Source organism: Butyrivibrio sp. FC2001, assembly GCF_000424125.1.
Lineage (GTDB): Bacteria > Bacillota > Clostridia > Lachnospirales > Lachnospiraceae > Butyrivibrio.
On the sequence record NZ_AUJH01000025.1, the window covers coordinates 1 to 51745 of the forward strand.

Annotated in this window: 41 protein-coding genes and 1 pseudogene; 11 read left to right on the plus strand and 31 right to left on the minus strand. The window is 44.5% G+C overall.

Features of this window, described 5'->3' with window-relative positions; genetic code table 11:
* Nucleotides 1-381 (plus strand): tyrosine-type recombinase/integrase (locus G601_RS0111890; protein WP_026665499.1); only part of this gene is annotated, 381 nt, incomplete at its 5' end.
* Nucleotides 382-608: 227 nt separating this feature from the next.
* Here G601_RS0111890 and G601_RS0111895 read toward each other — a convergent pair.
* On the minus strand, nucleotides 609-1274 hold the full coding sequence (locus G601_RS0111895; RefSeq protein WP_026665500.1) for a hypothetical protein: 666 nt from the start codon (nucleotides 1272-1274) through the stop codon (nucleotides 609-611).
* A 14-nt stretch (nucleotides 1275-1288) separates the two neighbouring features.
* Nucleotides 1289-1729 (minus strand): hypothetical protein, encoded by a 441-nt coding sequence (locus tag G601_RS0111900; protein WP_022778257.1) that lies wholly within the window; start codon nucleotides 1727-1729, stop codon nucleotides 1289-1291.
* 51 nt (nucleotides 1730-1780) lie between these two features.
* Between G601_RS0111900 and G601_RS26880 the strand changes: the two genes are divergently transcribed.
* Nucleotides 1781-2200: a helix-turn-helix domain-containing protein gene (locus tag G601_RS26880; protein WP_051205797.1), complete on the plus strand. Its 420-nt coding sequence runs from the start codon at nucleotides 1781-1783 to the stop codon at nucleotides 2198-2200.
* Nucleotides 2201-2330: 130 nt separating this feature from the next.
* On the opposite strand, the gene lysS is transcribed toward G601_RS26880, so the two are convergent.
* The 13 genes from lysS to G601_RS0111970 form a co-directional block, all read right to left on the minus strand.
* Complete coding sequence (gene lysS / locus G601_RS0111910; protein WP_026665501.1) at nucleotides 2331-3899, minus strand: lysine--tRNA ligase; 1569 nt, start codon at nucleotides 3897-3899, stop codon at nucleotides 2331-2333.
* A gap of 77 nt (nucleotides 3900-3976) precedes the next feature.
* A complete protein-coding gene (gene greA / locus G601_RS0111915; protein WP_026491492.1) occupies nucleotides 3977-4456 on the minus strand; it encodes a transcription elongation factor GreA in 480 nt (159 codons plus the stop codon).
* A gap of 196 nt (nucleotides 4457-4652) precedes the next feature.
* Nucleotides 4653-5681 (minus strand): tRNA dihydrouridine synthase DusB, encoded by a 1029-nt coding sequence (dusB, locus tag G601_RS0111920; protein ID WP_081673513.1) that lies wholly within the window; start codon nucleotides 5679-5681, stop codon nucleotides 4653-4655.
* 41 nt (nucleotides 5682-5722) lie between these two features.
* Nucleotides 5723-6298: a DUF6145 family protein gene (locus G601_RS26885; protein ID WP_242830040.1), complete on the minus strand. Its 576-nt coding sequence runs from the start codon at nucleotides 6296-6298 to the stop codon at nucleotides 5723-5725.
* A 19-nt stretch (nucleotides 6299-6317) separates the two neighbouring features.
* Complete coding sequence (locus tag G601_RS0111930) at nucleotides 6318-7124, minus strand: type III pantothenate kinase (protein WP_026491495.1); 807 nt, start codon at nucleotides 7122-7124, stop codon at nucleotides 6318-6320.
* 33 nt (nucleotides 7125-7157) lie between these two features.
* Entirely contained in the window at nucleotides 7158-7982 is an 825-nt protein-coding gene (locus G601_RS23060; RefSeq protein WP_196812522.1) for a biotin--[acetyl-CoA-carboxylase] ligase, read from the minus strand.
* A complete protein-coding gene (gene argF / locus G601_RS0111940) occupies nucleotides 7982-8971 on the minus strand; it encodes an ornithine carbamoyltransferase (RefSeq protein WP_035790721.1) in 990 nt (329 codons plus the stop codon). Before argF ends, G601_RS23060 begins: the two co-directional genes overlap by 1 nt.
* A gap of 94 nt (nucleotides 8972-9065) precedes the next feature.
* Nucleotides 9066-10214: a cell wall hydrolase gene (locus G601_RS0111945; protein ID WP_026665504.1), complete on the minus strand. Its 1149-nt coding sequence runs from the start codon at nucleotides 10212-10214 to the stop codon at nucleotides 9066-9068.
* A gap of 217 nt (nucleotides 10215-10431) precedes the next feature.
* On the minus strand, nucleotides 10432-11226 hold the full coding sequence (proC, locus tag G601_RS0111950; protein WP_026665505.1) for a pyrroline-5-carboxylate reductase: 795 nt from the start codon (nucleotides 11224-11226) through the stop codon (nucleotides 10432-10434).
* Between the two features lie 22 nt (nucleotides 11227-11248).
* Entirely contained in the window at nucleotides 11249-12082 is an 834-nt protein-coding gene (locus tag G601_RS0111955; RefSeq protein ID WP_026491499.1) for a TrmH family RNA methyltransferase, read from the minus strand.
* 78 nt (nucleotides 12083-12160) lie between these two features.
* Nucleotides 12161-13129 (minus strand): 6-phosphofructokinase, encoded by a 969-nt coding sequence (gene pfkA / locus G601_RS0111960; protein ID WP_026491500.1) that lies wholly within the window; start codon nucleotides 13127-13129, stop codon nucleotides 12161-12163.
* A 241-nt stretch (nucleotides 13130-13370) separates the two neighbouring features.
* Nucleotides 13371-16922 carry a DNA polymerase III subunit alpha gene (locus G601_RS0111965; protein WP_026665506.1) on the minus strand — a complete coding sequence of 1184 codons (3552 nt, stop codon included), beginning with the start codon at nucleotides 16920-16922 and terminating at the stop codon, nucleotides 13371-13373.
* A gap of 84 nt (nucleotides 16923-17006) precedes the next feature.
* Nucleotides 17007-18743 (minus strand): ABC transporter ATP-binding protein, encoded by a 1737-nt coding sequence (locus G601_RS0111970; RefSeq protein WP_026665507.1) that lies wholly within the window; start codon nucleotides 18741-18743, stop codon nucleotides 17007-17009.
* A 475-nt stretch (nucleotides 18744-19218) separates the two neighbouring features.
* On the opposite strand from G601_RS0111970, the gene G601_RS0111975 reads away from it, so the two are divergent.
* Nucleotides 19219-19521 carry a hypothetical protein gene (locus tag G601_RS0111975; RefSeq protein WP_026665508.1) on the plus strand — a complete coding sequence of 101 codons (303 nt, stop codon included), beginning with the start codon at nucleotides 19219-19221 and terminating at the stop codon, nucleotides 19519-19521.
* A gap of 158 nt (nucleotides 19522-19679) precedes the next feature.
* On the opposite strand, the gene G601_RS23065 is transcribed toward G601_RS0111975, so the two are convergent.
* From G601_RS23065 to G601_RS0112005, 6 genes are all read right to left on the minus strand, one after another.
* Nucleotides 19680-20636, minus strand: a complete 957-nt coding sequence (locus tag G601_RS23065; RefSeq protein ID WP_051205800.1) for a prephenate dehydratase — start codon at nucleotides 20634-20636, stop codon at nucleotides 19680-19682.
* Between the two features lie 15 nt (nucleotides 20637-20651).
* Entirely contained in the window at nucleotides 20652-24221 is a 3570-nt protein-coding gene (gene mfd, locus G601_RS0111985) for a transcription-repair coupling factor (RefSeq protein ID WP_026665509.1), read from the minus strand.
* 68 nt (nucleotides 24222-24289) lie between these two features.
* The gene (gene pth / locus G601_RS0111990) at nucleotides 24290-24874 is read right to left on the minus strand and encodes an aminoacyl-tRNA hydrolase (protein ID WP_026665510.1); all 585 of its coding nucleotides are present in this window, start codon (nucleotides 24872-24874) and stop codon (nucleotides 24290-24292) included.
* 140 nt (nucleotides 24875-25014) lie between these two features.
* Nucleotides 25015-25335: a septation regulator SpoVG gene (gene spoVG, locus G601_RS0111995; protein WP_026491506.1), complete on the minus strand. Its 321-nt coding sequence runs from the start codon at nucleotides 25333-25335 to the stop codon at nucleotides 25015-25017.
* 37 nt (nucleotides 25336-25372) lie between these two features.
* Nucleotides 25373-26491 (minus strand): glucose-1-phosphate adenylyltransferase subunit GlgD, encoded by a 1119-nt coding sequence (gene glgD, locus G601_RS0112000; RefSeq protein ID WP_026491507.1) that lies wholly within the window; start codon nucleotides 26489-26491, stop codon nucleotides 25373-25375.
* Nucleotides 26491-27762 (minus strand): glucose-1-phosphate adenylyltransferase, encoded by a 1272-nt coding sequence (locus tag G601_RS0112005; protein WP_026491508.1) that lies wholly within the window; start codon nucleotides 27760-27762, stop codon nucleotides 26491-26493. Before G601_RS0112005 ends, glgD begins: the two co-directional genes overlap by 1 nt.
* A 262-nt stretch (nucleotides 27763-28024) precedes the next feature.
* On the opposite strand from G601_RS0112005, the gene murC reads away from it, so the two are divergent.
* The 4 genes from murC to G601_RS0112030 all read left to right on the plus strand — a co-directional run bounded on the left by murC (nucleotide 28025) and on the right by G601_RS0112030 (nucleotide 32980).
* A complete protein-coding gene (murC, locus tag G601_RS0112010) occupies nucleotides 28025-29410 on the plus strand; it encodes a UDP-N-acetylmuramate--L-alanine ligase (RefSeq protein WP_026665511.1) in 1386 nt (461 codons plus the stop codon).
* A 301-nt stretch (nucleotides 29411-29711) separates the two neighbouring features.
* On the plus strand, nucleotides 29712-30737 hold the full coding sequence (locus G601_RS0112020) for a DnaD domain protein (RefSeq protein ID WP_026491510.1): 1026 nt from the start codon (nucleotides 29712-29714) through the stop codon (nucleotides 30735-30737).
* A gap of 62 nt (nucleotides 30738-30799) precedes the next feature.
* Nucleotides 30800-31768 (plus strand): ATP-binding protein, encoded by a 969-nt coding sequence (locus tag G601_RS0112025; RefSeq protein WP_026665512.1) that lies wholly within the window; start codon nucleotides 30800-30802, stop codon nucleotides 31766-31768.
* A gap of 12 nt (nucleotides 31769-31780) precedes the next feature.
* Complete coding sequence (locus G601_RS0112030; protein ID WP_026491512.1) at nucleotides 31781-32980, plus strand: ribose-phosphate pyrophosphokinase; 1200 nt, start codon at nucleotides 31781-31783, stop codon at nucleotides 32978-32980.
* A gap of 79 nt (nucleotides 32981-33059) precedes the next feature.
* On the opposite strand, the gene G601_RS0112035 is transcribed toward G601_RS0112030, so the two are convergent.
* Nucleotides 33060-35618, minus strand: coding sequence for a hypothetical protein (locus G601_RS0112035; protein ID WP_026665513.1), 2559 nt, complete (start codon nucleotides 35616-35618; stop codon nucleotides 33060-33062).
* A gap of 109 nt (nucleotides 35619-35727) precedes the next feature.
* Between G601_RS0112035 and G601_RS0112040 the strand changes: the two genes are divergently transcribed.
* Nucleotides 35728-36225, plus strand: a complete 498-nt coding sequence (locus G601_RS0112040; RefSeq protein ID WP_026665514.1) for a DUF402 domain-containing protein — start codon at nucleotides 35728-35730, stop codon at nucleotides 36223-36225.
* On the opposite strand, the gene G601_RS0112045 is transcribed toward G601_RS0112040, so the two are convergent.
* The 5 genes from G601_RS0112045 to G601_RS0112065 all read right to left on the minus strand — a co-directional run bounded on the left by G601_RS0112045 (nucleotide 36219) and on the right by G601_RS0112065 (nucleotide 41343).
* Nucleotides 36219-37436 carry a cell wall hydrolase gene (locus G601_RS0112045; protein ID WP_155834528.1) on the minus strand — a complete coding sequence of 406 codons (1218 nt, stop codon included), beginning with the start codon at nucleotides 37434-37436 and terminating at the stop codon, nucleotides 36219-36221. The two genes, G601_RS0112040 and G601_RS0112045, sit on opposite strands and share 7 nt — an antisense overlap.
* Nucleotides 37437-37460: 24 nt before the next feature.
* The gene (locus G601_RS0112050) at nucleotides 37461-37943 is read right to left on the minus strand and encodes a deoxycytidylate deaminase (RefSeq protein WP_026491516.1); all 483 of its coding nucleotides are present in this window, start codon (nucleotides 37941-37943) and stop codon (nucleotides 37461-37463) included.
* 84 nt (nucleotides 37944-38027) lie between these two features.
* Nucleotides 38028-38462, minus strand: coding sequence for a ribose 5-phosphate isomerase B (rpiB, locus tag G601_RS0112055; RefSeq protein WP_026665516.1), 435 nt, complete (start codon nucleotides 38460-38462; stop codon nucleotides 38028-38030).
* A gap of 78 nt (nucleotides 38463-38540) precedes the next feature.
* Nucleotides 38541-39599 carry an L-threonylcarbamoyladenylate synthase gene (locus G601_RS0112060; RefSeq protein ID WP_026665517.1) on the minus strand — a complete coding sequence of 353 codons (1059 nt, stop codon included), beginning with the start codon at nucleotides 39597-39599 and terminating at the stop codon, nucleotides 38541-38543.
* 25 nt (nucleotides 39600-39624) lie between these two features.
* Nucleotides 39625-41343: a glycosyl hydrolase family 18 protein gene (locus tag G601_RS0112065; protein WP_026665518.1), complete on the minus strand. Its 1719-nt coding sequence runs from the start codon at nucleotides 41341-41343 to the stop codon at nucleotides 39625-39627.
* 777 nt (nucleotides 41344-42120) lie between these two features.
* Here G601_RS0112065 and G601_RS0112070 point away from each other — a divergent pair.
* Nucleotides 42121-42885, plus strand: coding sequence for an adaptor protein MecA (locus G601_RS0112070; RefSeq protein ID WP_026665519.1), 765 nt, complete (start codon nucleotides 42121-42123; stop codon nucleotides 42883-42885).
* Nucleotides 42886-43079: 194 nt separating this feature from the next.
* Here G601_RS0112070 and nifJ read toward each other — a convergent pair whose 3' ends face one another.
* A complete protein-coding gene (nifJ, locus tag G601_RS0112075) occupies nucleotides 43080-46607 on the minus strand; it encodes a pyruvate:ferredoxin (flavodoxin) oxidoreductase (RefSeq protein ID WP_026665520.1) in 3528 nt (1175 codons plus the stop codon).
* 432 nt (nucleotides 46608-47039) lie between these two features.
* Between nifJ and G601_RS0112080 the strand changes: the two genes are divergently transcribed.
* On the plus strand, nucleotides 47040-47210 hold the full coding sequence (locus G601_RS0112080; RefSeq protein ID WP_022760404.1) for a DUF362 domain-containing protein: 171 nt from the start codon (nucleotides 47040-47042) through the stop codon (nucleotides 47208-47210).
* A gap of 166 nt (nucleotides 47211-47376) precedes the next feature.
* On the opposite strand, the gene dnaB is transcribed toward G601_RS0112080, so the two are convergent.
* The 3 genes from dnaB to G601_RS0112095 are packed head-to-tail and all read right to left on the minus strand — an operon-like array spanning nucleotide 47377 to nucleotide 51276.
* On the minus strand, nucleotides 47377-48735 hold the full coding sequence (gene dnaB / locus G601_RS0112085; RefSeq protein WP_026491522.1) for a replicative DNA helicase: 1359 nt from the start codon (nucleotides 48733-48735) through the stop codon (nucleotides 47377-47379).
* A gap of 1 nt (nucleotide 48736) precedes the next feature.
* Complete coding sequence (gene rplI / locus G601_RS0112090; protein WP_026491523.1) at nucleotides 48737-49183, minus strand: 50S ribosomal protein L9; 447 nt, start codon at nucleotides 49181-49183, stop codon at nucleotides 48737-48739.
* A 41-nt stretch (nucleotides 49184-49224) separates the two neighbouring features.
* Nucleotides 49225-51276 carry a DHH family phosphoesterase gene (locus G601_RS0112095; protein WP_026491524.1) on the minus strand — a complete coding sequence of 684 codons (2052 nt, stop codon included), beginning with the start codon at nucleotides 51274-51276 and terminating at the stop codon, nucleotides 49225-49227.
* 257 nt (nucleotides 51277-51533) lie between these two features.
* Here G601_RS0112095 and G601_RS0112100 point away from each other — a divergent pair.
* Nucleotides 51534-51745, plus strand: a pseudogene (locus G601_RS0112100) (IS1634 family transposase); the annotation flags it as partial.

Genomic DNA, 51745 nt, shown 5'->3' on the forward strand with positions numbered 1-51745 from the left:
GATGAATTGCTAGATTTAATAACACAATACGCAGATAAATGCTTCTATGCCCTTGAAGATGATGAATATATTTTTACAAATGTAAATGGTGACCGGCTCTGCGGAGATGTCATATATGAACTTCACAGAAAGTTTTTGGATAAGGCACAAATACCATATTTTGGCGATGGTAACGGGCCAAGGATACATGACTGGCGACACACTTTTGCAGTACGTTCGTTTAAGCAGATGGTAGACAACGGCGTTGATCTTTATGTTGCATTACCGGTACTGTCAACATACCTTGGACATAAAACAATATATGCAACTGAACAATTATTTGTCTTAATACTTCCATTGTGTATTTCCAACTCTTTTTTACACTACCAGAAAGTCTTCTAGAAACACGTCTGTTATATTCCTCTTCTAAATACCCTGGAAGATTTCTCGATTTAGCTGATTCCATAAAATTTGCGATAAAATTCTCATACAGTATCATATTTTTCCCCAATCCCCAATTATCAAATTACTTATTTTCTAATATATCTTTTTTTTCTCTATATTAAAAGCTACTTGACGGAAACTCCGTCAAGTAGCTTTCATATGTATCGTATGAAATCACAAGTTTATCAAGCTATTGATTCCTCGCTATTGGCATTAAAACTCTGCTTTCTATCTCTAATAAAACTAATTATGGCTGTTGCTATCATTGCTCCAGCTATAACTATCAGACCACCATTATCAAATGTTTTATAGAAGCCCTCTGAATAATATGCTTTAATGTATTTAGCCCAAATATATCCCAGAATAACGAGCAAGTTTACTGCAACAGTCGCTGCATAAAGGAAAGCAACTAATACACTAGCTACGATGTTCCTTCTCGTTGCTCGTATCTCTCCTGTACTTGCGAAATTAGAGGCTATTACAAAGCCTGCAGAAATCAAGTATATAACAGTAACCAACACAGCTTTTTGCCAAGAGGGATACTCTATACTGCTGTTAACCACAATCATTGCCAATCCAATAAAGAACATTGACGAGAATGCGACCATCGGTCCGCTAGTCTGTTCATTCTTTACCAACACAAAAATAATAGCCTCAACAATAAGTATAACTGCAATAATGCTCGCCCTACTCTCTCCCGGGATAATATTCTTAAGACTTGGAAAAGCAAACACAAGGAACAATACTCCAAGTAAGCCAGAGACATATGGGAGTTTAGTCATAACTGCGTTAAATGATTTCCTTGCAATCCACATTCCAATGGCTATTGCTAAAACTACTGCTGCTAACATTACTGATCCCCCTTTTATTTTCCGTCCTTTTTCATCTGATTAAGCTTGTTGACATACACTGCGGCTCTTGAATAGAACTTAAGCTGCTCCTCTCCATCTTTTACTGTAGTTGCTCTCTCAACTCCCTTGGCTGTCCCCTGGCGTACTGCCTCGTTGAACATTTTGCCAAGGCGAGCTCGTACCTGAGCAGGTGATTCTTTTATCTTGTACTCTACAAGGACCTCTCCCACATCAGAGAAGGTGGGGAGATCTGCCAGGGTGAACTCTTTGTCCATCTTCTTGGCTTCCTTGATCATATTGCCGACAGCAACTGAATAGTCGTAGGTAGTTCTTTTGCCGAACTTCTCCTCGATCATCTCGCAGACATAATAGTTAACAGTTACGTTCTGCTTCTTGGCTTCCTTCTCAATGCGATCATACAGATCCTGGCTAAGCGAAAGATTAACTCTTGGCATATCTTCATCCTCCTTGTGAGTATTGTTTGACATTCCTGATGATTCTATTTTATGAGTGTTGTTCCGCTATGTCAAACATTTTTATACGACGCCACATGCAAGATCATGGCTTACCTCCGACTGATAGTAACTGCTCATTGTTGTTGGGGCATTGAACAGAGCCGGCAGAAGGTAGCTCTTTATTATAGAAAAAGTGCCGGACTCTCCCAAGAAGTCCTTGCAGAACGTATAGGTGTTACGAGAGAATTCCTGGCAAGACTAGAGGTCGGTTCTTCATTTCCAAGCATCAATACACTGATTGATGTTGCAAATGCCTTAAATATTTCAACTGATCTCTTTTTACAGGATTATTTAAATGACTCATTGCGCGGTAATAATGCAGCTTCAATATACACTGTCGATGAAGATAAAATTATTTCGCAAACGGTAAGCGCTTTAAGATGCGCTCTTGCTGATTCAAGAAGTAAATAATTAATAATTATTCCATATAAGCAAAATCACCGCAGAATGTTTTCTAATAACTTTCTGCGGTGACACATATTTTATTCTATTCTATTGTACCAATTTGTTCTATCAAACCCACATAAATACTGGATTTGCATCACTTATCAAGCGATTTCAAGGTCGGGAAGAGCAAAACTTCTCTTATGTTAGCACTGTTCGTAAGCAGCATACACAATCTGTCAATACCATAACCAATACCACCGGTCGGAGGCATGCCAATCTCAAGTGCGTTGAGGAAGTCCTCATCTGTGTGCTCAGCTTCGTCATCGCCTGCTGCCGCATTGGCATCCTGCGCTGCGAAGCGCTCTCTCTGGTCGATAGGATCGTTAAGCTCTGAGTATGCGTTGCACATCTCCCATGTGTTGATGAAGAGCTCGAAACGCTCAACCTTCTCAGGATCTGAGGGCTTCTTCTTTGTAAGAGGTGATATTGCGATAGGATGATCCATGATAAATGTAGGCTGGATCAGCTTCTCCTCGCAGAACTCCTCGAAGAAGAGGTTGATGATGTCGCCCTTGGTGTGACGATCCTCAAACTCAACGTGGTGTTCCTTAGCGATAGCCTTAGCTTCCTCGTCTGTCTTAACAGCATCGAAGTCAACGCCTGCGTACTTCTTGATAGCGTCGTTCATTGTAAGACGCTCGAAGGGCTTACCAAGGTCGATGATGTTGTCGCCGTAAGGAATCTGAGTTGTGCCGCAAACCTTCTCTGCAAGGTAACGGAACATGCTCTCTGTGAGCTCCATCATTCCTTCATAATCTGTATATGCCTGATACAACTCCATAAGTGTGAACTCAGGGTTATGTCTTGTATCTGTACCTTCGTTTCTGAAAACTCGTCCAATCTCGAATACTCTCTCAAGACCGCCAACGATAAGTCTCTTAAGGTAAAGCTCAAGTGAGATACGAAGCTTTCTCTCCTCATCAAGTGCGTTGTAATGTGTGAGGAAAGGTCTTGCAGCAGCACCGCCTGCGTTCTCAACAAGCATAGGTGTCTCAACCTCCATGAAGTCACGAGCTGCAAGGAAGTTACGGATCTCCTGGATAATCTGTGATCTCTTGATGAAAGTTTCCTTAACCTCTTCATTCATGATGAGGTCAACATAACGCTGTCTGAAACGTATCTCTGTATCTGTAAGTCCGTGGAATTTCTCCGGAAGGGGCTGAAGTGACTTGGATAAAAGAGTCAGCTCCTTAACATGAACAGAAATCTCACCTGTCTTAGTTCTGAACGCAAAGCCCTTAACGCCGATGATATCGCCGATATCCATCTTCTTAAATGCAGCGTAGGAATCGTCGCCAAGATCGTTTCTTGAAACGTAGAGCTGCATACGGCCTGACTTATCCTGAAGGTTTGCAAAAGATGCCTTACCCATTACTCGCTTGCTCATCATACGACCTGCAAGAGATACTTGTTTTTCTGCGGGAATCTCTGAAAGCTCAGGTGTGATCTGCTTACCCTCTGCGTCTGTCTCGGGAACAACCTCTAATGTCTCGAAGTTATCTCTGATCTCCTGTGCGTGATGTGTCTGATCATACTTTACGATCTGGAAAGGATCCTTTCCTGCTGCCTGAAGGTCTGCAAGCTTTTCACGGCGAACCTTCTTAAGCTGATTGATATCCTCTGTCTTCTGCTGATTCTGATTCTTCTGCTGATTTTCTGCCACTTTTCACTCCTCTTTCCATATGAAAATAGAAAAGGGGTAAGTTTTCATTACCCCTGCTCTTAAGTATCTGTAATTAATTACTTACGAACGATCTCAAGAACCTTGTACTTGAAATCACCCATCTGTGTCTCTACGGTTACTTCCTCACCGACCTTAGCGCCGATAAGTGCCTTACCAACAGGTGATTCGTTACTGATCTTACCCTTAAGGCTGTTAGCCTCTGATGAACCAACGATGCTGTACTGAATCTCTTCGTTAGCTGCTATGTCAAGAAGCTTAACCTTAGCACCTACGCTTACCTTATCAAGGTCAACGTCCTCGTCAACAACGACTTCTGCATTCTTAAGGATTTTCTCGAGTTCCTCGATACGAGCCTCGATATCTCTCTGCTCATCCTTAGCTGCATCGTACTCAGCGTTCTCGGAAAGGTCACCCTGCTCACGAGCTTCCTTGATTCTCTCGGCAACTTCTGCTCTCTTCACAACCTTGAGGTCATGAAGCTCATCCTCGTAAGCCTTGAGTCCTTCGTAGGTTAAAATGTTTTTCTTTTCTTCCATTTTGAAATACCCTTTCTATAAAGATAGAATTTTGCCCACTGTTCACAGCGATGCAAATAAATAGTGTCAATGATATAAGTGTTTACAATCCATAGCATTATATATGAATAATTATATAAAGTCAAAATAAGTTTTATACACTCAACTATTTATTATATTTTGATAGCTTTCCGCCCCTCACAAACAGCTAAAAATCTCAGTCCTTTACTCCAAACACAACCGCACATGCAGCCTTAAGTGAATCCATATCATCCATTGTGTTTATCATGGCTCTGAACTTTGCTGATCCCGGAAGACCTGTCGTGTACCAGGACACATGCTTTCTCATTTCCCTTATTCCGATATACTCGCCCTTATACTTAAGCTGCAGGTCCGCATGTCTTATCACCATGTCGTATATCTCCTGCATCGAAGGTCTCTCAGGCACATCTCCGTCAGACAGATAACCTATCACCTCTCTGAAAATCCAGGGATTTCCCTCAGAGGCTCTTGCAATCATAACGCCGTCACACCCGGTCTCATCGATAAGTGCTTTCGCGCTTGGGCCATCTGTCACATCGCCGTTTCCGATTACAGGAACTCTGACAGCTTCCTTCACCTTTCTTATTATCGACCAGTCTGCCTCTCCACTGTAGTACTGCTCTCTGGTTCTTCCATGAACAGCGATTGCGGCAGCTCCGCCTTCCTCAGCTGCCAGGGCGCACTCAACCGCGTTGACGCTTGATTCTGTAAAGCCTTTTCTTATCTTAACAGTCACAGGTCTGTCAGTCTCAGACACCATGACCCTTACAATCTCCTCGATAAGCTTCGGATTTTTCATAAGGGCTGAGCCCTCACCGTTACCTACAACCTTCGGCACCGGGCATCCCATATTCACATCAAGAATGTCATAGGGCCTTCCCGCTATCATTCTGGTGGCTTCCGCCATGACCTCAGGCTCACTTCCGAAAAGCTGCAGCGACACAGGTCTCTCCGCAGGGTGAATCTCCAGCATGTCATTGGTATTCCTGTTGTGATAGGTTATCGCCTTGGCGCTCACCATCTCCATGCAGACCAGCCCCGCACCCATCTCACTGCAAAGCAGACGAAATGGCAGGTCAGATACGCCTGCCATCGGTCCTAGTATAATATTATTTTTTAGCTCCACATCCCCTATTGTCAGCGGATGCAGATAATCGTTATATCTTACGCCTTTATTGTTAAACGCATTTGTTACTCTGCGCATTCCATATCCTTCCGAATCATAGCTTTATATAAAAAGCAGTCTTACTCATCATCCTCACTCAGAATGTCGCTCATATCCTCATGAAGGATCATGGCTCTGTAATACATCTGAAGCGCCTCGAAGAGATCCTGTCTCTGTCTTCTGACCTCTCCGATAAGAAGACCGGCGCTGACCTCGTCGTAGGTGATATCCTCGTCATCCCTGGTAGTCTCCATTGTAATGGAACCATCATCCTCGAACTCAATTGTGAAAATTCCGCCGGCTTCCTGTGTAAACAGAACGCTTATAATATGAAGCTCCTTCTGGATGCTCTCGGGAATCTTTTTGAAAAGAGGATTGAAGTAGTACTTCATCTCATAGGCATTTGCACCGCAGAGGATTATCCTTCCACCTGCTGACACGCTTCCAAGAGATCCGTCCTCAGTTACCACCTGAATATCTGAAACCTCTTCGCCTGTCTCAGCGTTTGTAATCTTACCAGTCTCTTTATTTATGATAAGGCGTCTACCCTTTGCCTTGTCGGCATTCAATGTGTCGGAGTGAACTCTCTCCTCATCGCCGGGGCGTGACTCCTCACTGTAGACCTTTCTTATTTCCTTCTCGTCGTCTTTACTCATTCTATATTGACCTCATTCCTTACTCGGTTTCTGAAAACTCTCCCGCCTTAGGCTTAACCTTCTTGTTCTTTTCATAGATGATGCGAAGTCCCTGCAGCAAAAGATTGGGGTCATACACATCTACCTCTTCGACCTCTTCTGCGATGAGCCTTCCAAGTCCGCCGGTAACCACTACCTTGACATCCTTAAGGCCTGACTCCTTCTTCATCTCGTTTATGATGTACTTGGTCTGACCGATCTGGCCGTAAACAAGTCCTGCCTGCATTGAGCTGATGGTCTCCTGAGCAAGGATGCTGTCAGGCTTTTTGATCTCGATCTCAGGAAGCTTTGCTGTATCTTCCCAAAGTGCCTTTGCTGAAATTCTGATTCCGGGACTTACAACACCTGCAGTAAAATCGCCGTTTTCAGTAACAAGCACGTATGTGGTCGCTGTTCCAAAATCAACAACTATTGCAGGTCCGCCGTACATCTCATAGGCTGCAACTGCACCCACCACAAGGTCAGGACCTATCTCAGCGGGGTTCTTAGTCATGATCTTTATTCCGGTCTTGATGCCGGGGCCCACGATGTAGGGCTGCTTTCCAAGATACTTGACCATGGAATTAACCAGCGCATGCATAATGTTAGGCACAACGCTTGCCACGATTATTCCATCGATCTCATCCTTATTAATTCCGTTGTTTCTAAGGAGCGCTATGATGTTGTTACCATACTCATCAGATGTATGCGCTGTCTGAGACATCATACGAAAAGATGCCACAATATTCTTTCCCTTTAAAACACCAAAGGTAATGTTTGTATTACCTACATCAACTGCTAATAGCATATCCACCTCCGCAGCCACAGCTGCATGATTTATTTATACATATCCGTAAAGTCCGCGAACGCTTACTTCCCCGGCGTTGATGACTTCTTCACTGCCGTCATCTTTTCTAACGACCAGGGCGCCCTCCTTGGTAATTCCAAGGGCTGTCGCCTCGTACTCCGTATCCGGATCAATTATCTTAACTACCTTATTTATATTTATCAGCCGCTTTTCATAATCGGCCTTCAGCATGGACAGATCCTTGGATTCTACATACTTCTCATAGTTATTCTCGAAGTGATGCATAACCCTTCCTATAAGCCTTGGTCTGTCAGTTATGACGCCTGTCTCTGAAAAAACTGAGCCCGCAGTCTCCCTTATTTCTAAGGGATAATCCTCAGCCTTCTGGTTTACGTTAATGCCAATGCCAATAACTACATAATAGTCGCCATCAGCTGCAGGCTTTAGCTCTGTTAAAATACCGCAGATTTTCCTTTTATTCAAGACTATATCGTTTGGCCACTTAATTCCAAGGTCTCCACTCTTAAGCTCATATCCGCTGTCATTAAGCATATCCTCTATGCCCTCTGCCACGGAAAGCGCCATCACAAGTGTAAGCCCCGGGGCATTTTCCATGCTGATGTCAGGCCTTAGCATGATGCTCATGAAAATGTTGCTCTCAGAGGGTGAAACCCAGCTTCTTCCTCTGCTTCCTCTTCCGGCTTCCTGTTTATCCGCTACTGCCAAAAAGCCGCTGGCCTTTCCACTTTTTCCGGCATCATCAGCTATGTCGTTGGTGGAATCAACCACGTCGCGGTAGTCCAGCTCCCTGGCTGCCCACCTGGTGGTAAGAGCCACGGCTATTTTATCCTTATTCATCATATTGTTGCGTACATAACCGCCTTAATAGTATGCATGCGATTTTCTGCTTCCTGGAAAACAATGGACTGTGAAGATTCAAAAACTTCATCAGTTACTTCCATCTCATTAAGTCCGAATTTTTCCTTTATTTTCTGGCCGATGCCTGTTCCAAGATCGTGGAAAGCAGGCAGGCAGTGCATAAATACAGCCTGATCGCCTGCATTTTTCATAATGTCTGATGTTACCCTGTAGGGCTTCAAGTCAGTAATTCTCTCTTCCCACACTTCATCGGGCTCGCCCATGGATACCCACACGTCAGTTGAAATAACATCAGCACCCTTGGTTGCTTCCATAGGATCCTCGCAGAAATCTATCACTGCGCCTGTCTTCTTTGCGATTTCTTTGCATGTATTAACAAGCTCATCGTTCTGCCAGTACTTCTTTGGAGCACAGGTTGTAAAGTGAAGTCCCATCTTTGCTGATGCAACCATCAGAGAATTACCTGTGTTGTATCTCGCATCGCCCATGTAAACCATGTGAATACCGTTAAGCTTGCCGAAGTGCTCACGTATTGTGAGAAGATCAGCCAGCATCTGTGTAGGATGGAACTCATTTGTAAGACCGTTCCATACGGGCACCTTGGAATACTTGGCAAGATCATCAACTATGGTCTGCTCAAAGCCTCTGTACTCGATTCCGTCATACATGCTTGCAAGAACCCTTGCTGTATCTGCGATACTCTCCTTCTTACCTATCTGAGAACCGCTGGGATCAAGATAGGTTGTTCCCATTCCAAGATCATGTGCAGCAACTTCAAATGAGCATCTGGTACGTGTGCTTGTCTTCTCAAAAATGAGAGCTACATTTTTTCCTCTATACTCATCGTGCAAAGTTCCGTTCTTTTTCTTCTCTTTGAACTCTGCAGCAAGGTCAAGAAGATACTCTATCTCTTCAGGTTCAAAATCCAGTAACTTAAGAAAATCTCTTCCGTGCAAATTAACTGCCATGATAACTCCTCCTAATAATAAATAATGAAGCCTGACTATGGAAAAATCCATAATCAGGCTTTATTTTACCACAAATCCTATTTATATAATACCTTTACCAGAATACGTGTGCTCCGATAACCTGTCCGTCATGTCCGCCTGCGCGTCTGAAGTGAGTTGCGCCGCCGCATGTGGTCTCACCAGCAAGTGCTGCGTTAGCTGCCTGGATGCAGCTGTCAGGAATGTTACCTGCGTATACTCTGTCAACAGTACCGTTAAGTGCGGGTGTGAACTGTCCGGATGCATAGATAACTCCGGGGATTGTTCCTGCATAAGCACCGCTCTTAACACGGTTCATAACTACGGCACCGACTGCAACCTTACCTTCATAGGACTGGTTACCTGCTTCGCAGTAGATAAGTGCTGCAAGAAGTCTTGCCTCATCTGCACCTGCTGCCACAGCGCCTCTGTTCTCTGTAAGCTTAGCCTTAGCTGCCTTCTCAGCTTCCTCAGCCTTGCGCTTAGCCTCTTCAGCCTCTCTGGCCTCGATAGCTGCTATTGTCTCGCCTTCATCGATTCTGAAATCAGTATCAACATAATCGGCCTGAACATAACCGGTCTCATCGTTGTAATCAACCTGGATCCATCCGTTACCAAGATCCTCGACCATATCTACAAAACCATCGTTTGTAATAACACCTAAAACGTCTGCATCTTCGTCTGCCTCAGCACGGATACGAAGTGCCTCGCAATTACTTGTTACAAGCTGTACGCCTACTTCCTGAGCAAGCTCCTCAGCCTCTTCATCGAAAAGGAGGTAATCATCCTTAGCCCAGCCTACTACATCACCTGACTGAAGCTTTGTCCAACCATCCTGCTGTTCAATAATCTTACCACCGCAGTCCTTATAAAGAACTCCAACTTTTTCTGCATTATCATCAGGTGCGATACGAATGTTCATAACCTGTGATACATTAGCCATTACCAGCTTAGAGGAATCCTCTTCTTCGTCTTCCTCCTCATCATCTGCAACATCATCAGCCTCGTCATTTATATCCTGGGCAAAAGTGTGAGCCTTGGCAACCTCCTCATCGGAGATCTCAGCAACTTCTGTAGGGTTAAGAAGGTTACCCACTCCTACGTCATTACTGTTCAAGACATTTGATGTTCTTGCCTGTACGGTTGTGCCATTGGAAGTTCCAAGTAAAATAATCGCCATTGCGAATGCGAGAACTCCCTGCATTAACGTGCCTGCTTTCTTCATGCTTTTTTGCTTCCTTTTTAAGATTGTTACAAAATGTTAAAACAAAATACTTGGCTATTGTAACAAATGTATGTTATTTTGTCAAATTATCACCAAAATTATCGTAAAAAAGACTCCCCAAAAATCGGGGAGCCCTTGCCATTACTGGATGATTAATTTATTTCGTTTTTTCGTTTGTTAATTATTACCCAAATTACGTTCCTTTATATGTTAGATTTTACAGTTCCTTGCTGCGCTCAGTAGCCGCCTGCACTGCGTCCATTACGATGCCTCTAAAGCCCATTTCTTCCATTACTTTCACAGCCTCGATGGTCGTACCTGCAGGTGAACACACCATATCCTTGAGCTCACCGGGGTGCTTTCCAGTCTCCAGCACCATCTTGGCACTGCCAAGTACCGCCTGTGCAGCAAATTCATAGGCTTGCTTTCTGGGCATGCCTCCAAGTACTGCAGCATCCGCCATTGCCTCGATGAAGAGGAACACATACGCAGGTGATGAGCCGCTTACGCCAGTCACAACGTCCATAAGGTTCTCCGTTACTACGTTTGCGGTTCCGCAGCTTCCCAAAATTTCCAGTGCAATGTTAAGATCTTCATCGCTGCAGAGGTTATTGGGACAAACTGCTGAGCAGCCTTCTCCAACAAGAGCAGGAGTATTAGGCATAACTCTTATGATCTTTACAGGCTTCTCAAATTCCTTTGAGATCCACTCGAGGGTCTTACCTGCTGCGATACTGATAACAAGCTTTTTATCATTAATATCATCCATGATGTCTGCTATAGCAACCTTGAGAAACTGGGGCTTAACAGCCAGAAGGATGATGTCTGCTTCCTTAGCTACGTCTGAGTTGTTGTCTCTTGTCTGTATTCCGAATTTCTTTGAAGCACTTTCTCTTGCTGCCTCCATGGGATCAGAACCGATGATGTCCTGGGGATCGAAGATTCCCTTGGAGATGATTCCGCCCATAAGAGCCTTTGCCATATTACCTAGTCCGATAAATCCTATTGTCATACCTTGCCTCCTTTTTATTGTGTTACTTTGCATTCCTGCGCTGACGCGCTGCCTCAAATGTGAGAATTGCTGCTGATGTTGCGGCATTCATTGACTCAACCTTTCCAAGCATGGGGATGAGAACGTAGTCAGTAGCTGCATTTGCAGCCTCGTCCGTAAGACCATTCCCCTCATTACCTATAAGAAAAGCTGCTCCTTTGCCGTAATCTATTTCATCGTAATTCTTCTTACCCTTTAAATGGGCTGCGTAGCTTGTAATTCCGCACTTTTCATGGAGCTCTCTGACCGTGTCCGGAATTGAATCTACATATATAAATGGCACTCTGAAAATTGCCCCCATAGTTGATCTGACAACCTTGGGATTATAGACATCTGCCATATCGCTGCTCATAATGATTCCGGTCACGCCTGCGCCTTCACCTGTTCTGAACATGTTGCCGAGATTCCCGGGATCCTGGATGTTTTCAAGGATGAGGATAAGCGGTGCTGTCTCCTTTGAGCCATCTTCCGAAGCTCCCTTTATCACGTCCTCCATGGTCCACTTTGCCTGCTTTACAACAGCGATAACGCCCTGCGGTGTCTGGGTGTCAGCCATCTTGCGCATCACATCATCCGACACCTCTTCGAAGCTCACTCCGTCGCTCATCCGTATGGCCTCAATAGCTGTGCGGTCCACGTTTGAGAGATTCTGCATAAAATGTGATGTGGCATAGACCTCTCTTATAAGGTCCAGCGGAACCTCTCTTAACATGCGTATTCCTTCAACTATGAATACGCCGTCCTCTCTTCTTGCCTTGGCTTTTTTACAATATTCCGCTATTTTCTTAACTCTGGAATTGTTTGTGCTTGTAAGCATAAGCCCCTTCCCTTACAGAAAAACCTTCCCACAACGGGAAGGTTTTACTATTTTCACTTATGTTTATTCGAGTAAGAATTACAGGATCTTACTGATCTCGTACTGATACTCGTTGATGGACTTCTTCATTGCAAGAGCCTCATCGATATCATAATCAACGAACTGACCGTTTCTGTATGCAACTACGCGGTTTGTCTTACCAGCTGTAAGGATATCTGCTGCATAGCATCCCATAAGAGAAGCATATACACGGTCTTTACAGGTCGGGCTACCACCACGCTGCATGTATCCAAGGATAGATGCTCTGGTCTCAAGACCTGTAGCAGCTTCGATACGACGAGCCATAGAAGCTGAGTGTCCGATACCCTCTGCGTTGATGATGATGTGGTGTGTCTTACCCTTCTTACGGTTATCAATGATGTTATCAATGATTCTCTGCTCGTTATAGTCATACTTCTCAGGAAGAAGGATGTCGTCAGCACCGTTAGCGATTGCGCACCAGAGTGCGATATATCCTGCATGACGTCCCATAACCTCAACGATACTTACTCGCTCATGTGATGAGGATGTATCTCTGATCTTATCGATAGCGTCCATTGCAGTATTGATAGCTGTATCAAAACCAATTGTGTAATCAGTACATGCTATATCAAGGTCGATTGTTCCGGGAAGTCCGATTGTGTTGATTCCCTGTGCTGAAAGCTTCTGAGCACCTCTGTAAGATCCGTCACCACCGATAACAACCATTCCGTCGATACCGTGCTTTCTGCAGATCTCAGCGCCTCTCTTCTGTCCTTCCTCAGTTGTGAACTCCATACATCTTGCAGTTCCGAGGATTGTACCGCCTCGCTGAATGATATCAGCAACACTGCGGCGCTCCATGTCAACAATCTCCTCATTAAGAAGGCCCATGTAGCCCTTTTTAACACCTTTAACCTTAAGTCCGTTTGCAAGAGCCTTACGAACAACCGCACGGATAGCAGCGTTCATTCCGGGTGCATCGCCACCACTTGTAAGGACTCCGATAGTTTTGATTTCTTTTGCCATATCAGGTAATACCTCGTTATTGATAAATCTTTGTCACTTTTACGATTTATATATTAGCGCAATTTTTGGCAATCTGCAATTATATAGGCACATAAATTTAGCATTTTTTTAGATATGGTATGCCTCCGGAACATAATTCATTAATGGATGTTTTCGTCTGCGTCGTGATTTACTAAAACTGCTAAATTATTCGAATATTTATGCAGATAGCAAAAACATTCAAGGAATAATGGGGAATAGCTTATACTACCCTAATGTTGTCGGATCCGAATTTGTTGGCGAGGAGGGCGAGGGTGTCGTCGTTTGCTTTTACTTTCAAGGAGGGTGAGAGCTTTTTCATCTGCTTTGTATCCTTAAGGAATACACTCACCTGATCACGAGCTCCAGGACCTGTTACTGTAGAAAGCAGGGTTTCCTCGAGGAGTTTAGCATTTTGCTCATATGCTTCCTTATTATCAAACTGCACCCAGAGGGTTCTCGGTACTTCGTCGAAGAGCTGGATTTTGGAAGCAATGAGTTTGGCGTCCTTGTCCTCTTCGGCGTTTACGCGGCCCTGGATGAATACCTTGGCGTCGTCGTTTAGTCTTCCCACGTTGGACTCGTAGGTCTTGGGGAATACGATGACCTCTATGCTTCCAACAAGGTCCTCAAGGGTGATGAAGGCCATAAGCTGGTCGGTCTTGGTGTACTTGGTCTTTTTGTCGGAGATGATTCCACCGACAGTGACTGTGGAATTATCCTCAACCGTTGCTTCGCCTGTCTCCTCATCGAGATAGAAATCCGTGGTTTTTGCGGTTATGTGCTTTTTCCAGAGTCCCTCGTACTCCTCGAGAGGATGCCCTGATACATATACATCCAGAACCTCTTTTTCAAATTCGAGAAGCATGTCCTTGGGGTACTCGCCCACATCGGGAAGCTTTATCTCGAACTGTTCCTTCACCTCCTGAGGTGCAAAGTCGAACAATGACATCTGTCCTGCGACGCTGTTCTTATTCTTGTCATGGAGCTGATCCATCACTTTTCCGTAGACGCACATCATCTGCTTTCTTGTGCCGCCAAGGCTGTCGAGAGCTCCTGCCTTGATAAAGTTCTCCACGGCTCTCTTGTTGATGTCGCCGTAGGGCTCCATTCTTGTAAGGAAGTCGTTGAGATTCCTGAATTTTCCTCCCAGCTCTCTTTCCTCTACAACGGATTCGATGACAGGGCGTCCTACTCCTTTAATAGAAGTCAGGGCATAGCGTATAGCTTTTCCTGCGGTTCTGTCATCTGCTACCGGTTTTGAGCCGTCAGCACTAGCTATTTCTGTAGGCTTTGCAATTCTTGCTACTGAGAAGCCTGAAAAGCCCTCATTGATATCAGGGGGCATGATCTCAATTCCCATATTTCGACAGGTCATTATATAGGAAGAAACCTTTCCCTGATTGTCTATGACTGAGGTCATAAGCGCAGCCATAAACTCAACGGGATAGTAATATTTAAGCCATGCCGTCTGCATTGAGACAACCGCATAGCAGGCAGCGTGTGATTTGTTAAAGGCGTACTTTGCAAAGTCCATCATGGAATCGTAGATTCTGTTAGCCACATCAGGGGCTACTCCGATGGCCTTACATCCGGGAACGCCTTCCGCCTCGTTACCATTAACGAAGTTCTCTCGCTCGACCTCCATGACATGCTGCTTCTTCTTACTCATGGCACGTCTTACTTCGTCAGCTCGTCCAAGTGTGTAGCCACCCATCTGCTGAACTATCTGCATAACCTGCTCCTGATAGACGATACAGCCGTAGGTAGGCGCAAGTATTGATTCAAGCTGCGGTGCCTCGTAGGTTATGTTCTGCGCGTCCTTTTTTCCTGAAATATACTTAGGAATAAAGTCCATGGGCCCCGGACGATACAGGGAAATTCCTGCGATGATATCCTCCAGGGACTGGGGCTTAAGCTCCTTCATGAAGGACTGCATGCCCGCACTTTCCAGCTGGAACACACCCTCCGCATGACCGCTTCCAATCGCAGCAAGCACCTGAGGATCATCGTAGTTGATCTTATCCATGTCTATGTAATTGGGGTCTCCGGGCTTTGCTCCGATGGATTCATTTGCAAATCTCGCAGCATCCTTAATTACAGTAAGGGTACGAAGGCCAAGGAAATCCATTTTCAAAAGTCCCAGCTCTTCAATAGTGGTCATGGTGAACTGGGTTGTGAGGTTACCTTCCGCCGACCTTGAAAGAGGAACCAGATCCTCCGCGGGCTTCTGGCAGATAACCACGCCGGCAGCGTGGATTGATGTGTGCCTCGGAAGTCCCTCAAGCTTTTTACACATATCTATCAGATGCTTAACCTGAGGATCCGAATCATACATTCCGCGAAGCTCAGGGTTCATATCCAGCGCCTTGGACAGCGTTATATTAAGCTCATTAGGTATCATCTTGGCGAGGTTGTCGCCGTAGCTGTAGGGAAGATCCAATACTCTCGCCACATCCCTGATAACTCCCTTAGCCTGCAATGTTCCGAAGGTTATGATCTGAACAACCTTATCGGCACCGTATTTCCTGGTAACGTAGTCGATGACTTCCTGTCTTCTCTCGTACTCGAAGTCCACGTCTATATCGGGCATGGATACACGTTCCGGATTAAGGAATCGCTCAAAGAGAAGATCATACTTAACAGGATCTATGTTTGTAATATGAGTGCAGTATGAAACTACGGAGCCTGCTGCCGAGCCACGTCCAGGGCCCACCGCAATTCCGTTTTCCCTACAGAAATTTATATAATCCCAAACTATGAGGAAATAATCCACATAGCCCATTCTTTTAATAACAGAGAGCTCGTAATCAAGCTGCTTCTTGATGGTTCCGTCATCCTCGGGATAGCGTTCCTTCAGACCATCGTCACAGAGCTTGTTAAGATATGTCCATGAGTCATACCCCTCCGGCACATCGAAGTGAGGGAGCTTGGTAACGCCGAACTCAATCTCGACATTACATCTGTCAGCAATCTTCTGTGTATTCTCAATAGCCTCCTGAGCATACGGGAAAAGAAGTCGCATCTCATCTTCGCTCTTAACGTAGTACTGACCGCCCTCATAGCGCATTCTGTCTTCATCTGAGACCTTCTTACCGGTCTGGATACAAAGAAGAAGATCGTGGGGCTCAGCATCCTCCGCATAGGTGTAGTGACAGTCATTTGTCGCAACCAGCGGAATATCAAGCTCCTTGGATAGTGTAAGGAGGGCAGAGTTCACCCTTGCCTGCTCCGGAATTCCGTGGTCCTGCATCTCAAGGAAAAAGTTGCCGTGCCCGAAAATGTCGTCATATCTTTTGGCTGCTGCCCTTGCTTCATCAAGGTCTCCCTTGGTTATCGCCTTCGGAACTTCACCTGCAAGACAGGCAGAAAGGCAGATTATTCCCTCATGAAATTCCTGTAAAAGCTCAAGGTCAACACGGGGCTTGTAGTAATAGCCTTCCGTAAATCCGCGGCTGACGATGTGGGACAGATTCTCATATCCCTTATTATTTTCCGCAAGAAGAACCAGGTGATAATATCTATTCTCATTAACCCCGGCTTCCTTCTCAAAGCGTGATCCCGGCGCAACATAAACCTCGCAGCCAAGGATGGGCTTTATGCCTTCCTTCTTAGCCAGCTTATAAAAATCAATAACTCCGTACATGACGCCGTGGTCAGTAATAGCGCCGGCTGTCTGTCCGAGTTCCTTTATTCTCTTTACATAGTCAGCAACCTTGTTGGACCCGTCCAGCAGGGAATATCCCGTATGGACATGTAAATGTGCAAATGACATGTATGTTACCTCGTTAGTAGTAAAGTCCCGCTCAACGGAACCAAGTATTACACTAAGCCTGAAAAGACCCGGCTAAACAATTACTTAAACCGTACCTACCTGCATACGATAGTACTTAGCGTAGATTCCGTTCTTTTCAAGTAGCTGCTTATGATTACCGGTCTCCTTAATTCCATCGGAATCAAGAACGATAATCTCATCAGCATTCCTGATAGTAGATAGTCTGTGAGCAATTGTTATCGTCGTTCTGCCAACTGCAAGTCTGTCCAGACTCTCCTGAATATATCTCTCTGATTCATTATCCAGGGCACTGGTGGCCTCATCAAGAATCAGTACCGGCGGATTTTTAAGGAATACTCTTGCTATAGCAATGCGCTGCTTCTGGCCTCCGGAAAGCCTTGCTCCACGCTCACCTACCAGAGTATCGTAACCATTTGGAAGTGAAGAAATAAAGTCATCCATGTCTGCCTTCTTCGCCGCTTCCCTGATTTCTTCAAAGCTTGCTCCCTGTCTGCCATAGGCGATGTTCTCCCTAATGGTTCCATTAAAAAGATACACCTCTTGCTGTACGATACCAATGACACCTCTTAAAGATTTCTGGGTAAGGCTTCTTACGTCCTTACCATCGATTTTCACAGAGCCCCTGGTGACATCGTAGAATCTTGGAAGCAAGCTGCAAAGTGTGGATTTTCCTCCGCCTGAAGGACCGACTATAGCAACCTTTTTTCCTGCATCAACATGAAGGCTGATGTGATCAAGAACCCTCTCCTCTTCGTCATCATAGGCAAAGGATACGTTCTCATAATCAACATCTCCCTTGCATTCCTTAAGCTCTTCAGCATCCGGGGCATCCTCTATCTCAGGCACAACATCCATGACCTCCCGGAATCTCTGGAATCCCGCAGCACCCTTCTGAAGCTGCTCCGTAAATTCAATAAGCACGTTAACAGGTGCAATAAATACATTAATATAAAGTGCATAGACTGCAAGATCCTCAACCGATAGGGTTCCCTTAGCAATAAAGAAACCGCCCGACACGATCACTGCAATGTACATAAGTCCTTCAAAGAAATTGTTGCCTGACTGGAACAGCGCCATTGTCAGGTAATTCGCCTTCTTGGATTCAAGAAAAGCATCGTTACTCTTATCAAACTTAGCCTTCTCAATGTCCTCTCCGGTAAAGGATTTCACAACTCTGATTCCACCAAGCGTATCCTGAAGTGATGAATTGATTCCCGCAATCTTTTTCCTGTTATCGAAAAAGGTTCTGCGCATGACTCCGTTCTGCCTGAATGAAAAGATGGCCATACATGCCACAACTGCTGCCAGTATCAGCGTCATCTGAACATTCATAGTCATGAGGATCAAAAATGATCCAACAAGCTTCACAACAGAAATAAATATATTTTCCGGTCCGTGATGCGCAAGCTCTGATATATCAAACAAGTCTGAAACAAGCTTGCTCATCATCTCGCCTGTATTGTTTTTATCATAATATGAAAAAGAGAATCTCTCAAACTGCTCAAAGAGATCACTTCTCATTCCCGACTCCATGCGGGCTCCCATCATATGTCCCTGATAGGTCACATAGTGCTTGCACAGCGCTCTGACTGTATACATTATAAAAAGTACAATCGCAAGCTTACCTATACCTGCAATTATTTTCTCCGGGCTCTCCAGGAAAAGTGTCTCCCTGAGAACTCTAAGTAGCTGCGGAAATACAAGATCTATAATTGACAATATCGATGCCGCCAAAAGGTCGAGCAAAAACACCCCAATGTAGGGTTTGTAATAAAGTATAAATTTTTTCAATAAGTCCATATCAAGCCTCCAAGTTGTATCATACCCTATACTATATTTTTAGTCACTTACTTTCATCGGATTATAACAATTCAAAAGGAAATATATGAATCTTTTAATGAATTTGGTACCCTTTTACCGCTTATTTTTTAGGCATCTGAAAACTAAAAGGAAATATATAATGATTTCTAGCGATTTGGTACCCATAATATCCCAAAGCATGGGTACCAAACCGATAAAAACGCGCTAACATTTCCAAGCAGTCATAAAAAAGCTTAAAATAACGCCATAAAGGGGTACCAAATCTCAAAAGATGCCCTCTCATTTCCATACACACGACTGATTCCATAGTGGGCAGATGTAAACTCCCCATACAGCAGTACGACTACAATGTTATGACATAGTGGTTTTTTGTTTATCAATAGTCTAAAATATAAAGAGAATACTTAAGATATTTAGAATTATATTTCTGTAGTTTTCTTTGAGGGAGGTCGCCATGTATATTGCAATGCACTGTATCAATGCTACCAATGATTTACAGGATGAGATATGCAAGTTCTACGGAGTTCATTACGACAACAGATATAAATCCTGCGTCATTTCAACGGATCACCAGCACCACGACTTTGTAATGTCGATGACTGAGGAGGATTACAAGGCCTTTTATCAGCAGATGCTCTCTGCTCTTGCAAGTGATGGCGGGCACATTATTTCCATTGAAAATGCAAATGTTTTCAGATGCCGCAAGAACGAGATCCGTCACGGCGAAAATCAGAAATGCACCGTTAAAAGGCTTTAAAAGTATGACAGGCTTCACTCAGCCTGAAAGTACCAGGATATAAACTCTACTAAAAATGCTGCCGCTTTTCTTCAAGCGACAGCATTCTTTATGTCTATTCTTTATATCTATTCTTATTTTCTGTTCTTAATTTCTGATTCCAGAATTTTCTTAAATAATCACTCCAGATTCTCAACGAAGTTACCAAATATCCTGATATCGCTGACCGTACACATCAGCGCCTCGATCACGCGGTTCATGCCTTCAACAGTAAGGTCTCCCGTGAACTCTGCAAAAAACATGTACTGCCACTTCTCCTCAGGAATAGGACGTGATTCCAGCCTTACAAGGTTAAGCCCGTAAATTCTGAAAACCGTAAGGGCTTCGTGAAGTGCTCCGGCCTTATGCTCAGTTCTGAAGCTGATGCAGATCTTGTCTCTTCCGGGTCTGAGCTCCATCATTGGCGATACCACCACGAATCTTGTGGTGTTACTTCTATTAGTATTAATGCCCTCTTTTATTATCTTAAGCCCGTAGATCTCAGCGGCTCTTGATGAGCAGATGGCAGCCTTACTCTTATCACCAAGCTCGGAAACCATGCGTGCACTTCCCGCGGTGTCTGCCTGAGGGACCCTCACCCAATCGCGATGCTCATTTAAAAACTGCTCGCACTGGAATATTCCCTGCTCATGTGAGAAAACTGTCTTGATATCAGACATATCCGCATCCGGAAGAACCATCAGGTTGTGCTTTACTCTTACGGTTGTCTCGCCCACCATATAGCACTCATATTGAGCAAGAAGATCATACACCTGGCGGATTGCACCTGTGGATGAGTTCTCAATAGGAAGAACCGCATAGTCTGCCGCTCCGCTTTTAATGGCTTCGAAGGTGTCCTCAAAATGAACAAGGCCTTCACTGTTAACGCCTTTTCCAAAAAAAGAAATAGCCGCCATCTCGCTGTAGGCTCCGGGCTCTCCCTGATAAACAACCTTAGGATTCTCTATGGGTTCTCTTACATTTCTAAGAGCACTATCCAAGGGCTCGCAGGCACCCTGACTCTCACCAAGCTTTCGCTCAACGCGCTCGCGAAGCTGGGTTATGTATTTTTCATTTATGATCTGTATCTCGTCCATGTTGTCTCCACTTAATTAGTTATCTGCAAGAACTTCCATCTTATCAACAATCTCTTCCACATCCTTAAGGAGCTGTCTTTCCGCCTGAAGCGTATTGTTATCCTTAACATATTTATACAAAAACAGCGGATATGAAGCCGGTCTGAAGTTGATCTTTCCTTCGCAGGCATCTATGAAAACCGGAATATTCTCCGCCTTCAGTCTGGCGTTGTTGTTCATCTTGATTGCAACCTCGCCGTTTCCGCCCTTTATCTCAAGGATATAAAGCTTGTGCGCTTTTTCTCTTAAGAGTGATATTCTTATAAGATTGTCCACCGACTCAGGGATATCTCCGAAGCGGTCTCTAAGCTCATCTCTCATATCATCGCGGTCGCCCTCATTCTCGATTCCGGCAATTCGCTTATAGATCTCAAGCTTCTGCTCCTCGTTAACAATATAATCGCTTGGAATGAATGCGTCTACATCAATATCCACGCTTGTTGAAAAATCTTCCAGAAGAGCATCCTGCTCCTCACCCTTCTTCCTTCGAACTGCTTCACCAAGCATCTTGCAGTAGAGGTCATATCCTACTGAAGCCATGTGTCCTGACTGGCTCTTTCCAAGGAGGTTACCTGCACCTCTGATCTCAAGGTCTCTCATGGCAATCTTAAAGCCGGAGCCTAAGTCCGTGAACTCACGAATCGCGGAGAGTCTTTTTTCAGCAACTTCCCTCAGCATCTTATTTCTCTTGTACATAAGAAAAGCGTAGGCTGTTCTGTTGGATCTTCCGACACGTCCTCTTAACTGATAAAGCTGTGAAAGTCCCATCTTATCAGAATCGTGGATGATCATCGTGTTGGCATTTGATATATCAAGTCCGGTCTCAATGATGGTGGTAGATACCAGTACATTGATCTCGCCGTCTATGAAGTCGTACATTATTCGCTCAAGCTCAGATTCCTTCATCTGGCCGTGGGCAAAGGATACGTTCACCTCAGGCACCAGCTTCTGGATTCTTGCAGCCACATCGGCGATGTCATTAACCCTGTTATAAACATAGTAAACCTGACCGCCTCTTGCCACCTCTCTGGAAATCGCCTTGCGGACCATCTCATCATTGTACTCGCAGACGAAGGTCTGGATGGGCTGTCTGTCCATGGGCGCTTCCTCAAGAACGCTCATGTCCCTTATTCCAACCAGTGACATGTGAAGGGTTCTGGGAATAGGCGTTGCGGACAGTGTCAAAACATCCACATTTTCCTTAAGCTTCTTTATCTTCTCCTTGTGGGTTACGCCAAATCTCTGCTCCTCATCCACCACAAGAAGTCCCAAGTCCTTATACACAACATCCTTGGACAAAAGTCTGTGGGTTCCGATGACCACATCAACAAGACCCTTTTTCAGATCCTCGACTGTCTTCTTCTGCTCGGAAGCTGTGCGGAATCTGGACATCATATCAACCCTCACGGGGAAGTCCTTCATTCTCTCAGTGAAGGTGTTATAATGCTGCTGCGCAAGGATGGTTGTGGGAACCAGAATAGCAACCTGTTTTCCATCCTGAACCGCCTTGAAGGCAGCACGTATAGCCACCTCGGTTTTACCAAATCCAACGTCACCGCAGATAAGTCTGTCCATGATCCTGGAGGATTCCATGTCACCTTTAGTGTCCGATATAGCGACCAGCTGATCCTCTGTCTCATCAAAAGGAAATGCGTCCTCAAACTCCTGCTGCCACACAGTATCACGGCTAAACTGATAGCCGTTGCTGTTCTGCCTTTTGGCATAGAGCTCCACAAGGTCGTCCGCGATCTCCTCAACCGCTGTCCTTACCTTGTTCTTAGTTCTCTTCCAGTCGCCGGTTCCAAGCTTATTAAGCTTCGGCTTTCTGGCCTTGCCGTCAGCCCCTGCATCTCCGCTTGCATACTTCTGAATGACGTTAAGTCCCGTCGCAAGAACGTAGAGATTACCGCCATCTGCGTAGCTGATCTTTATATAATCCCTGACAACATGGTCAGTTTCAATCTTCTCGATTCCCTTGTAGATTCCAAGTCCGTGGTCCTCGTGGACAACATAGTCACCCACAGTGAGGTCCGAAAATCCTGAAATCTTTTCTCCGCTGTACTTTGACTTGGAGCTCTTTCTCTTTTTCTTTTTATGCTCAGTGAAAATATCACTCTCTGAGATAACCGCGAATTTTAAATCAGTGTACTCAAAGCCCTTAAGGATTCTTCCGTAATAGGTCATTATCTCCCCGGGCTGCAGCTCTCTCATGGGATTCTCACTATAAAAAGCTGTTACGTTCTGGTCTCGCAAATCCTCTACAATTCGCTTGGCTCTCGTTCTGGATCCCGACAATATCAGAACCTTGTAACCATTTTTCACAAAGCCCTTGAGGTCATGGACCAGAGATTCAAAGCTGTTGTTGTAGGGCGAGATACTTCTCGCATGAACCTCCACATGAAGCTCCGGCTCAAACTTGTTAAGTCCCGCAGGTGCCTGAAGTGCAGATACCATGACTCGCCTTGTGCTCTGCATTCTGGCGATACACTCTTCAGCTGAGTACAGAAGATCCATCTGGGAAGGCAGGGCATATCCATTCTCTGATCTGTGGATCATGCTCTCCCTAAACTCTGTCTCAACCGCAGATGCGTGCTCTAATACATGAAGCGGTTCATCTATGAAAATGCAGGATTTTCCTGCAGGGAAAAGCTCTAAGAAGGTCACCGTCTTATCATAGAAATATCTGATATAGCTCTCTAAGTTGACCTCCAGCTCAAGCTCTGTGAGCTCTTCCTTAAGTTCCTCGAAGGAAGTCTTTATCCTGTGGGCAGCCTCTGTCTTAAACTCGTCGCGGAGCTTTTGATAGACAAGCTTCGTCTCGCTCTCCATCTTCTTTAAGCCCTGCTTTTTCTCATCATCCGTAAGGATAATCTCGGCTGCGGGATAGATCTCGATGGACTCCAGCTTATCGATCGAGCGCTGGGTCATAATGTCGAAGCTTCTGATGTTCTCAACCTCGTCGCCCCAAAGCTCTATTCTGTAGGGGTTCTCCTCAGTCAAATCGAAGACATCGATGATGTCACCTCTTACGGAAAACTCTCCCGGAGCACCGACCTGATACACTCTGGAATAACCGATCTTTGTGAGAGTCTTTGCTATCTCCCTCTCATTGACGGGCTTTCTCTTGTCAATTTTCAGGATGTTATCCCTGATGACATCTATCGGAATCTGAGGTGTCATAAGACTTGAGAAGGTGGTGACAACTGTAACGGGACGTCCCTCAATAAGGCGTCTCAAGCATCGGATTCTCTCCCTTACGATTTCATTGGAGTGGATATCCGCCTGGTAAAAGATCAAATCCTTTGCAGGGTAAACCGTCACATTGCGGTCGTAGAATCTGTAATCCTCCACAATCTCCTTAACCCTGATATCGCTGTAGGTTACGATGATGCGGTACTTAAAGTCCTGCGCCAGCCCTCCTATAAAATGAAGTTTCTGAGAATCCATGCATCCTGAAACCTCCGCACAGGCAAAAGGCTTTTCAAGATATTTATTCAGTTTTTGGAAAGCCTCCAGTTCCTGAAGAGGCGCTTCTATTGCTCTCATATTACCCTCATCCGTCTTCTGTGTAGACACCTTCTCCCAACGGAGAAGGCATTTAGTTTCATCCTATCTCATTTGTTTTCTTCGGGCTTATATCCATTCCACTTGTTCATGGCGGCATTCACGTCGTTTTCCATGATTATATTTATCGCATCTGCAGCATGCTCCATGGCATCCATGACAAGTGCAGTATCCTCTTTATCAAAATGTCCAAGAACCCAGTCTGCAAGATCAATTCTCGGCGGCTTTTTGCCAACACCAACTCTTACTCTCGCAAACTGATCGTGACCAAGCTCTGCGATGATGCTCTTAAGGCCGTTGTGTCCGCCGGCACTTCCGCCGGGACGAACCCTGATTCTTCCTGGATCAAGCTCTATATCATCGGAGATAACAATAAGCTCCGTCTTAGTATCGATCTTAAAATAATCAGCCACAGGTCTGATGGATTCACCGCTAAGGTTCATGTAGGTGAGGGGCTTTAATAGGATCACCTTTTCATTACCGATCCTTCCCTTTCCATACATTCCCTTGAACTTCATCTCAGTCAGATCTATGTCATACTTTTCAGATAATAAATCTATTACACCAAAGCCAACGTTATGTCTTGTGGCATTATATTTCTTCTCGGGATTGCCGAGTCCTGCTATTAAATACATATTACCCTCATCCGTCTGCTTCGCAGACACCTTCTCCCTAAAGGGCGAAGGCTTTCTTTCTTAATAAAATAATAGGGAATGACGCCCAAAACGCCACTCCCCATATAATCTCATAAAATCATTCTGAATACAATTTTATATCAAAACAAACTTCCAACTCCTGTCGGTGCAGGCTCTTCAGCTACAGGTCTTGAATCGATAACTTCATCTGAAGCCTCGTCATAGGCCTTAAGAATTGTGTCCTGAAGTAACCTTCTGGTGTCGGAGTTGATAGGATGTGCAATATCGCGATACTCTCCATCAACTGATTTCTTGCTGGGCATTGCAATGAAAAGCCCCTTGTCGCCCTCAATAACCTTGATGTCATGAACTACGAATTCATTATCAAGTGTGATTGAAACGATTGCACGCATTTTGCCCTGCTTTGCTACTTTTCTGACACGAACATCTGTAATATTCATCCTGTTTGTCCCCCTTTTAGAAATGTCTTATGAATACTTAGATTACATACCTCTCATTATTTTCTACTACTATTTTGATGTCATTCTCTCCCTTGTAATAGGAGTTTGCCTGAATGGTACCATGACTCTCCACGATGCAATTCTCAATGTGAGTGTTGTCTCCAATGTAAACGTCATTCAGGATGATTGAATTCTTGATGTAGCAGTTATTACCAATGAATGCTCCCTTGAAAATAACTGAATCCTCAACCATACCATTTATGATGCATCCGCTTGAGATAAGGCTGTTTGAAACCTTAACTCCCACATTGTATTTTGCCGGCGGAAGGTCAACTACCTTGGTATAAACACCGGGATACTCGTTGAAGAAGTAGTTCCTTACTTCCGGTTTAAGGAAGTCCATGTTGGTGCGGAAGTAATCCTCAACTGAAGCGATGTTATTCCAATATGTCTTCAGCTTATAACCATAGATTCTCTTCATATCCTTGTATCTCACGAGGATATCCCTAACGAAGTCGAATCTCTCTTCTGTCTGTGCTTTCTCGATCAGCTCTATGAGCTGGCGGCGTCTGATAACGTAGATACCGCAGGAAACCGTGTTGGATCTTGCCACAACGGGCTTCTCCTCAAACTCCTCGATACGGCTCTCCTCATTCATGCGGAGTGTTCCGAATCTCTCAGCATCGATATCTGCTGCAACGTCCTTGCAAACCACTGTGATATCTGCCTGCTTTTCGATGTGATACTCGAGAAGCTTGTTATAATCCATCTTGTATACGCAGTCACCTGATGTGATAACCACATAGGGCTCATGACAGCTCTTCAAAAAGCTGAGGTTCTGCGCAATAGCATCGGCTGTTCCTCTGTACCAGAGATTTCCGTTAGCCTTTGCTGCAGGAGTGAATACATAAAGACCACCCTGCTTACGTCCGAAGTCCCACCACTTGGATGATGAAAGGTGGGTATTAAGGCTTCCTGCATTATACTGCGTGAAAACCGCCACCGTCTGAATGTGGGAGTTCGTCATGTTACTAAGTGCAAAATCAATACTTCTGTAAAAACCGGCAATGGGCATAGCGCAAACGGCTCTGTTTTTAGAAAGCTCGTGCATGCGGTTACTGCCGCCTCCGGCAAGAATAATTCCAATCGCTCTCACTACCTATCACCTGCCTTATCTAATGTTCTTCCGCTACCCAGTACTCTGTCAGGATAGTCTGCTTCGGTAGTTACACCGGAGATCATTGTGTTCTTTCCAACGGATACGCCGTCAGGCACAACTGATTTTTCTCCGATAGTTACGATTCCGTCTCTATAAATTCCGGGCTTGGTCTCGTTCTGAACTTCGTCACCCTCGCCAAGCTTTACATTATTGCCGACCTTTACATTCTCGGCTATAACTGCCTTTTCAATATTACAGTTCTCACCGATCTCGGTTCCGTTCATGATGATTGAGTGGCTTACTACTGTGCCCTTACCAATCTTAACTCCGCATCCGATAACGGAATTATGAACCTCTCCGTAAATCTCAGAACCTTCACCGATAATACTTCTGGAAGTAGAACTCTCAGGTCCTAAGTACTGCGGAGGCTGAACCTCGTTCCTTGTGTAGATCTTCCAATACTCCTCGTAAAGGTTGAACTCAGGAACAATATCAATGAGCTCCATGTTAGCTTCCCAATAAGATGTAAGTGTTCCTACATCCTTCCAGTAGCCGTCAAACTCGTATGCATAAAGGGACTGTCCCTTCTCCTTGCAGTAAGGAATGATATGCTTACCAAAATCGAGACCTGGCTGATCCTGATTAGTGATGAGCGCTTCCTTAAGAGCTTCCCATGAGAAGATATAGATACCCATGGATGCAAGGTTGGAACGCGGCTTCTCGGGTTTCTCCTCGAAGTCCACAATTTTCCTGTCCTCATCGGTAATCATGATTCCGAATCTGCTCGCCTCCTCGATCGGCACGGGCATAACTGCGATAGTTACATCAGCTCCGTTCGCCTTGTGGAAATCAAGCATTGTCTCGTAATCCATCTTGTAAATATGGTCACCGGAAAGAATGAGCACATAGTCAGGATGATAATTCTCCATATACTCTAAGTTCTGGAAAATAGCATTCGCTGTTCCGGTATACCACTCACTGTTTGCACTCTTTTCATAAGGAGGCAAAATGGATACACCACCGATATTACGGTCAAGATCCCACGGAATACCGATTCCGATATGCGAATTAAGACGCAGCGGTCTGTACTGAGTAAGTACACCCACTGTATCTACTCCTGAATTGATACAGTTACTCAATGGAAAGTCAATGATGCGGTATTTACCGCCAAATGAAACTGCCGGTTTTGCCATCTTTGCGGTCAGAACGCCCAGTCTGCTACCTTGCCCACCGGCCAGCAACATGGCAATCATCTCTTTTTTTATCATGTTAAGACCTCGTTGTCATCTAAATTTAGTATCCGGTGTATTTTATTAATGGTAGATTTTAATTCCCCCCAAATAAATCACCACTTAGAGTATATCACATTAAAAAATTAAAGGAAACTTATTAACAAAAAAAATCCGCTATTTTTCTATCTTTTTGATACCTTTTTTTAATTTTGACATGATTAATACGAAGTAGTAGAATTTCGGAAAAGAGCAAAATTAGTTTTTTCGCACATTTAATAAGAAAATCAGGAGGGACATCGTGTATCAGATTAGCTTTGATAATCCCATAAGTGTATATTTTATCGGCATCGGCGGCATCTCCATGAGCGGTCTTGCGCTGGTGCTTGCAGACAGAGGCTTTAAGGTAACAGGCTCCGACCGTTCAGAATCAGACGCTACCGCTGAACTTGTAAAGGCAGGCATCAGGGTTCACTTCGGTCAGAAGGCTGAAAATATCGATCCCGCTAATAAGCCCGATCTTGTAGTTTACACCGCCGCAGTTCATCCGGATAACCCGGAATTTGCTGCAGCAAAGGAGCTTGGAATTCCAATGCTCACAAGAGCTGAGCTCTTAGGTCAGATAATGCAGCACTACTATCTTCCTGTTAACGTTGCGGGAACTCACGGTAAGACCACAACCACTGCAATGGTTTCCAAGATAATGATCGAGGGTAAGCTTGATCCCACCGTTTCAATCGGCGGCTTTTTAAAGGACATCGACGGCAACATCAGGATTGGTGATTCCAAATATTTCGTTACAGAGGCCTGCGAGTATACAAACAGCTTCCTTAGCTTTTTCCCGGGAGTCGGCATCATTCTTAATATCGACGCCGATCACCTTGACTTCTTCAAGGACCTCGACGACATCAGAAGATCCTTTAGAAAATTTGCCGAGCTCATTCCTGAAAACGGAACACTTGTAATAAACGGCGAAATCCCGAATCTCTCCGAGATCACAGATGGTCTTTCCTGCAACATAAAGACCTACGGTTTTTCAGATGAATTCGACTATTATCCTACTGATATCAGCTATGACGCTTTTGGTAACGCTTCGTTCCATATTAATAGAAGGAACGGAAATGGTTTTGATATTTCCTTAAAGGTTCCGGGCAAGCACAACATCGGCAATGCCATAGCTGCCGCTGCAACAGCAGATGTGTTTGAGGTTCCGGACGCTGAGATTGCTGCCGGATTATCCTCCTTTACAGGAACAGGCAGACGCTTTGAGTACAGAGGAACCGTTGACGGACTTACCATTATTGATGACTATGCTCATCATCCCACAGAGATCGCTGCAACACTGAGCGCTGCCAAGAACTATCCTCATAAAACTCTCTGGGTAGTTTTCCAGCCTCACACCTTCACAAGGACCAAGGCACTTATGGATGAGTTTGCAAACGCTCTTCTTCCTGCAGATAAACTGATAATTGCTGATATTTATGCAGCAAGAGAGACCGATAACTTAGGCATCAGCTCCAGGACTCTTAAGGAAAAAATCGAGTCCCTGGGACATGAATGTTATTACTTCCCATCCTTTGACGAAATAGAAAAATTTCTTTTGCAAAATTGCACTAAGGATGACATGTTGATAACCATGGGGGCAGGCGATATTGTAAATATCGCAAATGACCTTTTAGGAAGGTAATTGTCCACCCTATCCACTTACATCTTGCACAATTTAATCAAAATTTCATGTGGATAACTTCCGCTGACCGCACCCTCGAAACTAAATGTGCTGTCAGCGGTTTTCTTTACATTTTCCGTAAAAATAGTCCACGTTATCCACATTGTCCACAAAGGACCGGGATGGTCCAAGCCCAGTGTGGCTCTGCATTTTTATCGTCATTTTTCCCATTTGCACAAAGCTTTCTTTTGTGTATAATTCAAGTCGTGTTAAAGAGAATTAAAGAGAAAAATATGAAAAAAGTGGGTGAAGAAATCACATGATGGGGCGAGTTACAATTAATCACAATTCAATGATGTCAACGACATCACTTTCCAATATCTTTATTGATGAATATCTTGAAGATGCTAATGATGCTCAGATAAAGGTTTACCTTTATCTGCTTCGCATGATGTGCGCAGGCACGGCTACCAGCGTCGCTGACCTTGCAGATAAGTTCAATTATACGGAGAAGGACGTTCAGCGCGCCCTCTCCTACTGGGAGGAGCAAGGACTCATCGGGCTTGAGCTCGATGCTGCAGGTCAGCTGATTGGTATCCACATGCAGGATATACTTCCTAAGAGAGCCGCTAAGGTTACATCTCTTCGTTCTGTACGTATGACGCAGGAGGAGCCTCAGCCTAAGTATTCAGTTGTTAAGAAGCCTAAGAAGAAAGTGGATCACAAGGAGAATCCGCAGATGCTTTTCGTAGCTGAGCAGTACTTCGGTCGCACTCTTAATCCCGGCGAGATCAAGACTATCTACTATATTCAGGATGAGCTTGAGTTCTCAGAGGATCTTCTGGACTACCTTCTCCAGCACTGTGCAAGCAATGGCAAGAAGGACTTCGATTACGTCCGCAAGGTTGCAATGAACTGGCACGAGAAAGGAATTACAACTACAGCAGAGGCAAGCCGCGAGAATGCAGCAGGCAAAGCAGCTTATCAGATCATGAAGGAGCTTGGAATGCAGAACGCTCCTACTCCTGCTGAGCTTCAGTTCTTTGATCGTTGGCAGAATGATTACGGTTTTTCACTTGTTATCATCACAGAGGCATGCCGCAGAACAGTACTTCAGACTCAGGTTAAGCGCCTTCAGTACTGCGACGGTATCCTCAGAAGCTGGTACAAGGGCGGAGTTAAGACTGTTGCTGATATCAATAAACTTGATTCAGATTTCGGCAAGGAGACAGCCAAAAAAGAAACAGCCAAGAAGGCAGATAATATAAGAACTAACAATCGTTTTCATCAGTTTAGACAAAACGACTACGATCTTTCTAGTCTGGAACAGCAGTTACTGGACAATTAAGATATGTGTTCCCCCCGCGGCGATCAAATCCGTGAGGGGAGCACAGGGAGGGGAACATCGCTATGGCATTAACAAACACTCAGTATGATGAAATCATGCACGATTACGAGAGACTTCGTACTCTCAAGAGAAGTGAGCTTACCAAGCGAATCAGGTATGTTGAGCAACATGTTCCTGGCTACCTTGATCTCGAACAGGAGACAGGAAAAAGAAGCGCAGCCTTCGGGCGTCGCCTCTTAAACGGGGAGAAGTTGGACAAATCCGAGCTTCACAGACAGCTGGCAGAGGTTTCAGAACGAAAGCTCAGCCTTCTTCGTGAAGCCGGGCTTGCCGACGATTATCTTGAAATGCAGTACGAGTGTCCTTTTTGTAAGGATACCGGCTATGTTGGCAACGAAAAATGCGCATGCTTTAAACAGAGAATAATTGAGCGCCTCTATGCCCAGTCCAATATCAACAAGCTGGCAGAAGAGGCTAATTTTAGTATTTTATCCGAAGATTACTACGAGGGAGAGGATCTGGACCGTTTTCGCGGTGCAGTCAGAACTTCGAAAGAATTTATTAAGAATTTTGAAAGTTTATACCCAAACCTCCTCTTTTATGGTACAGTTGGTACTGGTAAATCATTCCTTTCCATTTGTATTGCTAAGGAAATCCTTGAAAAAGGGCATTCCGTGCTGTATTTCAGCGCTGCTTCCCTCTTTTCACTGATCCAGACCAATACTTATGATTTCAAAAAATCAGAGGAGCTGAGGTCACTTTATGACGACCTTTACAATACAGAACTTCTCATAATTGATGACCTGGGGACTGAGCATGTTTCTAATACATCGATTCCTCAGCTTTTTACATGCATTAATGAGAGACTGAACAGGAATAAATCTACCATTATCACAACCAATTTTTCTTTGGACGACATCAAGTCCATGTATTCAGAGCGCGTATCCTCCCGAATCGCCAGCTCATATCATCTTTGCAAGCTGACGGGCAAGGATATCCGCATTATGAAAAAGGTCCAGAATAGAAAGTGAGGAATTTTGGCAATGCCAAGAAGAGAAGAAAAACGTAACCTTGAAACTATCCCTGTTGGATCATTGGGAATCATTCCCCTTAAGGGATGCGAGTCACTTGGTGAAAAGGTAGACTACTACCTCGTAAAGTGGCGTCAGGAACGCGAGAACGAACACAAGGGCAGCCTTGCATTTACAGGCTATGAACGTCCCTCCTACCTTTTGAAGGCTGAGGTTCCGAGATTCGGAAGCGGTGAAGCCAAGGGTGTGATCAAGCAGTCTGTAAGAGGTGACGATCTCTACCTCATGGTTGACGTTTGTAACCACTCTCTTACTTATTCACTTTTCGGAAAAGAAAATCACATGTCTCCTGATGATCACTATCAGGATCTTAAGAGAATAATCGCGGCTGTAGGTGGTAAGGCCAGAAGAATCACAGTTATCATGCCTTTCCTTTATGAGAGCCGTCAGCATAAGCGTACTTCCAGAGAATCTCTTGACTGCGCAATCGCACTTCAGGAGCTCGTAGGAATGGGCGTTGACAACATCATCACATTTGATGCTCACGATCCCAGAGTACAGAATGCTATTCCTTTAAGCGGATTTGAAACCGTTCGTACTACTTACCAGTTCATAAAAGCACTTCTTAAAAATATAAATGACCTTCAGATCGATTCAGACCACATGATGGTTATTTCCCCTGATGAAGGCGGAATGGGCCGTGCAATCTATCTTGCAAGCGTTATGGGTCTCGACGTTGGAATGTTCTACAAGCGCCGTGACTACACTCAGGTTGTCGATGGAAGAAATCCTATCGTATCTCATGAGTTCCTCGGAACTTCAGTTGAGGGCAAGGACGTTATCATCGTAGACGATATGATCTCCTCAGGTGAGAGTATCTTCGACGTTGCAAGAGCTCTTAAGCAGAGAAAGGCAGCAAGAATCTTTGCATTCTCTACATTCGGACTCTTCACAAACGGTCTTGATAAATTTGATAAGGCTCATGAGGAAGGCCTCATCGACAGAGTACTCACAACTAACCTTATTTATCAGACACCCGAGCTTCTCTCCCGTGACTGGTACATCAGCTGTGATATGAGTAAGTACATCGCTTACCTCATCGATACTCTTAACCACGACGCTTCTATCAGCGATCTTCTTAATCCTGTTGAGCGTATTAACAGCATCATCGCAAGATATAAAAACGGCGAGCTTGAGAAAGATCCTCAGTAATAATATTAGATAATAAAAAACAACAAAAATATAACCACCAGGATTTCCAAAGTCCTGGTGGTTTTCATTTGTTCCATAATCAGTTTTCAAGTCCCGGCAGATAGGTTATGAAGTGGTTACCATTGTTCTCAAGAAGAGATGTGGTGTCGCCCCTTCCCAGCTTATAAACCTGACCAGTTGAGGGTTCGAGAAGAACCGTATTTAGATCATTGAAGCCTATGATAAGAAGGCTGTTACCGTCGTTTAATGTAGCCATAACAGGAATGTCCTGATTTACATAGTAGAGCATTGCCTCCATGGGACATCCGTCAAGCTCAAGTATTCTCGTATTAACAAGGCTGTTTGAGAGGATATCCACTACAGAATCTCCCTGCTCCAGCATGGACTTTGCATTAACGCTTATACCCTTGTGCTGCAGTATAAGGTCGAGACATACGCTTGTCGAATCCTCGGAAGACATATTCTCCCAGTCCTCAGCGAGGTTCGTTATATACATGATCTGATTTGAAGCAAGAAGGTTACCTCTTACCCATACATACTGATTCACATCATTTGTCACAACTCCGGTAGCATTGTAAGCGCTTGTTACCGCTTCTGCCGGATTGTCACATACCTTTTCAAGGCCGTAAAGCCCATATACGAAGTAGTAGGGTTCTGTCTCAGCATCTCTGTCTGACTTTATATCTACCTCGCGGCTTCCTTCATACAGGGTCATGTTCGGTGTCTGAACTATAAGTGACTTCTTCTTGATGTTACTCTTTACATTTATCTGAGTGACATTCTTATAATTTTCAGTAGCTGCCACTGTAACGAAGTTGCTTCCGACCTCTTTCTTAAGAGTGCTCATGATCTGGTCATCAATCAGCTCGTCGTAGAGACCGCTACCATCATTCCAAGCAGCCCTTGATAATCTTATAAGGTTATCCTCGATGGAAATATCTGTAACAACACCCTGGTTGGGGCTGTAATTCTCTAAGATATTACCTTCGCTATCCACAATGTGGACGCTGTACATTCCGTAGACCTTGGTTCCCATACGATCCGTATGAACGTCATACTCATGAACCATTCCGTAAACAAGGTCCTCACCCATGAAGCCCAGAACCCTTATGAGGTCACCTGATTCAGCCTGTATATCTGACTGAGCCTGAGTGCTCAGGTTCATGATCTGCACACTCTTGTTATCCACATCCTGCCATGCGATTATGCTTCCTGTATCAGAGATGCAGTATCTGTCCTCCGAAATGTTCTCGATAAGCTTCTTCTGGTTTCGCTGCTCAAGATCGATCATATAGATATCGCCCTCAACCTTCATGAAAAGGTCACCGCCAGTGCTGGCAAACAGCACATTTTCAGAATAAGCGCGAACTATATCCTGGTGAAGATTGGAGGGGATAAAGGCCATCTCCTCGATGGTGTTAAGCTGTGAGTCATAGTTATAAATAGCATTACCAACGCATCCCTCGTGATCTCCGCGGTTCATGTACCCGGAAACCGCAAAGCGCACATTTCCTGCTTCATCAACGTTCAGGATATGAATCGTATTTCCTTTATAGGTCGCTCTGTCGTCCGCGTAATCCTCGTTATAGAATCCAAATACCAGAGCTATCTTGTTACTTGTACTATTGTAAACATAAAGTCTGTCCTGACTGATAAAGGCAAAAACGCCGCCACCGTCACTCTCCTTTATAGAGACTCCGGGATCAGTTATCCACAAACTTATGACATTATCCGTAAGATCTGAGGTGTCCGCATTGAACACATAATTCATTTTTCTGTCAAAATTGAGGAGGTAGATTCTGTCGGTCGTATACCTTATTCTGTAGGCTTCCTCAACATCATAGAGCTTCTCGGTTCCATCGACGGTCTTCTGAACAACCTGGTATTCCAGGTCGATTGTCGAAGTCTGGGGCTGAATATCCCTGATAAAGATCTTCGGCTCAGAGTGACTTGCTATATTAAGATCACCCCAGGTTACCTGATCAAAGCTGCTGTTTATGCTCACATGAGAAAAGCTCGTATTATCTTCATCAGCGTTTGACTCAAGATAATTTGATATTTCCTCAGAAGCTGCCACCTTATCGAAGGTCTTGTTGCTGAAGTTCAGTGCAAAGTCCACAGCCTCGTTCACATGGAAGGACTCGTCACTTTCAGGCCACATGATTCTTGTATAGTACCTTGCTGTCTGGCCGTTAACGTTAGCAAGAAGAACCAGCATGTACTCGTGACCTGCGTCGATCAGATCCTTCATCGTAAAGCTCCCCTTGATGATATCTCCATCCCTTGAAAAGTCAGTAATCTCGGAATTCTCTACAAGACTGTTACCGGAAGCCTGTCTTACCTCGAATTTTAAATCCGTTACGTCCTCTCCATAGGTATTCATCTGGAAGGATATGCCTCTCTGAGCTGTTGTAAGCAGGATTTCTCCTCTCATGTGGGCCACATCCATCTCTGTGGCGTACCCATGAAGCATATTCACCTGTTTTCCGTTAGAATCAAATGTTACAGTGGGAAAAGTAGGAGCACCCATCTTGGCTGTCATGTCGACAGTCTCAACATTGGTGAAGTGCCCTATCAGAAATATGGAAACTATAAATACTACTATTGTATATATTATCTTAAAGATAGCGTTTTTCATTACAAATCCTAATCCTTAATTCCATTGACTTATTACACTCATCGCGGTAATATTTTTCTAACTTCTAAACGTTTATAGCCAGCGCATGATAGCGCAGATAGGGGGAATCATGAGTTACCCTGTTCTTTACCGCAAACGTATTATTCCGGATGAATGTATTCTTTTGAAGGATGATCAAATCCTGCAATGTGATGATAACACTATTGTCACTGCATGGAAAGCGATACATCCCCGGTCTGATCTGTCTCACGGATATTCCATCTATTATTTAAAACGCGGATACAAGATTAGCAAATTTTACCGCGCAGATTCCAGCCTTATGTACTGGTACTGCGATATCGTGGATTATCAGAAAGGACCTGAGGAGAATTCTGTTCTTACCCTCGATCTTCTCGCCGATGTGGTCATCTACCCTGACGGCAAGATACGCATCCTTGATCTTGATGAGTTAGCAGAAGCCTTCGAAATGCAGCTCATAGATGAAAAGCAGCTAAGACAGGCTCTCACCTCTCTCGGTGATCTTATGGATGCGATTTATGAAAACAGCATTTCTGCCCTTGAAGCGCCTATTATAAAGGCTCTCGCTGCAAAGGTTCTGGATCAGTAGAATACGTGTCCGCCGATATTTATTCCGGAAAGTCCCGGAATAGGAGTACGGAAGTATACGCAGTTCCCTACGTTTGTGGCTCCGCCCATGGCAGCGTCTGCTGCCTGATAACAGGATTCTGTAGCACTTCCGTTAGCAAGTGCAAGCGCAAGCCTTCCGCTTCCGACAGGTGAAAACTGTCCTGACTGATATATAACTCCGACTACCGTATCCGGGTAGACCGAGCTCAAAACCCTGTTAATAACTACTGCACCAACAGCGACCTTACCCTCGTAGGGCTCACCACCTGCCTCGCAGTAGATAAGATTCGCAAGAAGGTATCTGTCACCCTCTGCAAAACTTACTTCTGAGATATTTCTCCATTTTGATTTCGCTGCCAGCTTTGATAGTCTTATTTCCTCAGCAAGCTTAGCCTCAAGAGCCTTTACATCTTTATTCTGCTCCTCGACCTGGGACTCGTATGCCCTTGCCTGCTCCTCTATATCCTTTGCCTCTTCCTCGGCAGTAGAAATATTCTGCTTATACTGGCTGATACTTCCGTTGGTCTCAGTGACAAGACCGGAAACTCTGCTCTGCTCAGCCTCAACCTGATCCTTGCACTCATCAAGCTCTGCTTTTTCAGTCTGGAGAGCCTTTTCCTTGGCATCGATATTCACACAGGTTTCCTTGTACTGCTCGAGCATTTTTCTATCATAGGCCGAAAGCGCCGCAACATAATCACTCTGATTAAGGAAATCAGCAAAACCACCCACATCTGTCAGCATATCAAGGAGCATGAAGCCCTGCTTCTCATAGATGAACTGCACGCGCTTTTTCATGGCTGCGTACTGCTCGTCCCTTGTGCTTATAGCAGCAGCCAGCTCATCCTGAGTGGTACTTATCTCCTCCTCCTTGACTTCTATCTGTCCTTCAAGGTCTTCTAAGTTGCTGCTAACCTCAGCAAGCTGCTCATTCAGATCGTTCAGCTTACTCTCAAGGACAGTTTTCTCCTTATGGAGATTACCGATGTCGTCCTTTTTGTCCTCAAGCTGATCCTGAGTATCACTCAGCTGATCCTTAGTATTATTAAGTTTATCCTTTGCTTCCTGAAGTGCCTTCTTGGTTTCCTCTGTTGCATGTACACTTATCGCCGGCTTTCCCAGATTCAGGCATAAAACCGGCAACAGCGCAAGTGCGCTGAGGCGAAAGGCCTTTCCCCAATAACTTTTCACTCTCAACCTCTGATAGTTTTTGTTTTATATTTCTATATGGATATTTTTACCTGATCTGCTATATGCAGTGTACTTAACTCCAGCGGCATCGAACATCTTCTTGGATGCTCTCGTTGCTGCTGATGAGCTGTACTTATCACTGTCATATACTACTTCCTTTATCCCCGACTGAATGATAGCCTTTGCACATTCATTGCAGGGAAAAAGTGATACATAGAGCTTTGCGCCATCAAGACTTCCGCCTCTGTAATTAAGAATGGCATTTAGCTCACTGTGGGTAACATAAGGATATTTTGTAGAAAGTTCATCCTCCCCGTCCCTCTCCCAAGGGAAGCTGTCATCGTCACAGCCGATAGGGAATCCGTTATATCCCATGGATAAAATCTTGTTGTCCTGACTTACGATACAGGTTCCAACCTGAGTGTTAGGATCCTTTGAGCGCATAGCTGCAAGCTTTGCAACGCCCATGAAATACTCATCCCAGGATATGTAATCTTCTCTTTTCATACTCCAATCCCCCTTTTTCAATTTCTACCCTCTTATTCACCTTGCCTTACAGGCAGAAGGTGGCACGCTGTGCCGATGAGGGTATTACTCCATATCAGTAATCTCTCCGATTCTTCTTACATGCTTCTCAAGTCCTGAGAACTCTGTATCCAGGAAGGTATCAACTATATCGATTGCCATGTCGGGACCGATAAGTGCCCCGCCCATTGCAAGTACGTTGGCATCGTTATGCTCTCTTGTAAGTCTAGCTGAATGAGGCTCGCTGCAAAGTGCGCATCTAACGCCCTTAACCTTGTTGGCAACGATTGAGATACCGATACCTGTTGTGCAGATAACAATACCCTTCTCACACTCGCCGTTTGCTACAGCCTCAGCTGCTGCCTTACCGAAAATCGGGTAATCGCAGGAGTTCTTGTCATAGGTACCAAAGTCCTTGTACTCAATGCCTCTCTCCTTAAGGTGCTCGATTACCACCTGTTTAATGTCAAATCCGCCGTGATCACTACCAAGTGCTATCATTTTTTCATACTCCTCTTTTTATATTTATTGCAGTTCCTACTATATAAAAATAGCGGCCGCAACTGTTTACTTTTCCTGTCAGATCCTGACTACCTTATGGCCTGCTGCCTTAAGAAGTCTGTTCATTATGGCCTGTCCGATCCCGTTCTCATTAAAAGCCTCGGAATACATGCAGCCTACATTCTCATCATCGAACTGTCTGAGTATGCTAAAAAGGTTCCTTGCAATCTCTTCCTCGTCGTCTCTGTTACCTGCGCTTTTAACAACATCCGCTTTATACAGATCCCGTGTCTCTGATGTAGCTATAACACCGGTCTTAACACCCTCCGCGCGAAGCTTTTCGATTTCCTTATTTATATATTCGGTAACCTTTTCGGGATCTCCCTCAACTATTGTGAGGTCACCCTTAGGTGCATAATGTCTGTACTTCATTCCCGGAGCCTTGGGCTTAACACCACTGTCAGCACTAAGAATCGTCTTATCTATGCTGACACCGCCTAAGATATCATCAAGCATCTCCCTTGTGACATATCCGGGTCTAAGTATCATCGGAGGCTCCACAGTAAGATCAACTATTGTGGACTCCAGGCCTATTCCAACCTGGCCTCCATCGATTATCATCTCAACTCTGCCGTCCAAGTCCTCCACGCAGTACTTCGCCTCCGTGGGACTCGGTCTTCCTGACAGATTAGCACTGGGAGCAGCTATATAGCCTCCCGACTGCCTTATCAGTTCAGCCGCAATCTTGTTACTTGGCATTCTGATCGCCACAGTATCAAGTCCCCCCGTGGTCTCATAGGGAACGGCATCTGATTTATTCATGATCATGGTAAGAGGTCCCGGCCAGACCGCATCTGCAAGCTTATAGGCTTCCTCCGGAACTTCCTTAACTATCTTCTCTATTGATTCCATATCCGCCACATGAACTATAAGCGGATTATCTGAAGGTCTGCCCTTAGCGGCGTAGATCTTCTTAGAGGACTCTGGATTAAGCGCATCTCCGCCAAGTCCGTACACGGTCTCTGTAGGAAAAGCGACAAGCCCTCCCTTTTTAATTATATCCCCTGCATGCTTTAAAGCTTCAAGGGCCTTTTCATCTATATTCTGTTCGTCTATTATTACTACTTCTGTTTCCATCTGTTACTTCTATTTAAAACCTCAATTACTTACTCATATAATCTGCGATAACATCCCATGCATCAGGTGACTCAAAGCCAAGAGCCCACTCTGCAACACCAGCAATTCCTTTGCTCTGCATAACGCCAAGCTTAGCCTCTAAGGATCTCGCATCCTCATTCCATATCTGATAGAAATCGCCATTCTCGGCTGTCTTTTCGCCGTAGTACTGGCAGGTCGCCTCATCCCACTTAAGCTCGATGCCGTTTTCAGAGATGAAGCTTGCTGCTCCGTCCATGTGAAGAGCTTTACTTGAGAGCTCTCCTCCGCTGGTTGTCCAGAGTCTTGTATAAAAAGGAACTGCATTTACAAGCTTGGAAGCAGGAACCTCCTCCAGCGCTTTTTCAATTCCTGTAGACACATAGCTGATAGAAGCAACTGAACCGGCTTCCTCAGAGCCTGCATAGTGCTCGTCGTATCCCATGATTACCACATAGTCAGCAACAATGCCCTGCTCTGTGAGATCATAGTGATCGTTGAAATCCATCGGCACATAGTTGTCGATAGACATGATTATATTATTCTGGCGGCAAGCCACTGAAAGCTCTCTTAAGAACTCAACATAGGACTCCGCGTAGCTCTCGCCGATAAGCTCGAAGTCAACATTTATTCCCTCGAAGCCGTACTCAGCCTGCTGAGCCAAAAGGTTAGAAATAAGGTTTGCACGGGCAGAAGCGCTTGAAAGCACAGCCTCTGTATCAGGCTTATTCTCATTATTAAAGTTATCAACCACAGCCCATACCTGAATTCCGCTGGCATGTGCAGCTGTTATGTAATCGTGTGTTGCATAGCTTGAGATATTACCCTCGGTATCTGAAAGTGAGAACCATGTAGGCGCGATCACGTTAAGGCTCTTCGCCTGAGAGATAATACCTGAAACTGACTCATTACCTGCGATTCCACCGATGGGATGGAAGCCCATGTTGATCTTACCTTCCATGGAAATGGAAGTGTACTCACCAAGGCCCACCTTGTTCGGATTAGCATCACCTGTAAGTACTCCGGGTGCGATGTCCTTCAGGTGCTTGTTCTCAACATATCCTATCTGAGCATCGGCTGTTATGATTCTTGACCACTCCTCCATCTGCTCCACAACGGTCACAGTTCCTGCCATCGCAGTGCTGACAACCTCGCTCTTTCTTCCGCCGAGTCTTCTTATAGCGATATCCTTTTTCAGAGTTCCGACCTGAACCTCTTTACCGGGCGAAGTGAATATCCTTACTCTCGCAGGACCCTCGTCCACAAAGCCCTGGTAGGTGTTATCCGTAAACATGCTGATGTAATCAAGTGAAACATAAAGAGTCTCACCCTCAAGAATTGCAGCAGCTGTATCAAGACTTATGCTATCTCCCGCTGTAGAAGTGATAGTACTGTCACCCACAGCGCAGGTATAGATCGCATTAGGTCCCGTATAAACTATGATTCCGTCCGCAGCGCCATAGTAGAATCTGCTGCTTACATACTGATGAACCAGATTGTAATCAAGATAGAACTTCTCATTTAAATAGGCCGCCTTCTCCTCCATGAGCTCGTCATCTATGAAAAGAACTGCCTGCTTTGCATCCGTAAGTCCGTAGTACTCGTTTAAATCTGCTTTATCCTTTGTATATGAAAAATGCTCCAGTAAAATCTGTGCTGCATATATAAGTCCAATAATTATAATAAGGGCGATTATGATAATCACCGGTTTAATCTTTTTTTTCATTTAAAAATACCGACTCCTTTCAATCGCCTCATTATACCATAATATTCTGTTTTGTTGCCATTTTCTCGGCGATACATCTGATATTGTGCTTCTTACCCATGGACAAATCTTAAAAAATCATAGAATGCCTTAACTTGTCTTAATTCCGGCATGTACTCTGCTGGTGGGGCCAACATGATGAATTCCTTTTCAATCTGCTTTTTTGTCAACTGTTTCGATATGAGAATAGACCTTCAGACACCAAAAAGAGCAAGCGGATTCGTATCAATCCTCTACCTAGTGATAATTTCCCAAGTGCTTCTTATAAGTCTGATAGAATAATTCTCCGGGTAATAAAAGTAAGATCAGAGATCGCCGACTAATGGCACTGGTGCCACTGTTGTATCACAATCTTTATCTTCTAAAAACTATTCCTGCAAGTTTGTTGTTTGTTTGTAAATGGATACAGGTATATTTTTTTGATTTCATTCCGAGATTATCGGTTGATCTTGTAAGACGTTCCACACAGACTGTGTGAAACATTTTTATTAAACTGTTTGTGTACATGCCTCCTCCCTGATACTCTTTACAGAGGCACCACGAGTATGTAATATACACGACACTAATCATAATGTCAACAACGAATTTCAATATTTTATAAATTTATAATTTTCTTCATATATATGAAATTTTAAAACATACCGATACATCTATTGACACACGTTGTTGTTTCATTTAACATATAAAAACCATTACTAGATTTTACTATAACCTTTATATAGATAGGGAGGGCATCGCATGAAAATCGAACGAGTTAATGATTCTCAGATTCGATGCACGCTCACAAAGGAAGATTTAGCAAGCAGAGAGCTTAAGATCAGCGAGCTTGCATATGGAACAGATAAAGCTAAGGACCTGTTTCGCGATATGATGCAGCAGGCCAGCTACCAGTTCGGATTCGACGCGGAGGACATTCCTCTTATGATCGAAGCTGTTCCGATCAATTCCGAGTGCATCGTTCTCATTATAACTAAAGTAGAAGATCCCGAGGAGCTTGACACACGCTTTGCCAACTTCTCACCCGCACTTCAGAGCGAGATCACTGGCTCTGAGGATGATGATGAGTCTGAAGAAGACGTTATGGATCTTTTCCAGAAGCTCAAAAATGATACAGCTACAAATTCCGATATGATTGACAGGGTTCTTGGTAACAGCAAGCCTGCAAAGGCCAGACCTGCTGCTTCAGGAAGCACCGGTAAACCTGGTGTTGATCCCTTCTTCCTTTTCTCATTCGGATCAATGCATGACGTGATGGAGTTCTCATCACTTAATAAGGTAACTGTGTCCGTAAGGAATACTTTGTATAAAAATGACTCAACCGGAAGGCTCTATCTGTTGATCCATCCTGATAATGAATCAGCTGCTAACCTTCAGAAGCTCTGCACTCTCCTTTCCGAATATGGTAAGTCAGAGTCCTCAAGCTCCATCAGCGAGCAGTTCCTCAATGAGCACTACAGCGTGATCATTAAGGACGAGGCTATTCAGAAGCTTTCACAGATTTAATATGAACTATTAAGACCGAGGTTTATGACCTCGGTTTTTTATTGCTCTAATATGCATTTTTTCCTAAGTAAAAAGGCTCCGGAGATTTCTCTCCGAAGCCTTTCCAAAATTTCATAATGTAGTTCTGCTCTCGCTTCGCTCGCCAGAACAAAGTAGTACACTAAGCTCGAAAAAACCTCGCTAAGTGATCACTTTTATTTAGAATAAAGAGTAACGAGCTTGTTCAGGTAGTCAAGACGCTCCTGAGCGTTCTCCTTAGACTTAGCATAGAGCTTCTGTGCTCTCTCAGGATTCTTGAGCTTAAGTGAAAGGTATCTAACCTCACCGTCAAGGAAGTCCTGATACTCCTCTGTAGGAGCCTTGCTGTCAAGTGAGAACTTCTGCTCTGCAGCAGGATTGAATCTGAACATATGCCAGTATCCTGTAGCAACTGCCTTCTTCTCTTCGTCCATAACCTTGTTCATGCCGGCCTTAAGACCCTGGTTGATACAAGGAGCATAAGCGATGATGAGTGAAGGTCCCGGATATGCCTCAGCCTCTGCGATTGCCTTAAGTGTCTGGTTCATATCAGCACCCATAGCGATCTGAGCAACGTATACATAACCATAGCTCATTGCGATAGAAGCAAGATCCTTCTGCTTGATCTCCTTACCGCCTGCAGCGAACTGTGCTACAGCACCTGTAGGAGTAGCCTTTGAAGACTGTCCACCTGTATTTGAGTAAACCTCAGTGTTAACAACGAGAACGTTTACATCCTTACCGGAAGCAAGTACGTGATCGAGACCACCGAATCCGATATCGAATGCCCATCCGTCACCACCGAAGATCCACTGTGACTTCTTAGCTGCGAAGTCCTTATTCTTAAGAACATACTTAGCAGCATCTGAGCTGTCGCTTGCAAGTGCAGCTACGAGCTCTTCTGTAGCAGCTGTGTTTGTAGCGCCGTTAGCAAATGTATCGAGATACTTCTGAGCAGCATCCTTAGCAGAACCGCCAGCAGCAACGATCTCTTCTACCTTTTCCTTAATAGCGTCACGGAGTGCGTTCTGTGCAAGAACCATACCGAAACCAAACTCAGCGTTATCCTCGAACAGGGAGTTATCCCATGCAGGACCCTGACCCTTTTCGTTTACTGTGTAAGGTGTTGAAGGTGAGGAGTTACCCCAGATTGATGTACATCCTGTAGCGTTAGCAACGTACATTCTGTCACCAAAGAGCTGAGTAACAAGCTTAACATAAGGTGTCTCACCACAACCTGCGCAAGCGCCTGAGAACTCAAGGAGAGGCTGCTTGAACTGTGAACCTCTGATTGTTGTCTCTTTAAGCTTCTCAACAACTTCTGTCTTAACAGGAGTCTTAACTGCATAGTCGAAGTACTTCTGCTCGTCCTTATTCTCTGCGATAGCACCCATCTTAAGTGTCTCGCCAGCCTTGTTACCTACGCAGACATTAGCGCAAGATCCGCAACCTGTACAATCAAGTGCAGAAATAACAACTGAGAACTTGTATCCGGGAACTCCGTTGAGATCCTTTGTCTGAAGTCCTTCAGGAGCCTTAGCAACTTCGTCGTCTGTAAGAGCAACTGTTCTGATTGCAGCGTGAGGACAAACGAGTGAACAGAATCCACACTCTACGCACTTTGTAGCATCCCACTTCGGAACGTTAACTGCGATACCTCTCTTCTCGAATGCAGCAGATCCACTAGGTGTAGAACCGTCAACATAAGGAAGAAGGTCAGAAACCTTAAGAGTGTTACCTTCCTGAGAGTTAACCTTGGACTGGATATTGTTAACGAAATCTACAACGTCCTTACGATTGCCCTTAGCTTCTGTGAACTCAAGGCCTTCGTCCTTAGCATCCTTCCAGCTTTCAGGAATCTCTACCTTGATGAGGTTCTTCGGATCAGCACCTGCATCGATAGCATCCCAGTTCTTCTTAACGACATCTTCACCCTTACGGCCGTATGTCTTCTGAGCAGCATCCTTCATGAACTTGATTGCATCTTCTTCAGGAATGATCTTTGTGATGTTGAAGAATGCAGACTGAAGGATTGTGTTAATTCTTGTAGGACCCATACCTACTTCAACACCGATCTTAGAACCGTTCATGATGTAGAAGTTGATCTTGTGGTCATACATGAACTTCTTAACCTGTCCGGGGATCTCAGCCTCAAGCTGATCTACTGTCCAAGGGCAGTTAAGAAGGAATGATCCTCCATCAACAAGCTCCTGAACCATGTTGAACTTGCGGATGTATGAAGGATTGTGGCAAGCTACAAAGTTAGCCTTCTTGATGAGGTAAGTTGACTTGATAGGAGTCTTACCAAATCTAAGGTGAGACATTGTAACACCACCTGACTTCTTAGAGTCATAATCAAAGTATGCCTGAGCATACATGTCTGTGTTGTCACCGATGATCTTGATAGAGTTCTTGTTAGCACCAACAGTACCGTCAGCACCAAGACCCCAGAACTTACAGTTTGTTGTTCCCTCGGGAGTTGTAACAAGGGGAGCACCTGCATCAAGTGAAAGATGTGTTACATCATCATTGATACCGATTGTGAACTGCTCCTTATCTGTGTTGTTAAATACAGCAACGATCTGCTCAGGAGTTGTATCCTTAGAACCAAGACCGTAACGTCCGCACATAACAGGAACTGACTCAAACTTAGTGCCCTTAAGAGCAGCAATAACATCAAGAGCAAGAGGCTCACGGTAAGAACCGGGCTCCTTTGTTCTGTCAAGAACAGCGATTCTCTTAACGCTTGCAGGGATAGCATCTACAAGTGCCTTAGCATCGAAAGGACGATAAAGTCTAACCTTAACTACGCCGACCTTCTGGCCCTTGTTTGCAAGGTAGTCGATTGTCTCTTCGATTGTATCGTTTACAGAACCCATAGCGATGATGATTGTCTCAGCATCAGCAGCTCCGTAGTAGTTGAAGAGCTTATAATCTGTTCCAAGCTTAGCATTAACCTTGTCCATGTACTTCTGAACAATTGCAGGAAGCTCATCATAACCAGTGTTGCAAGCTTCTCTTGCCTGGAAGAAGATATCAGGGTTCTGAGCTGAACCCATCTGACGAGGGTGATTCGGGTTAAGAGCGTTAGCCTTGAACTCGTCAATTGCCTCGTGATTTACCATCTCGTCGAGATCCTTGTAATCCCAAACCTCGATCTTCTGGATTTCGTGTGATGTACGGAAACCATCAAAGAAATTAATGAAAGGAAGTTTTCCCTCGATAGCAGCCATGTAAGATACAGGTGTAAGATCCATAACCTCCTGTACACTTGAGCTGCAGAGCATTGCTGCACCAGTCTGGCGGCATGCATAAACGTCAGAGTGATCACCGAAGATGTTCAGCGCATGTGAAGCCACACAACGAGCTGATACATTGAATACACCGGGGAGTCTCTCACCTGCTACTTTGTAGATATCGGGGATCATAAGAAGAAGTCCCTGTGATGCAGTGTAAGTAGATGTAAGTGCACCTGCTACAAGAGATCCGTGTACAGCACCTGCTGCACCTGCCTCGGACTGCATCTCTGTGATCTGTACTGTACGACCGAAGATGTTCTTCTTGCCGGCAGTAGCCCACTCATCAACATGCTCAGGCATAACTGATGAAGGTGTGATCGGGTACATGGCAGCAACTTCAGTGAATGCATATGAAGCATATGCAGCAGCTTCGTTACCGTCCATGGTTTTCATGTTTCTTGCCATTTCTATTCCTCCTACCTTAAATAATGTATTGTAACCATAGGGGCAAAGAAAAAAACCGGAATTCCTATGATTACTTTGACTTGGATTTCCAGGATAGGCATGTTAAGCTTTTACACACCTATGCCGTAAAACCGCTAATATGCGCACTACGCGCAATTTAAATTCTAACATTGTGATTATTCAAAGTCAACGCAAATGCGGCATTTCCACGCTTTAGCATTGATAATTTTTCTAAACAAAATAACGAAAATATAAAAAAAATAAATCTTTTATAAACAACCTTTTTATAGATAAAAGTTATCGTTAAATTGCTTGCGAAAAAGAAACAATTATATTATCATATCTTTTGTAGTAGGTAATATGGATTGGTAACGGCTAATACCGATCATCTCACATATTACTAACTTTTATTTCAGGAAGGAGATTTTTGATATGGCATACGTTATTAGTGATTCTTGCATCAGCTGCGGATCATGTGCAGGTCAGTGCCCTGTATCTGCTATTTCTCAGGGAGACTCACAGTTCAACATCGATCCTGATACATGCATCGACTGCGGTTCTTGCGCAGCTCAGTGCCCTGTTTCAGCTATCTCTCAGGGTTAATTGCACAATTGCAAATGAAAACAAGAAACTCCGAAGCGAATGCTCCGGAGTTTTTTATTGCCCTCATCCGTCAGCTACGCTGACACCTTCCCCCAGAGGGGGAAGGCTTTTTACCTTTGCCTTCCTCTTGGGGGGAAGGTGTCACGAAGTGACGGATGAGGGGATATTATTCTATATTACTCTTCCTGGAAGGCTCTAAGTTCGCAAACTTCGTAAACTCAGGCAACCATGCCAGCTCAACGGTTCCAATCGGACCATTTCTCTGTTTAGCAATAATGATCTCTGATACGCCCTTCCTGTCGGTATCCTTGTTATAGTAGTCATCACGATAGATGAACATAACCATATCCGCATCCTGCTCGATAGCTCCGGATTCACGAAGGTCAGACATCATAGGTCTGTGATCAGGTCTTGACTCAACCGCACGGGAGAGCTGTGACAGCGCCACAACCGGCACATTCAGCTCACGGGCAAGAGCCTTAAGTGATCTTGAAATCTCTGATACCTCCTGCTGTCTTGACTCGGAGGAGCGCTTACCGCTACCACTCATCAGCTGCAGGTAGTCGATCATGATAATATGGAGATTGTGCTCCATCTTGAATTTTCTGCACTTAGACTGGAGCTCCTGGATTGATATACCCGGGGTATCATCGATGATAAGGTGAGACCTTCCGATAAGGTCCGCACTCTCGATAAGATTTTCCCAGTCCATATCTGTCATGTTACCTGTTCTGATGTGCTGTGAATCAACGTGTGACTCCATTGACATCAGACGGTTAACCAGCTGCTCCTTTGACATTTCCAGAGAGAAAACCGCAACGGTTTTATCCTGATGGAAAGCCATATGCTGCGCAATATTCAAAACAAACGCCGTCTTACCCATTGAAGGACGGGCCGCAATAAGAATAAGGTCAGAGGGCTGGAATCCAGCCGTTCTGTAATCCAGATCCGTAAAGCCTGTGGACAGACCAGTTACAGTTCCCTGCATCTTACTTGCCTGCTCGATCTTATTAAGGGCATTCATTACAACTTCACTGATAGGCACGAACTCACCGCTGTTACGAAGCTGTGTGATTCTGAAAATCTCCTTCTCAGTGTCAGTCATAAGATCCTGAAGATCCATGTTGTCGTTGTAGCAGTTGTTTATGATATCACCGCAGGAATGAATGAGCTCTCTAAGCTTACTCTTTTCATGAACAATCTCCGCATAGAACTTCACGTTAGCGGAAGTTGGCACGGCCTCAGCCATTCCCAGAATGTAGTTCATATCATAAACCTGCGGAGGCGCATTCTTTTCCTTAAGATGATTCTGCAGAGTGATGCCGTCGACAGGTGTTCCCTCCTTGTGGAGCTCAACCATGGCTTCGAATAGCATTCCCAGCTGTCTGTTATAAAAATCGTCACCGGTTATGATCTCGGATGCAATCTGAATCGCATCCTTATCTATGATCATGGCACCAACCACCGACTGCTCAGCCTCAAGGCTGTTGGGCATGGTGCGCTGTATTACATTTTCTTCAGGCATATCAAGCCTCCGTTACAGAAACCTTAAGTGTAGCAGTAACCTGTGGATGAAGCTTTACAGGAACCTCTGTTGTACCAAATGTACGGATGGGTTCAGGGAGCTGAATCTTTTTCTTATCGATATCAAATCCGCACTGCTTCTTAGCCTCTGTCGCAATCTCCTTGGAAGAAACTGAACCGAAAACTCTTCCGCCCTCACCTGCCTTCATGGTGAGACGAACAGTTGCCTTCTCGATCTCCTTTGCGTAATCCTGCATCTTCTCAAGAAGAGCCTGCGCATCGCGGGCATCCTTTGCCTTCTGATTTTTGAGATTTGTAAGATTTGCCTTTGTAGCCTCGACACCGAGCTTTTTAGGCAAAATGAAATTAGAAGCGTAACCGTCACTAACCTTGACTACGTCACCTTTTTTTCCAAGAGACTTAACGTCCTCCAACAATATAACTTCCATGAAAATACTCCTCCGTAATCTTTAAATATCAAATATTGAAATTATGAGAGCTCTCCTGCCTCGATCATGCTATCAAGCGTGCTCTTCACCATATTGATAGCTTCTTCGTTACTAATGCCCTCAAACTGACATCCGGCAGAATTGATATGTCCGCCGCCGCCAAGCTTCTCCATTATTATCTGCACGTTAACTTCATCAATAGATCTTGCACTTACATAGATCTGATTCTGATACTGGGTAAGCGTAAAGCTGGCCTTAACACCCTTGATGTTAAGAAGCTCGTTTGCAGCCTGCGCAGCCACAATCGTAGGGCTCTGAACCTCCTCAGTTGCACATACTGAAATAGCATAGGCACCGCGGTAAATCTCAGCCTGACCAACCGCATCAGCCTTAGCCTTGTACTCAGTTGCATCCTCTCTAAAGAGCTTTCTTACGCGTGTAACATCCGCACCATTTCTTCTAAGGAAAGCTGCTGCCTCAAAGGTTCTGACACCTGCCTTGTTCATGAAATTGTTGGTATCTACAACAATTCCCGAATACATACTGTCAGCCTCTTCAGGTCTTATCTTAACTGTCTCGTCAATATACTGCAGAATCTCTGAAACCATCTCGCAGGCACTTGATGCATAGGGCTCTACGTATGAAAGCGTAGCGTTCTCAATTACCTCAGCGCCCTGTCTGTGGTGATCCAGCACAACTATGGTCTTACAGAACTTAAGAAGCTCAGGACACTCAGTGATACTGGGCTTATTTACATCCACAACCACGAGAACAACGTTATTACCTGCAATATCAATAGCCTGCTGATTGCTGATGATCATATCAGACTCGTATTCCGGATTATCCTTGAAAAGGTCAACCAGAGGCTTCATTGAATTAGTCACATCATTTAAAACGATATGGCATCTTCTATCCAGAGTCTTGGCGATTCTGTAAATACCAACGGATGAACCAAAGCTGTCAACGTCACCAAGTCTGTGACCCATAACGATAACGGTATCTTTTCCGTTGATGATCTCCTTAAGAGCGTGAGCCTTAACTCTCGCCTTAACGCGGGTACTCTTCTCAACCTTCTGGCTCTTTCCTCCGAAGTACATGATCTCATCCGGAGTCTTAACAACAGCCTGGTCACCGCCTCTACCGAGAGCGACATCAATGGCATTTCTTGCAAACTCATAGTTCTGTGCATAAGAAAGACCGTCAAGACCAACGCCCACACTAAGTGTAACCGCCATCTCGTTACCGATGTTTACAGTCTTAACATCCTCAAGGATATCGAAGCGGACTTCCTTCAAGTATTGCGCTGACTTCTTAGGCATTACTACGAAGTACTTATCCTTCTCAATCTTCTTGGCAATACCATCGCAGGTTGCGATGTACTTATTGATCTTTCTATCGATAAGCGCTGTGAGCAGGGATCTTCTGACTTCCTCTACGCTCTCCAAGGCCTCATCATAGTTATCGATGTAAATAAGACCTGCAGCAAGACTCTGGGAATCAACCTCGTTTATAGCCAGTTTTAATGCTGTCTCATCAAAGAGATAAACCGCTATAAGGTATCCCTCGTATCCATCAGACTCGATAATGTCGCTGTTAAGAGCCATCTCCTCAAGGGATATCTTCTTCATCTTCAGAGTATAGAAATTACCCTCGAACTCGACATCCTGATGAGACTCCTCATCTCCTGTAGGGAATCTCTCCGGAGTGATAGTGGGAAAAAGCACAGAGATAGGCTTATGAAATCCCTTCTCCTGGTGTACAGCCTTCTCGAAGGCCGCATTAGTCCACACAATCTTACCGGTATCATCCAAAAGCGCATGGGGAAGATCCAGCTCCCTTAAGAGCCTTTTCTGAATCTGGCCATACTCCGTAGCGAAGCTGACCAGCTCATTCATAATGATCGGCTTGTTGTAAAAATCAAGATACAAAACAGCCATGAAATATAAAGCAGCAAATGCCGCAACAATAAGCCCCGCAGTGAAATCCACTGTAAAAACAGCAACCATCACGAGCGCAAGAAGTATTCCAAGATAAATAAAAATACGAAGAAATGTTTTCAGTTTCCCCTTTAACTTTATTCTATTCTTCGGCATAACCTCTTTCTCCATCCATAATGCGATATCTCGCCTATATATACCATATAATAATAGCATAAATAAAAAGCTATATGAAGAAGTTAATTATTTCAGGAATTCCTCTATACCGTCCCAATCCGGGAGTTTGACAGTTAAATTATATCAGAAGTACTTACAGGCCACAGCTGGTCTGTATTTTTTTGTCAAATTTATATTCTTAATATATAGTAATATATAGCGATATGTGTTATAATAAGGGCTGGGGGATAATTATTATGAAGCTTACAATCTCAAAGTCCAAAAACTCAGAATCGTTTTATATTTCAAAATCCTATATCGATAATTCGGGCAAGAGCACAACTGCTACTGTTCGCAAACTCGGCACTCTATCAGAACTATTAAAGGATCATGGGCCTACTCGTGATGATGTTATTGCATGGTGTAAGAGTGAAGTTGCTGCTGAAACTCAAAAGTATAAGCAGGCTCG

Bases quoted from the DNA above. Each gene is read 5' to 3' on its own strand.
- G601_RS0111895 (WP_026665500.1), bottom strand. From the start codon at position 1,274: ATGTTAGCAGCAGTAGTTTTAGCAATAGCCATTGGAATGTGGATTGCA.
- G601_RS0111900 (WP_022778257.1), bottom strand. From the start codon at position 1,729: ATGCCAAGAGTTAATCTTTCGCTTAGCCAGGATCTGTATGATCGCATT.
- G601_RS26880 (WP_051205797.1), top strand. From the start codon at position 1,781: ATGAGTGTTGTTCCGCTATGTCAAACATTTTTATACGACGCCACATGC.
- greA (WP_026491492.1), bottom strand. From the start codon at position 4,456: ATGGAAGAAAAGAAAAACATTTTAACCTACGAAGGACTCAAGGCTTAC.
- dusB (WP_081673513.1), bottom strand. From the start codon at position 5,681: ATGCGCAGAGTAACAAATGCGTTTAACAATAAAGGCGTAAGATATAAC.
- G601_RS26885 (WP_242830040.1), bottom strand. From the start codon at position 6,298: ATGAGTAAAGACGACGAGAAGGAAATAAGAAAGGTCTACAGTGAGGAG.
- G601_RS0111930 (WP_026491495.1), bottom strand. From the start codon at position 7,124: ATGCTATTAGCAGTTGATGTAGGTAATACAAACATTACCTTTGGTGTT.
- G601_RS23060 (WP_196812522.1), bottom strand. From the start codon at position 7,982: ATGAATAAGGATAAAATAGCCGTGGCTCTTACCACCAGGTGGGCAGCC.
- argF (WP_035790721.1), bottom strand. From the start codon at position 8,971: ATGGCAGTTAATTTGCACGGAAGAGATTTTCTTAAGTTACTGGATTTT.
- G601_RS0111945 (WP_026665504.1), bottom strand. From the start codon at position 10,214: ATGAAGAAAGCAGGCACGTTAATGCAGGGAGTTCTCGCATTCGCAATG.
- proC (WP_026665505.1), bottom strand. From the start codon at position 11,226: ATGACAATAGGATTTATCGGACTAGGTAATATGGCAAAGGCTCTTATG.
- G601_RS0111955 (WP_026491499.1), bottom strand. From the start codon at position 12,082: ATGCTTACAAGCACAAACAATTCCAGAGTTAAGAAAATAGCGGAATAT.
- pfkA (WP_026491500.1), bottom strand. From the start codon at position 13,129: ATGGCAAAAGAAATCAAAACTATCGGAGTCCTTACAAGTGGTGGCGAT.
- G601_RS0111965 (WP_026665506.1), bottom strand. From the start codon at position 16,922: ATGTCATTTGCACATTTACATGTCCATACGGGATATTCCCTGCTGGAC.
- G601_RS0111970 (WP_026665507.1), bottom strand. From the start codon at position 18,743: ATGGACTTATTGAAAAAATTTATACTTTATTACAAACCCTACATTGGG.
- G601_RS0111975 (WP_026665508.1), top strand. From the start codon at position 19,219: ATGTATATTGCAATGCACTGTATCAATGCTACCAATGATTTACAGGAT.
- G601_RS23065 (WP_051205800.1), bottom strand. From the start codon at position 20,636: ATGGACGAGATACAGATCATAAATGAAAAATACATAACCCAGCTTCGC.
- mfd (WP_026665509.1), bottom strand. From the start codon at position 24,221: ATGAGAGCAATAGAAGCGCCTCTTCAGGAACTGGAGGCTTTCCAAAAA.
- pth (WP_026665510.1), bottom strand. From the start codon at position 24,874: ATGTATTTAATAGCAGGACTCGGCAATCCCGAGAAGAAATATAATGCC.
- spoVG (WP_026491506.1), bottom strand. From the start codon at position 25,335: ATGAATATTACAGATGTTCGTGTCAGAAAAGTAGCAAAGCAGGGCAAA.
- G601_RS0112005 (WP_026491508.1), bottom strand. From the start codon at position 27,762: ATGATAAAAAAAGAGATGATTGCCATGTTGCTGGCCGGTGGGCAAGGT.
- G601_RS0112020 (WP_026491510.1), top strand. From the start codon at position 29,712: ATGGGGCGAGTTACAATTAATCACAATTCAATGATGTCAACGACATCA.
- G601_RS0112025 (WP_026665512.1), top strand. From the start codon at position 30,800: ATGGCATTAACAAACACTCAGTATGATGAAATCATGCACGATTACGAG.
- G601_RS0112030 (WP_026491512.1), top strand. From the start codon at position 31,781: ATGCCAAGAAGAGAAGAAAAACGTAACCTTGAAACTATCCCTGTTGGA.
- G601_RS0112035 (WP_026665513.1), bottom strand. From the start codon at position 35,618: ATGAAAAACGCTATCTTTAAGATAATATATACAATAGTAGTATTTATA.
- G601_RS0112040 (WP_026665514.1), top strand. From the start codon at position 35,728: ATGAGTTACCCTGTTCTTTACCGCAAACGTATTATTCCGGATGAATGT.
- G601_RS0112050 (WP_026491516.1), bottom strand. From the start codon at position 37,943: ATGAAAAGAGAAGATTACATATCCTGGGATGAGTATTTCATGGGCGTT.
- rpiB (WP_026665516.1), bottom strand. From the start codon at position 38,462: ATGATAGCACTTGGTAGTGATCACGGCGGATTTGACATTAAACAGGTG.
- G601_RS0112060 (WP_026665517.1), bottom strand. From the start codon at position 39,599: ATGGAAACAGAAGTAGTAATAATAGACGAACAGAATATAGATGAAAAG.
- G601_RS0112065 (WP_026665518.1), bottom strand. From the start codon at position 41,343: ATGAAAAAAAAGATTAAACCGGTGATTATCATAATCGCCCTTATTATA.
- G601_RS0112070 (WP_026665519.1), top strand. From the start codon at position 42,121: ATGAAAATCGAACGAGTTAATGATTCTCAGATTCGATGCACGCTCACA.
- nifJ (WP_026665520.1), bottom strand. From the start codon at position 46,607: ATGGCAAGAAACATGAAAACCATGGACGGTAACGAAGCTGCTGCATAT.
- G601_RS0112080 (WP_022760404.1), top strand. From the start codon at position 47,040: ATGGCATACGTTATTAGTGATTCTTGCATCAGCTGCGGATCATGTGCA.
- dnaB (WP_026491522.1), bottom strand. From the start codon at position 48,735: ATGCCTGAAGAAAATGTAATACAGCGCACCATGCCCAACAGCCTTGAG.
- rplI (WP_026491523.1), bottom strand. From the start codon at position 49,183: ATGGAAGTTATATTGTTGGAGGACGTTAAGTCTCTTGGAAAAAAAGGT.
- G601_RS0112095 (WP_026491524.1), bottom strand. From the start codon at position 51,276: ATGCCGAAGAATAGAATAAAGTTAAAGGGGAAACTGAAAACATTTCTT.